Origin of the sequence: Anabaena sp. 4-3 (genome assembly GCF_001597745.1) — a bacterium.
Taxonomy (GTDB): Bacteria; Cyanobacteriota; Cyanobacteriia; order Cyanobacteriales; family Nostocaceae; genus Trichormus.
In genome coordinates this window covers 14882-55827 of record NZ_LUHJ01000068.1, presented here as the reverse complement: position 1 = coordinate 55827, position 40946 = coordinate 14882, and the positions used below count along the sequence as shown (strand labels likewise).

Here is a 40946-nt window from a genome sequence, read left to right as displayed (position 1 = left end):
TTTCTCTCCCCTGCCTCCCCTGCCTCCCCTGCCTCCCCTGCCTCCCCTGCCTCCCCTGCCTCCCCTGCTTCCCCTACCCCCCTCATCTCCCCACATAGAGACGGGAAAAAATAGAAAACAAGCATTGCTGATGGTGAGGAATCCCCAAACCAGATATACACAGTTTGGGGAAAATGTCAATCTCTGGCGATGACAATATCATTTGATTTAATCACTGCATAGGCTTCAGCACCTTCAACCAGTCCTAATTCTTCAGCTGACATTCTGGTGATAATCGAGGTTAGCTCTACCCTATGAACAATTTCTATAGTTACTTCGCTATTCACTGCGCCGGTGACAACTTTTTTAACTACACCTTTGAGAATATTACGAGAGCTAACTTTTAGGGGTCTTTTAGGAGGGCTAACTTCTAACTCCGAGGTATTAGTAGAAACTTCTGGTTCTACCTTGTCTACTTTGGTGGTTGGTAATGATGTCGGTGGTGTCGAGTGCTGATGAAGACCGCGCACAAGTTCCCGCAAAATCTCAGTTTTAGTGCGCTGAGACTGCTGACAAAACTCTTCTAGAATTTTGCGCTCCTCTTCCGATGTTTGAAAAGTGATCCATCCTTGTTCTTTTCTTGGCATAATGTTACCAATTTGGTTGGTAAATATCGTAGTGATCTAAATTCACTCCTACCAAGCCTGAATCCTTGGAGAAGAATCTATCTCAGCCTGATTTTCCTATGAAACGAAGACAATTTTTTGCTTTTCTTGGTGCGGCAGTTGCTAGTTGTTTGATGGCGGTTGGCTTGTCATTTACGACACCCTCCTCTGTAGTCGCACAGTCTAATGTTAATTTACTGATATCTGCTGCTGCCAGTATGAAAGATGCACTAGAAGAAATTAAGCCTCTTTATCAACAAAGTAAACCCAATGTCAAAATTAGTTATAACTTTGGTGCGTCTGGTGCTTTGCAACGACAAATTGAACAAGGTGCGCCAGCAGATGTGTTTATTTCTGCGGCTAAAAGACAAATAGATGCTTTGGAGCAGAAAGGACTTTTGCTTCCAGGTACACGAGCTATCCTAGCAAAGAACCGCCTAGTGTTGGTTGTCCCGAAGAACGCTACAGGCATTACTAGCTTCTACAATTTGAGAGATGCTAACATCAAGCGGGTGGCAATGGGTGAACCCAGAAGTGTACCCGCAGGACAATATGCTCAACAAGTGTTGCAACAACTCAAGTTGTTACCTCAGATTCAGTCAAAATTGGTTTATGGTAATAACGTGCGTCAGGTTTTAGCGGTGGTAGAAAGTGGTAATGCTGATGCTGGTTTAGTTTATTCTACCGATGCCAAAATTTCTGACAAGGTAAAGGTGGTAGTGGCTGCTGATGAAAAATACCACTCTCCAATTATTTATCCTTTAGCAGTGGTTAAACGCAGTAAAAACCCTGATGCAGCTAAGGATTTTGTCAAGTTTGTAACGACTGACAACCAAGCTAAGGCTGTACTGCGGAAGTACGGTTTTATTTTGCCGTAGATGGGGTATGTGGGGGATAAATCAATTCAAAATTCAAAATTCAAAATTCAAAAAATTTTTTGCAGAATTATTAACTTTGATTTCTCCCCAGTCCCTTCCAGTCCCTTCCCCTTCCAGTCCCTTCCAGTCCGGTAATGTCACAATGTAGGCAGGTATTATCTTAAATCTGTGGCTATGTATTTAACTTGGTTGGACAGCAACAGTTGGTTGCTGGAAATTGGGGAACAACGAATTTTGATAGATCCTTGGTTGGTTGGTTCGTTAATTTTTGGTAACTTAGATTGGTTCTTCAAAGGCTTTCGTTCTCAAGATCGTCCTATTCCAGATAATATTGATTTGATTTTGCTGTCTCAAGGTTTGGAAGACCACGCTCACACTCCCACACTGAAGCAACTTAACAGAAGTATTCGGGTGGTGGCTTCTCCGAATGCGGCGAAGGTAGTAAAGGAGTTGGGTTATACTTCTGTGACGACTTTGGCGCATGGGGAAAGTTACAAGTTAAATAACCAAGTGGAAATTACGGCTGTTCCTGGTTCTCCTATTGGGCCGACTTTGATAGAGAATGCTTATGTTCTCAAGGAGTTAGGAACGGATTTAAAATTGTATTATGAGCCTCATGGTTATCATGCTCCAGAGTTGAAACAGTTTGCACCGATAGATGTGGTGATTACGCCTCTGATTGATATCAATTTGCCTTTGGTGGGGTCGATTATTCGAGGACAACAGAAGGCTTTGGAGGTGGCAGAATGGTTAAAACCTCAAGTTATGCTTCCGACTGCTTCGCCTGGTGATGTCAGCTATGAGGGATTATTGGTAAAGTTTCTCAAGCCGGAAGGAAATGTTGAGGAGTTGCGATCGCACTTAGCAAAGCGGCAACTTTCTACTCAAATTATTGAACCACAACCAGGCGATCGCTTGCAATTACCTTTAGAGCAGCGTCGGTTAGCTGTTTAAGTTCTCGCTGCTGTGTTCTCAGGTGGCGTGTCAGCAAGTTTCTGCACCGCCACCATGAAGATTTTTTTGTTTCGCGCATACCGCTAACGCGGAACTCGCAGAGTAGACGCAAAGAAGAGCGCGAAAATTATGACTTTTCCAGGAGTCTACCGCAAATTCTTAGCCCTATGCCCTATTCCCTCTTTTATAAAAGGGACGTTTTACTATGTTTGCTGGGTATGTTTTACCACGAATTTCTACGTCTAGTTGTTGTCCGACTTTTGAGAGTTGAGTGGGAACGTAGGCTAAGGCGACGGGATAACCGAGTGTGGGCGATAATGTACCACTGGTGACTTCTCCGACTACTTTACCATCTACAAGAATTTGGTAGCCGTGTCTGGCTATGTTACGTCCTTGGGTGCGTAAACCTACTAGGCGGCGTTGTACTCCTGCGGCTTTTTGTTGTTCTAAAACTGCCCGTCCGATAAAATCGCCTTTAGTGTCGAGGTGGACTAGCCAAGCTAACCCGGCTTCTAAGGGGGTGGTGGTGTCGTCAATATCTTGTCCGTAAAGTGCCATTGCTGCTTCTAGGCGTAGGGTGTCTCTTGCACCGAGTCCGCAGGGAATTACACCCGCATCATTCAAATTACGCCATAATTCTATGCCTACATCTGGGTCTAATAATACTTCAAAACCATCTTCCCCGGTGTAACCTGTGCGAGCAATAAATGCGGGTTTACCTAGTATTGTGGTTTGCAGATGTCCAAAGGCTTTGATGGGTTGTAAGTCGTCTTTGACTAGGGGTTGAAGATAGTTGATGGCTTTTGGCCCTTGTACGGCAATTAAAACTTTTTCTCTGGACAAGTCTTGGAATTGTACCTCGTTTTGGTCAAGGTGTTGTAATAACCATGCTTTGTCTTTGTCTGTGGTGGCAGCATTGACAATTATCACAACTTGTTGTGATTCTGTAGCGTCTTCACCTTGGTAATAAACGATGATGTCGTCAATAATTCCACCTTGGGGGTTTAATAAAACGGTGTATTGGGCTTGACTTGGTTGTAATTTACTTAAGTCTGATGGTACTAAACTCTGGAGTTGAGAAATTAAGTTTTTACCTTGAAGGGTAAATTTACCCATGTGGGAAATATCAAACATCCCGGCTGCATTTCTTACCGCTTCGTGTTCGCGGGTAATACCACTATACTGCACGGGCATTTCCCAACCGCCAAAGCTGGTAAAGCGGGCTTGCAGTTCTACACCCTGTTGGTATAAGGGGGTTCTTGCTAAGGTTTCGGCAGTTTGTTGTTGATTAGCCACAGGTAGTTTTGCTTATGCGATCGCTCTTCCTTCAAAATATATCCTAAGACACAATCAACCGAGTCTCTACAATTCCCAACCCCTTCTGATGTTTAATATTAAATGGGAATGTTGAGTTTTGTTAAGAAGACATGATCAGATATTGGCGTGTGCTAGCTAGTTTTGTGCTAGCTATGGTTCTGTTATTGTTTCCTCTGTCGGCGGAAGCTGCTAGTTCTTCTAGCATTACTCGTTCTGCTGGTGATGAAGTTCAGGGTAAAGATTTTAGTGGTCAAAATTTAGTTGAGGCTGAGTTTACCAATGTGGATTTAGAGAATGCTAATTTTAGCAACGCTGACTTACGCGGTGGCGTGTTTAACGGTATTGTGTTGGAAGGTGTAAATCTGCATGGTGTTGATTTTAGTAATGGCATAGCTTATCTGGCTAGGTTTAAGAATGCTGATTTAAGTGATGCGGTGTTAACAGATGCAATGATGCTGCGTTCTATTTTTGATAATGTTAATGTCACAGGTGCAGATTTCACAAATGCGGTTTTAGATGGGACGGAGGTGAAAAAACTCTGTGCTAAGGCTAGTGGGGTGAATTCTAAAACTGGTGTGGATACTCGTGAGTCTTTAGGTTGTAAGTAGTTCTGTCTTTTGACGTTATGTGGAAAAACTAACGCGAAACCTAACCCCCTAACCCCCTTCCCTCGTAGGGAAGGGGGAAAAGTTAAAGCCTCTCTCCTTGGCTAGTGGGGTGAATTCTAAAACTGGTGTGGATACTCGTGAGTCTTTAGGTTGTAAGTAGTTCTGTCTTTTGACGTTATGTGGAAAAACTAACGCGAAACCTAACCCCCTAACCCCCTTCCCTCGTAGGGAAGGGGGAAAAGTTAAAGCCTCTCTCCTTGCAGGGGAGAGGTTTGGAGAGGGGTTTTCCAAAACTCGTGAAAAGTCAGGTAAGTAGGTAAATAATTAATGGTTTGTAGTAAGGACTTTAGTCCTTAAGAAAGGGCTAAAGCCCTTACTACGAACTTTAAAAAGTAAAGGTGGTGCGAATAGTACCAACAAAAATATCGTTGTTTCTGGAGATGTGTCCGGGGTCGGTGACGATGAAAAAGCCGGGGGTGATGCTAATGTTATCGTTGACTAAGTAACGGTAAAAAACTTCGTAGTGGGTGGAATTACCTGCGTCTACTGCTGCAACTGCAAGGCCGTTATTTAATTTTAGCGGTTGTCCGTAGATGAAGCCTAATAAATCTCCTTTTCTGCCAAAGGGGTCATACACTCCCAAGGACACGGTATAGGTGCTGCTGAGAATGACTGCATCTGATTGCAATGAATCTGTAACTACTATACCACCCCACGCACCCAACACGAATTGATCATTTAATTGCCATCTCATGCTGGCGTTGAGTCCATGAATTTGTGATGGTTCATTAATACCGCCAGAGGTGTCGGCGTTGCTGCTACCTGTACCTGTATCTAGTTGGGCGTTATTAGAGTAGGCGTTGATGTAAGCTAAACCTGTGATTAAGGCGGAGGTTGGTTTGTATAATAACTGTACTCCTAATGCGCTATGGTCTGCACCAAATAAACCCCGACTGCTATCGTTGCTATTTCTCGTCCCATAAGCAAATTGCATCCGTAATTGGTCGGACACTAACCAGTCGAAGCCTAAACCTGCATCTAGACTACCAATTTTTAAGATGGGAGTTGAACCACCAAATAGGGAAATAGCACCTTGTCCGGCATCTGCATAGATAGAGTTGACGCTGAGAACACTGCTTAAACTAAAGCCTACGGGTTTGAAGGTGAAAACGACGCGATCGCCTAATCCCGCTACGCGATATTCTAGAGAATCTAGTCTGACTTGATTGTCATAGTCTGCTTGCCAAGCTAATCTCGCCATATTAGTATTAAATGCGTCGGGATTTGCCAAGCTATCAAAGGCAGCATTGCCACTAACTAAGGCTAATCTAAATCGGTCTTTACCTGTGAAGGATGAAACTAACTGTAATTGGGAAAGATAGGTAAAAATTGGCTGTGCTTCTCCTCGCCCTGGTGGGTCGCCACCAAAACCACCTGCTAACCCAAATATGGCTTGTCCTCCTAATATTGCGGTTGTAGAAAATTGTTGCGCTGCAATGTTAGTATTGCGGGTTTCTAAAGCATCTATTCGCCCTCTTAAAGTAGCTAATTCGGCAGCAAATTCGGCTTGTAATTTTTGCAGGATTTCTAAATCTTCTTGTTTAAATTTTTCTGTTAATCCGGCTGTGATTAATTCATTGATTTTATCTAATACTGCATTTAATCCGGCGGCGAATTCGTAGCGAGTCATGGCGCGATCGCCTTTAAATGTGCCATCGGGATATCCTGCTATGACACCATACCTTTCTACTAAAGATTGTAAGGCAACAAAAGCCCAATCATTTGGTTGCACATCAGATAATTGTGAGACTGATGTCACTCGTTCTAAGCTGGGATTTAGTTGTTTGTTTAAATCTATGTCTGGAAAATTTGCTGTTTCAATAATTTCTGAGTTAATGACTTCGTTGCTGTCTAAAACTTGCTGCTGATTTTCTGCCCAAACTGGTTGATTTATCCCCAATAATGTTGCTCCCGATAGAAGCAATAAAGCGGCTTTATTAGACATCACTTCTCACACACCAAAAAATTAACAATTTTTGAAAAAATCTAGCGATCGCGTGCTATACCTGTTGTCAAACTACCACGATAAGGAATACCTGCTTGTGGTTCTTCACCATTCACCCCAAAAACTTCTATTTGGGTGATTTGTCCGTTAGCATTAATCACTGAACCACTCGCATTATTCCCACTCAAGCCAGCGTTATTAGATACGCCTGTATTGCCATCAATAGTAATAGTTCTTTGGTCAAAATCTACGTTAACATTTCTAGGAGCATTGGGATTATTATCTGGGATAAACACGCCTTGATTACCTTCTGTTCTATAAAAAGTTCCCGTGACAATTTGCGGATTAATAATCCTAACTGATACTCTAGGACGAGGATTTAAATCACCTTCTGTACCATTGAGAGCATCTGCCAGAAATGTTCGACTAAATCCTCTAAATCTTTGGGCTTGATTTTTTAATGCTGCTAATGTTTCGACTCTGACAGCTTTCAATGTTTCTTGTACTGGTGGAGATTCTTGGGCTATTAAATTTTCTTGTCCTGGTGCTAACCCAGCAGCCAGGGAAATAGTTTTATAAAAAGCTGGTAAGTCAAATTCTTGGGGATTTCCGACTCTGCCATTTTTGACGGCTACTGTTTGACCACCTTTTAATGCTACTGTTTTTTTATCTTGCTGGTCTGAAATTTTGATATCTCCATCTGTGAGTGCAAAAACTTGCGTGGTGTTGCGTTGTTTGTCGTGTAAAACCATCACTGCGCTAGCTTTTTGTGCTGGTCTATATAACTCGTTATTTTGCGATAATTTGATGCTTTTATTACTAGCAATGAGATGAGGCTGATGACTGGCGATCGCAGGGCGTGGTGCTAAGATATTAATCTTACTTTCTGGGGTTTCTACTGCTGTACCCACGCTTCCCGGTGGACTTAAAATTAATGCTGTGCCATCATCTAATTTAAAAATCATTTCGTTCAGGGCGATGAGATTACGCAGTTTAAAGCGACGCAACCCTGGTTCAAAACGAAACACACTGCGTTCATCTACCCTGATTAAAGATTTATCATTGAAAAATAATTGCGCTTCTGAACTCGTCCCGGTTCTCACCGCATCTTTAGGAACTATGACATCATTAGGTTGGGCGGGGCGTTGGGTTTGGTTATGTAGTAGCAGTTCGACAATTTTGATGATTTTGTAGAGTTCAGCACGGGTGAGAGGTTTATTTGTTTGGGCTAACGTAGGAGTTACCCAAGATAAGGTTAGCAAAATGCTGAGAATTAATGTCTGATGTGATGACCATCTGCGCCACTTCATCACGTTTTACCTGAGTAATGTTGTTAAATTTACTGATATTGACTCTATTTTAGAATACATAAGTTCCTATGATTTTTCTGAACCGTTGTTATTAAGTTTCATTAATTAAGGTTGTACTGAGGATGTTTTCACGGTATTATTGCAAACATTAGAGTCCTCAAAACCCTAATCCCCTAATCCCCTAACCCCCTGACCCCCTTCCCTTTTTGGGATGGGGGTATTTAAATTATCTATACAAAGGGGTTAGCCGTATTGTGTATGCCTCCTAGTCAGACAGGTGTAAATCATAGTTCTCACAGCAACTGATGAGTTTTTGTTTGATGAGCGATCGCACATTTTCTGGTGCTACAATCACACAATCTGGCGTGTATTGCATAATTTCCCGCATAAACCAAAAAGTATTAGATACGCGCCTGACAACTCGCCGCACTCGTTGTTTATCCGGTAGCCATTCATTGAAAACATCTTGCGGTTTAGCTTGATAAGCAAAGGCTAAATTGTTTAATAAGTGCATTTCCACTTCTATTTCATCTAATTGTGATCGCCACTCACCAGAGACTTGGGTGACAGCAGCATCAAGAATACGGTCTAAACGAAAACACCAGTTATGTGTAAGTTCCGGGACATCCTTATTGTCGGCTGTTTCCTCACACCAGCAATCAAGATATTGCCGCTTTTCGTGGGGGTTAATTTTGGCATAGCGGACTGTAAAATTAAATACTCGTTCTGCTGCATCCTGATAGGAAAGTTGAAAGGGTTGCTGACGGAGAATATAACGGTCTAGTTGTAACCGCCAAGCTGGGGGTGTGTCTTCTAGGAAGCTGAGAATTTCGTTTCGCAGTGGGGTTGATAATTCGCTGCGTTCTAATAACAAGTTAGCAATAATTTGCGCTTGTTCAATTTGTCCGATATCGGTTAAAGCACCAATACACCGATGTAAGGCGCGGATACGTGACTCTGGCCAATCATTATTTTTCGCAATGATTAACTTACGTTGAGCGATCGCTTTGATCAGTTTGGAGATATTGGGATCATCTCCCCACATCATACCGAATTCTAAGGCGATCGCTTCTAGTTCGGCTTTATCACGTTCTGTCACCGACAGGGTTATAGACTGACCTTTACGACTCATAAAAATATACGGACACTTTTATACATATAAATCTTGCCAACTTCCATTTTGCGTGCCAATATAGTTTTTAACAACCAGTTACGGACACTATTTAAGTGTATGTCCGAAAGTTATAAAATCACTCTCAAGTCTGTTTATTCTCAAACAGTCCCCACACCTGATGGGGTGCAAATACCTAAAAATTGGTCACTTTCTTGGCATCAAGCCGCTACTTTAGAAGCACTACGCAATCCTAATATTGATGTAGTGTTCAACACTGCAATGACAGGTGATGGTAAAAGCTTGGCTGCATATTTAGAAGTGCTTCAAGGTGAATTTTCAGCAATTGGACTTTACCCAACTAATGAATTAGCCCGTGATCAAGAAACGCAGATTCAAGGATATGTAGAAATATTTCAACCAGAAAATCAACCGCGTGTAATTAGATTGAGTGGGGCTGATTTAGAAATTTATGCAGAAAATGAAGGATTGAAAAAAGGTGCAGCAATCGCTACTCTCACTAGCCAAAGAGAAGCGTTATTAACTAACCCAGATATTTTTCATTATTTACATCGAGGGGCTTATATAATTCGTGGCGATAGTCCCGATAAACTCTGGGGTAAAATCGACAAAGATTTTGATTTGTTTATTTTTGATGAGTTTCATGTCTTTGCTGCGCCACAAATAGCCAGCGTTATTAACACTATGCTGTTAATTCGCTGCACAAATCGCCGTAAGAAATTTTTGTTTCTTTCTGCCACACCAGATAGTAATTTAATTGGTAAATTAAAAAAAGCCGGATTTCGTTGTCAAGAAATTAATCCGATTGACAAAAATAAATATCAATTCCCTGACACCGCAGAACAAGAACAGCAACTTAAAACCGAAGGATGGCGACAAGTAGCGCGGACAATATCACTGAATTTTATCCCTTTAGAACCGAGTTTTAAAGCATCGGAAGTTTGGTTAAAGGAAAATAGTAATTTAATTGTGGAACAGTTTCACCAATATCCAGGGAGTAAAGGGGCAATTATTCTCAATTCAATTGCAGCAGTTAAACGCCTAACGCCATTTTTTCAAGATATTTTGCAGCCTTACGGATTAAAGGTAGGAGAAAATACAGGGTTATCAGGAAAAGCAGAAAAAGAGCGTAGTCTGGCGGCTGATTTGGTGCTGGGAACTAGCACAATTGATGTAGGTGTTGATTTTAAAATCAATTTCTTGATTTTTGAATCGTCTGATGCTGGTAACTTTATTCAACGGTTGGGACGCTTAGGTAGGCATGATGGCTATGAAAAAGATGGTCAAGAAATTAAGTTTCAAAACTTTACAGCATGGGCGTTAGTACCTAACTTTTTAGTAGAGCGTTTATTTCAGGGAGAGACACCACCTTTAGAGGTAAATAGGATTTGCGATCGCCCGACTTTTCATAATATTATTGCTGATAAATATCGCCAGATTAATGACTTTAGAGGCTATTATAAAAGATGGGGTGCAGTGCAGTCATTCTGGCTATGTTATCAGTTGAGCGATCGCACCATTAAAGAACAGTATGCCCAAAGCCGAGAAAAGTTTCAAAAAGCCTGTCAAGAAGTATTTGACAGCAGTTTAAAATCTGTTGCTGGACGTGTTTCAGGCTGGGCGAAAGATTGGCAAGCACTATCAGGTAAAGCCGGAAATCCCATTGCTGAGGATGCTTATAGTTTTCGCGGTTCGAGTCCTTTGCAATGTGGGTTGTACGATTTAACCGAAGAGAATGAAGTAGACAGATTTAAAACCTACGATTTACCCGGCATTTTGGGTAATTTAGAAATTGAAGTGTGGACAGAAGCGGCATTTATACGGACACTCAAAGAAACCGTAGCACGCACCGGACAACCCATTGCTAAAGGTAGATTTGAACACTGTCTAGCATTTATGAAGTTGCGTGGCTACCGCGAGGAAAGACTGAACTGGAAGTTTACCTACTCTGGTGACTTGCAGCCAATTGCAGATGCTTGGAAAGTTCAGGTTTTAAAGGGTGTGGAAATTTGGCAACCTGAAAACTACTGGATTGGGGAAATTAACAAACGACTGAAGAAGGAAGGTTTAGTGTGTTACGTGCTTTGCCATCCGGTTGCGGAAGTGCGGATGCGGCTAAGGCTACCAATGCACTTTCAGATTTACCCAATTAGCGATCAGTACAGCTTTCATGATACCACAGCACCTTATGCGATCGCTTTTGGTCAATCAGCGTTGTTGCTTGATACTTTGGCATACAGCTTTAAAAGCAAAGGAGATGAGATATGGATTGGTTGAAAATATTGTGGGAGGGTATTAGACCGCAGATATTAGGTCATGTTTCAATCCCTAATAGGTATTATGCTCTATGTTGTATAGATTTTTTACCTCCCAACACTTTACTATAGCAGAGTTACCGATGAAAATCAATAAGCATTATTACTTAATGATTTAACCGAATTTTGCGATTGTCATGACTTAATAAATGCTTTATCATGTGAGTCATCCTCGTAAGACAACTCACTATGCTGAACCAAAACAATAACCCTACTCAAATCACCGTGGTCATAAATGCAGGGGACAACCAAATTTGTGTGTCGCTGTCTATTCCTTTGTCCAATGAAATAAATCAAGTACAACAGCACAATGCTATTCAAGACAAGCAGCTAGCTGACTTTGAGGATCGCATAAGTCTTTTAGAAACAAATTACAGACGCGAAGTTTGTAAAAACGAGGATTTACAGAATCGCTTGGATTTTCTAGAACCACCAGATTAAGGTGCTGTTTGTAGTGTACACAGCATTAACAGTCTAATTTCAAACTACAGATTCGCTATGAACGAACAACAACTATCAGAACGAATTACAGTGAACCCGCAAATATTTGGCCGTAAACCAATTATTCGCGATCGCCGCCTAGGTGTTGAACATATTTTAGGAATGCTGGCGGTGGGAGATACTATCGAAACCTTGTTAAAAGGTTATCCCTGGTTAGAACAAGAAGATATACAAGCCTGTTTAGTCTATGCTCGTCAGTCACTTGGTGATGGATAAGTTGAACATTTACCGCCATGAGTAAACCAATTCCAGACGATTACAAAAATTTACTAATGGAAGTCAAACAGCGCATTCGTTCTGCTCAGTATGAAGCACTGAAGGCAGTAAATAAAGAACTCATTGCTCTCTACTGGGATATTGGAAAGATGATTGTTACCCAACAGCAGGAAGCAGACTGGGGTAAATCTGTAGTAGAACAGTTAGCAAAAGACTTACAAACAGAGTTTGCCGGAATTAGCGGATTTTCTGCACGTAATATTTGGAGAATGCGAGATTTTTATCTGACTTATCACTCAAAAGAAAATCTGCCACCATTGGTGGCAGAAATTGGATGGACTCACAATATAGTCATTTTAGAGAAGTGTAAAGATGACTTAGAACGAGAGTTTTATATCAGAATGACTCGTAAATTTGGCTGGACAAAGAATGTTTTGATTCACCAAATCGAAAATCAAACTTATGAAAAAACTCTCCTAAACCAAACGAATTTTAACCAAACTGTTCCCGCAGCAATTCGTAATCAGTTAAAACTAGCAGTAAAAGATGAATATACTTTTGATTTTTTAGAATTAGCAGATGAACACAGCGAACGGCAACTAGAACAAGCAATTTTAGCAAGAGTTGAACCATTCTTGCAAGAAATGGGTGGAAGATTTACTTTTGTTGGTAGTCAGTATCGCTTAGAAATTGGCGATCAGGAATTTTTTATTGATTTATTGCTTTATCATCGTCAATTAAAGTGTTTAGTTGCTGTCGAGTTAAAAACTGGAGATTTTTTGCCTGAATATGTAGGAAAAATGCAGTTTTATTTGGCAGCCTTGGATGATTTATCTCGACTACCAGATGAAAATTTATCAATTGGGATTATTCTGTGTAAATCTAAGAACAAAACTATTGTTGAATACGCGCTGAGAGAATCTAATAAACCAATTGGTGTAGCAACTTACAAAGTATTTTCTTCATTGCCTCAAGACTTAAGAAATCAACTTCCTGCTCCTGAGCAAGTGGCAAAACTTTTAGAAGGAGTGGAGTAAAAATTTGGAGATGAAACAATGACTGATATTGATTGGTTATCGGGTGATTTTGGCTTTGATAGTGATAACAATCGCACTATCGAAACCCAAGGAGAATTACTCAGCTTGAAACTGCTACGCGAAGCAATTCAGGCACAAAATCCTGATGATGTAGTAATGGCAGATTTTGCTGAGTATGTTTTACCAAATCTCTTACGAATAGCGATTGGTGTCACTGCTAAAGGCGGTAAGTATTTTGATGCAATTGACCAACAGCGAGAAGCAGAAGGAAAAAGCAAAGTTAGACGAGATAACGCTGCTGATCAATCATTGAATACACACTTATTAAATGGATTATTCCCGGCTAATTTAATTGAGAGACGTTTACAGCAACTCGATACTACAGTCCGGCGAGTGGTGAAAGAAAGAGAACGGCGTTTAGTAATTGCTGGGTTTATTTTACATGACTTTGAAAAGTTCCCTGATGTCCCGAATGATTGCCGGAAGTTGCCATTAGCAGAACATCGCCCAATTATTGAGACAAAACTTCGTCAATTAGGACTAGATAAGTTTATCAATCCAGAGAATCCAGAAGCTTATCAAGAATATATTGATGATTTATTGTGCATGGCTTATAATGCACAAAGTAGGTGGGATACTAACTGGAATTTTTCAGAATTTGGGTTGAATCCAGTATTGCGCGATCGCACCCTGCGACAACTATCAGGTTTAACATTGTTAGCTGACTCTCTCGCCTCAATTGTTAAACATCCCCAAGACGCAGAACACTCCAAACTCAAAGAAGTTATCCACTTTTTAAGTGATGGACAGTTAAAACTTACTTATCACAGCATTGCTGAAAATAGAGGGGTTTTAACTAATGTAGTCAACAATGCTTTAATTCAATCTCATACGAGTTTGAATACAGATGAGCATACCTACTACGAACCTTTGTTATATCTGCCAACTGGCGTAATTTATTTAGCTGCGCGTCATGCACCTCCTATTTCAACCAAAGACTTACCAGACCGAGTAGTTGATAATATTAAATCGCTTTGTGCAGGACAACTACGCCTGAGACAAACAGGTTTTGGTAGAGATGGTAAAGGTATGAAATATGCCGAATATTACAACTTATTTTTTGATTCTCCTGGCTTGATGCAGGTAGCGTTAGATGCTACTCTACGCATCTTAAACCCCAACAAAGATTCAGTTGCTAAAAGTCGCAGTGAAAATTTAATTAAGTTTCAAAAACAAGGCGTTTTATCTGCTGAATATGACTTTAAATTTGATGATGATATCCGCATAGACCAAATAGCAGAGTTTGGTGATTTAGTTAGTCGCAAAATTTGGGATGAAACGGTAAATCGGATTGAGGATATTCGCAAGAAAGATAAAAAGCTGCCAGAAGTTCCACCTTTAAATTTAACCCATAAAGTTGCAGAATTTTGGAACTTGACAGCATACTTGCCCCAAATTCGAGAAATTCAGCGCATCAACGAAAGTTTGAAAGAACATAAATTAAAAGGAAATACGGGAGGCGTACCTTATGAATGGTATTACCTAGCAGCAAAATATCTGGAACATCATCCTGGGATTGAAAATGTGCGTGCAACTTGTCAACAAGTTATTCAATATCTCACAGGCTTAATTTCACCAATCATTGCACAGTATGAACTGCCTGATGGTTGGGAGGATTTAAGGGTTTGGGTATCACGCATTGTGATGTTACCAAACACGAATCAAGAAGCATCAGCTAAAACTCAAGTCGATACATTTTTAGCTGAGTTGAATAACTATAATGCTGCCAAAAAACCAGGACGGGGAAAACAATTAATCTGCTCAATTTCCCATTCTGCCTATACAGTGACAGAACAGATGGAATCGGCAGTTTTATTTACTCCCCAAGTTTATACAAATAAGCAAATGTTAGGAGGTTCTAATGCTAAACGCAACATCTCCAGTATTGCGGGTGTGGAGATGATGCTGAGGCAAATTTTAATGAATCAAACTCAAGCAGTGGGTAAACGATTTGAAGATGGTAAATATCGCTATCTCTATTTTTACCCGACTTATTACTTCACACCAGAAACCAACAAGTTTTTACAGAAAGCTTACAACGGTATTGCTCAAACTCGTTTTGATACTAGCGTCCGTAATCACTTTATTAGCAAAGATTTACAAGCTAACTTAGAACGAGAAAATTACCAAAGTGTAGATGCTTTCTTAATTGATGAAAACTTAGAGCGTGACAAAGACCGCACATTTAAACTATCTTATCCTGAAGACCAACCTTTAACATTTTACTTCATGGCACTACCGCCAGGACGAGATAGCACCGATACCGAATCTTGGATAATGCCTAGTTGGTTGGCGTTTGCTTTCCCGATGATTTTAGATGTTAAAATTGTGGTGTCTGAGTCACCAATTCCACCTTTTAATGATGGTGCTGAGTTTGAAGAAAGCGTTTTTTTAGACAGTGCGCCTCATGCTTTCCGTGCATTAGTCAGACGCGATCGCTTCCGTCTAGATTACATCTTAGAAGGCTGGCATGACAACAGCATTCAATACCCCGCACCTCTAAATGTGCTTACCGCCGCCTATGCAATTCACCTTGATGTGAATGCTAGACAAGGCAAATCTGGTTATGATGCTAACTGGGGTAAATTTACCGAACTAGCAAAGGATTTTGAAACCAGTTCTTTGTATGTTTTTGCTTACCTCAATCGTTGGGTACGTAACCAAGGAGTAGAAACAGCACGCATCGAGAAAATTAGGCTGTATGCCTATCATTTTTATCCTTGTTTTGACCCTTATGTACAGTATGACATGAATACGAAAACCTTGATTGTGAAAGCAGAATCGAGTCTAAATCATCCCAAGAATTTAACAGAACTTTATCGCCGTTTTTATCGGGCGAATAAACGTTATAATCCGAAGTCTAACGCTGTGTTAAAACCGATTGATATTGCGGCAGAAACTATCTTGAAAGCCGAGTCAAGCGTATTTCATGGAGAAACCTTAGTTGCAGCCGTCGCCGCAGAAGTTTTTAAACTCATGGATCGGGTTCATGCTTCCACGGCGGAAGGACGCTGGGTAATGAGTAAACGGGAAGAAGAAAGACAAGCTGTCTTGGATTTTGCCAAGTATTTTGTCATCGAAGTATTTGAGAAAGCATTTGCAGGCGATCGCGCACGTTTAGCAGGTCGTCAAATCAACTTAATTCGAGACACTTGTGAGTTTCTTTACCGTCTAGAAGATGACAAAGAAAATGCAGGTAAAGACGATAAGTCTACTGAATCTGACGACGATCAATAATTTATCTTACCTCAAACATTACTAAACTATTTGGAGATTGATTATGGCATTGCTAAAAACTGTAAATTCCCAACTATTTCAAGCTGAAATTCCTTACAAACCAATGGGTAAGTATGCCCATTTCCTAACAATTCGTATCACCGAATCTTACCCTTTATTTCAAACAGATGGCGAATTAAATAAAGCCAGAGTCAGGGCGGGAATTAAAGACAAAAATACAATTAGCCGTTTGTCAATGTTCAAACGCAAGCAGTCTACCCCAGAACGTTTAGTTGGACGGGAATTACTCCGCAAGTATGAATTGATGAAACCGGAAGAATGCGAATATAACGTAGCTTTTGCAATGGACAATCCTGATTGTATTATTTATGGTTTTGCTATTGGTGATTCCGGCTCAGAAAAATCGAAAGTTGTTGTAGATACAGCATTTTCCATCACAGCATTTGATGAATCCCATGAAACGTTTACTCTGAATGCTCCTTATGAAAATGGCACAATGGCAGCCAAAGGAGAGAAGAAATCAGATGGTAAATTAGATGGTGAGATAGGTACAGTTACAGCTAGGCTTAATCAACAAGACCACATCAGACCACAAGTATTCTTCCCTAGCATTGTCACACTGAAAGACCCCACAGAAGCTAGCTTCCTTTACGTTTTTAATAACATTTTACGAACACGCCATTATGGAGCGCAAACAACCCGTACAGGTAGGGTGAGAAATGAGTTAATTGGGGTTGTATTTGCTGATGGAGAAATTACCAGTAATCTGCGCTGGACTCAAGCAATATATGACCAGATGAAAGCTAATAATGCTTTAAATTCTCCCGATCCTCTGGATGAAGACGAAGTAATTACTGCTGCTAAAAATACGATTGAAGCATTGATGTCTGAAGAATTTATCGTACATACTGACTTTATTGGTGATGCTTTTGAACCTCTTCTGAATGAAGTGAAAAAACTCACGGCGAGTGAAACAGGAATTACCAGCATCTTGCAAAAAGCTGATGCAGAAGCTAAAGCTTATGCCAATAAGCACATTAGTAAAAAGAAAACTGCTGCGAGAGCGGGGAAAGAATAATGGTATTGATTTACCGTTGTCAATTAGAATTACACGACAGCCTGTATTATGCCACGCGAGAAATTGGAAGATTGTACGAAACAGAGCCAATAATTCACAATTATGCTCTATGTTACGCCCTGGGTTTAGTTGATAGCGAAGTCTACTCTACTAACGTAGCTGAAGAATATTCATATCGCTACTTTTGTCCTGAACAAGTGCCGAAATATGAGGAGCATTTAACACCTCTGAATCAGCAGGGAATTTATGTCACTCCAGCACATTCAATCGGACATTCTACAATTCTCAACACTTGGAAGTATGCTAACAATAACTATCATGTAGAGATGGAGAAAACCCAGAAAAATATTCCCAGTTTTGGTAGAGCCAAAGAAGTTGCGCCAGAAAGTGAATTTGAGTTTTTTGTCATCTCGCAAAAGCAACTCAAATTACCAAAGTGGATACGCTTGGGTAAGTGGATGAGTAAGGCTGAGGTAACGGTTGAGGAATTACCTAAACCGCAAACTGCTGAAGGTATATTCACTTGTAAATATCCATTAAATCCTTTAGATGTGATGTTCACTAATCAAGTGATTAGCTACGATGTGGTGAATATGCCTCCAGTTAGTTTAATTCAGAATGTGCAGATGCGAGGACAATATTATCATTTCACTGAGATGAAAGACATCAAAATTCCGGTGCATATAGCTTATCATTTTCGTAGTTAATTATGACTGTGCGATGGTCTGCGAGCAACCGTAGGTCATCGCCTCTCCCATACTCCCACACCCACCGTGAAACACTACGAACAACAACCCAACGCCTTCCCCAGCGATTACCTTAACCACTTGTGGGGAGAAATTCATGCTTGTCCTTACTTTACAACCAACAACCTCAACCGCGATTTTGTGGGGACTAAAGGATTTTCTGTAGTATTCAGGCGATCGCATCTCCCCACAGTAGAACAAAAATTTCCCTACTTCAAGCCCTATCTCGACTTAGCCCTCCAGCCTAATTGTAACGCCTTTTACCTCAACCCCTTACTACTCAAAGAAGGCTCTCGCGTTGATCCCCATATAGATCGTTCTCTGCGTTCCTACTGCAAAACCATCGAACCGCCTCACCTTGTCAGTGTTCTCTATGTGCGCGTACCTCTGAACATGGAAGGCGGAGAACTCATCCTCAAATCTCACAAACGCCAACTGGGGCAAATTAAGCCGCAAATGAATACTTTACTGCACTTTCAAGGCGATTTAACTCATGCAGTCAACCCTGTGAAAACCCCCGGATATCGTCTGAGTCTCGTTTGCGAACAGTATAATTTGAGCGACACGGAACTCGAAGAAATCCCAGCTTTTACGGTAGAGTCACGAGTTGCTCAATCTACAACAAAAAAACGCAAATAAATTTTTGAATTTTGAATTTTGAATTTTGAATTTTGAATTGTAGTATGCCTCATAGCCTAGTTCTCAACCTACTTCCCCAGTCTCCCATCTACCCGCAATTTCTCACAGGTAGACACTTCCATGCTTTATTCCTCACATTAGTCAGTTCTGTAGATCCCGCATTGGGGGAATATCTGCATAACTCTAGCGCGGATAAAGCCTTCACCCTGTCACCCCTACAAATCCAACGACGACCAAAACCACACCAGCACAGCTTACAATTTAGTCATCAACAACCCATCCCGGCTGGTACTCCCTGCTGGTGGCGTGTTTCCCTACTAGATGACAGCTTATTTAGCAAACTGACTCCACTGTGGCTAAATCTCAACCCGGAACACCCTTGGCATTTGGGTTCAGCAAACTTGTATATTACTAGCATTCAAGGCACAGCCCAATCAACCCAACCTTGGGCGAATGTATGCACATATCCAGAATTATATGAGCAAGCCAGTGAGAGCGATCGCACCATTAACTTAACTTTCTCCACACCTACCGCCTTCCGTCAAGGACAATATGACACAACCCTCCCTACCAGAGAATGTGTTTTTAATTCCTTGCTGTCAAGGTGGAATAAATACAGTGGCATAGAATTGTCTCAAATTGCAATTGAGACAATTTTTCCCTCTTTCGTCAACATTCATACAGACATATTAGCCGATTCTCGGAGCAAATTTATTGGCATTCTGGGAGAAGTCAACTATCGCATTTTAGGTGAAGTTGAACCAATGCAAATCAAGCAAATTAACGCCTTAGCTGACTTTGCTTTATATGCTGGTGTGGGGAGAAAAACAACAATGGGTATGGGGATGGTGCGGCGGTTGTAGGAGGGAATAGAGAATGGGGAATTATCCAAAAACTACAAATGTAGAGACGTTGCATGCAACGTCTCTACATTTCCCCCTTGCCTCTCTTGCCTCTGCGTGAATTAAAAATATCCACCACTTACTAAATAACAAAACCATGAATGAACATGACTTCATTCCGATTGCAGCATTAAATCAATATAGCTATTGTCCGCATCGCTGCTGGCGGATGTTTTGTACAGGAGAATTTATTGACAATCAATACACAATTGAAGGCACAAGCTTACATGAAAGAGTCCATACTGTAGGTGAAGGACAACGGGAAGAAACTTGGCAAATTAGAGCAATTTGGTTGAAATCAGACAATTACAAACTTATCGGAAAAGCTGATTTAATTGAATTAGAAAATGGTGAATGGTATCCCGTCGAATATAAACGCGGGCGTAAAGGAGAATGGGATAATGATGAAATGCAAGTTTGCGCTCAAGCCTTGTGCTTAGAAGAAATGACCGGAAAAACTATCAACACAGGCTACATTTATTATGCCCAATCACACCAACGTCAATTAATAGAAATTAACCAAAAACTAAGACAAAATACCATCAATACAATTGAAGCAGTGCAGAACTTGTTACATACAGGCATAATGCCCAAAGCCATCAAAACAGAACGCTGTCAAGGATGTAGCTTATATCTTAATTGCCTACCCCAAGCAACAGAAAAAGTAAAAAAATATCAAGAATCAAACTAAAAAAACCTCCGCGCCCCTCCGCGTTTCCTCCGCGCCCCTTTGCGTTTAAAAAATTCTCTCTTCACCCTCCAATAAATTAGGAGAAAATCATGGGTACAGTTTATATCACCCAAGAAGATGCCTTCATTGGTAAAATTGATGAACGCCTCAGCGTCAAACATGAGAAAAAAACCATCTTAGATGTCCCACTAATCAAAATAGATGGAGTTGTAGTTTTAGGACGTGCCACCGTTTCACCTGCTGTAATTTCTGAACTACTAGAACGCAAAATACCTGTAACTTTTCTCACAGAAAATGGGCGTTATTTAGGACGCATAGAACCAGAAGCCAACAAAAATATTTTTATGCGAAAAGCCCAATGGCAAGCTGCTGGAGACTCAGCCCAAGCTATTCATGTTGTGCAAGGTTTTGTACGTGGTAAATTGAAAAATTACCGTAATATTCTCATCCGTCGCCAACGGGAATGTCCAGACATAGATTTATCTAAAAAAATCACTCACTTAGAAAACGCCATTTCACCGATTGATAGTACAGATAATATCAACTCTCTGCGGGGTTTAGAAGGTGCTGGTAGTGCGGCTTATTTTGGCTGTTTTAATCAAATGATTCGTAACCCAGCTTTTGAATTTTCGCACCGCTTGCGCCGTCCGCCAACTGATCCGGTGAATTCTTTACTGAGTTTTGGCTATTCTTTATTACGCCATGATGTGCAAGGTGCAATTAATATTGTCGGTTTTGATCCATATTTAGGATACCTGCATTGCGATCGCTATGGTAGACCTTCTCTAGCACTCGACTTAATGGAAGAATTCCGCCCCTTAGTTGTAGACGCAGTAGTTTTGTCCACCATAAATAAGCAACTTTTGTCAACCTCAGATTTTGTCACCGAACCCTTAAGCGGTGCGGTTTACCTGACTCCTGAAGGGCGAAAAACATTTTTACGCTTATACCAACAGAAAAAACAATCAGAATTTAAACATCCGGTGATGGGGCGCAAATGTACTTATCAAGAAGCGTTTGAAATGCAAGCACGGTTACTAGGGAAATATCTCATGGGTGAAACCGCAAAATATCCACCTTTAGTTTTGAAATAAGAACAGGGAAGTGAAAGAAAAATCAAGAACTAATGTGGTTATATCCTACGACATCCCAGAGGACAACCGCCGCACTAAAATTCACAAAATCCTCAAATCCTATGGGCAGTGGGTACAGTATAGTGTGTTTGAGTGCCAGCTTACTGATACTGAATACGCCAAATTGCGATCGCGTCTCCACAAATTGATTAAACCAGACACCGACAGCATCCGCTTTTACTTTCTTTGTGCTTGCTGCTTTGGTAAGATTGAACGCATAGGTGGCGAACAACCCCGCGACGAAACCATTTTCTTCGCCTAATGCGCGGATGGGTAGGTGTACAAAATCGCTTTTCAGGAAAAATGGCTGTATCCCTTACACTACAGGCTTTTGCGAAAAAATTAATTTAAAACCATCCGCGCACCTTACCCAGTAATGGTTTCAGCTATTTCACTCAAATCAACTGACATTTTCTCGTGTTATAATTGACCCATCCGCGAATCTGAACCTTGAAAACCTTATACAGTTTAGCTTTCGGGCTTCCGCAGTTTAAATTTCAACTAATCCCTATTAGGGATTGAAACAGAATCATCATGATTCTCAATTCCAACTACCCCGTTGAAATTTCAACTAATCCCTATTAGGGATTGAAACCACTTGCACCAGTATTACCCGGACGTATTTCTATCGTTGAAATTTCAACTAATCCCTATTAGGGATTGAAACAGGGTATATGGGCTGAGTATCCATTTACCCCAGAAAGGTTGAAATTTCAACTAATCCCTATTAGGGATTGAAACAAAAATGTATCCAGAAACGTACCTAAGGAAGCTTTGAGTTGAAATTTCAACTAATCCCTATTAGGGATTGAAACACCAGCAAAAAGGTTAACTTCAGGGAAATTCATGGTTGAAATTTCAACTAATCCCTATTAGGGATTGAAACGAAACACTCAATACATCCAGTGTAATTGGACTTTAAAGTTGAAATTTCAACTAATCCCTATTAGGGATTGAAACTTTTTTAGCAGCAGTTGGACGTTCAACTTGATAGTTGTTGAAATTTCAACTAATCCCTATTAGGGATTGAAACCTTCCGGGAATCCTCCACCAAAGCTACCGTAAGGATCGTTGAAATTTCAACTAATCCCTATTAGGGATTGAAACGCTGAAAGACCAATGATAGGGCTAGATTTAGCTAATGTTGAAATTTCAACTAATCCCTATTAGGGATTGAAACACGGCATACGGTAGGGCGATTCTGAAGTTAATGCAGTTGAAATTTCAACTAATCCCTATTAGGGATTGAAACTCAAGCAAGCTTCTATTTGGTGTTTAAGGCTGCGGTTGAAATTTCAACTAATCCCTATTAGGGATTGAAACTCTGATTGATTACTCTATTAGCTAAAAGACCAAAGTTGAAATTTCAACTAATCCCTATTAGGGATTGAAACCTTCACCCACACATGAGGAAGAAGCTCATATACCCGTTGAAATTTCAACTAATCCCTATTAGGGATTGAAACAATTACATAACTGATATACAGAATTTTAAGTGAGTTGAAATTTCAACTAATCCCTATTAGGGATTGAAACTGAATCTCCCTAAAGATTCAAATTTGGTGATCGGGTGTTGAAATTTCAACTAATCCCTATTAGGGATTGAAACCCGCACTTGATTTCATCCCGAAATATTCCACCAGGTTGAAATTTCAACTAATCCCTATTAGGGATTGAAACATCAGCAGGTGCAAAGTCATCCTCTTCCGAGTCGTTGAAATTTCAACTAATCCCTATTAGGGATTGAAACGACTTGGTTCTCGCCCCCAGCCCAACGGCTATCGGAGTGGCGAGTTGAAATTTCAACTAATCCCTATTAGGGATTGAAACATTGCTTTTTTTGCTCATAGCGATCGCTTGAGCGGTTGAAATTTCAACTAATCCCTATTAGGGATTGAAACGCGATTCCAATGGTGAACCTGTAGATTATAGGGTTGAAATTTGAACTAATCTTTGCGCCTTTGCGCCTTTGCGCGAAACAAATTCATAATTCAAATCAGCAACACCAGAGAATCAATAACGACAAAAAAATAAAACCCCTGGTTGTGCTAACCAGGGGGAGAAGGTTTCGCTGAGATAAGTCAAGACAACTACAAGATGACTGAAAACAATTCCTGAAAACAGATAAAAAAATCCTGCTAGTAGTCAGTTAACTGTGTTTGAGCAAATTACGTACAGCTTGCTCAATATCAGTTTCTTTCATCAGAGACTCACCTATCAACACAGCATTTACACCAGCCTCAGCAACTAAAGATAAATCAGCGCGAGCATACAAACCCGATTCCGCGACTACCATCACACCCAAATCTTGTAACTGCGATCGCCTAGCCGCTAGCAGAGTTGGAGTAATGCTAATATCAATACTACAGTCTGCTAAACTTTGGTTATTAATGCAGATTAAGCGTATATCATCCAGATGCAACACCCGATCCAATTCCGCTAAGTTATGCACCTCGACTAAAGCATTCATCCCCAAATAATGAATTATGCGTAAAAAATCTTGTAGTTCTCTATCTGTCAGGATAGCCGCCATCAGCGACACCGCATCTGCCCCGGCTGCACGTGCTAAATAAATTTGGCAGGGATCAATAATAAAGTCTTTACATAATAAGGGTAGTGAGATATTCCGACGCAGCAAGCGTAAAGTTTCATAACTACCCTGAAAAACCGACGCTTCCGTGATTAAGGATACACAAGCAGCACCACCACGTTCATAAGCTTGAGCGATCGCTATGGGATCATAGTCTGCCCGAATTACTCCATAATTGGGTGATGCTTTCTGAATCTCTGCAATCAGCCGGGGTTGATGAGGATTCTGCTGTAAAGCAGTCCAAAAATCCCGCACCGTTGGCGCAGCTGTTAACTGCCGTTGCAAAGAAGCTAAAGACAATTTTTGATGTAGTTGAGCTACTTCTTGTCTTTTCTGCAACAAAACTTCTCTGAGAATAGGTTGCAAACGAATAGTATTTTTGGTGCTGCTACTAAATGAATACATCATACACTGCCATAGGGGATTAGGGGGCTGATATCTTGCACCATGTTCAATCATCGTCTGGCGATGCACTGCCGACAACCGAAAAATCAGGCTGTGAGCGAATTTTCAGATGTACATCGCTGTACTTTCATTGCAATAAACCTACTGGTGCAAAATCTAAGGTGGCTAACAAGGGGTAGACGAGTAGTGCTGAGTTGTTACGGTAACTCAGCACTAAAGAAACCAAACTCAATAAATAAGCTGAATGGATACTTGAGAAATATCGTGATTAACATTAACATTTCTCCAACCTAATTTTTGTTAGCTGGAATGGGTGCATAAGTAAAGACTTTTCAGGAAAAGTCTCTCTATTTATAGGGGAGAAATTAGGAGAAAGATTTCTAGTATCTTTCTCCCGCAAAGACGCTAATGCTAACACAAATTTACAAATATCCTCTTAGTGTGTTAACCCTATATTTTTTCTTTGCATCCAGTTTGATTTCATCTCAAAAACTTCTTGACTATCAGTTTGATTTGTCTTTGGTTTTTCATTGAGATAGTTATTTTTAAGTAATCGAATATAAGTGCGATAGGGAATATAGTCTACAGGATTGTAGCCAGAAAAACGCAGTAGTAACACACAGGCCCAAGAATACTTTCCGGCCATAATAGCTTTGATAATTTGTTCTACTTGTTCGTTATTTATTTTTTTAACTTGTTGAGAGTTATTGTTGTCTTTTTGCAGCATGTTTTTCCCTGATGAAGTAATTTTGTGGCTTATTATCAAAAATTTTAAATGAAGTATTAAGACAGTTCATTCATGATTTACATCATGTGTACTATGCTTAAATACCTGTCTATCTCCAGCTTAATACAACTTGGGAATTCAAAATACATAAATCTCTAGAATTAAGCATTATTTATGAATTTGAATTGATGAGAGTAAATACTAAAATTGTTATTACTGGAAATTAGACAACATTTAACGAAAAAATAGTCAGATGAAAAATTGACTAATAACTCGAAACTTTGCTATGTGAACGCAGAACATTGTGAATAATTTTGAGACCAACCTCTCCTCCTAGACTCATAATTGATTCTGGATGAAATTGCACCGCAGCTATGGGCAGTGTTTGATGTTCAATTGCCATAATTACCTCATCTTCAGAAATTGCTGTAACTTTCAATTCCTTGGGTATTGTTTGCGGTTGGGCAAACAATGAATGATACCTACCGACAATAAAAGATGATGGTAGACCTTGAAAAAGGACAGAATCAGGAACAGTCACAGAAATTCTGGATGGTTTACCATGTTGGGGATAATTGAGAATGCCTAATTCCCCGCCAAATGCTTCGACGATGCCTTGCAATCCCAGACAAACACCAAAAATGGGAATTTGGCGACGCACAAGGGCTTTAACTGTCTCAGGGACGCGGAAATCACTAGGTTTACCAGGGCCAGGAGATAATACCACTAAATCTGGGCGTTCTGTATCCAACAGGGATTCAGGAAAACCATGACGCAGTGTAGTAACAGTTGCCCCCGTAGTACGAATGTAATTAGCTAGTGTGTGGACAAACGAATCTTCATAGTCGATCAGCAGGATACGTTGATTTTGGACAACATCCACAAATGATGCAGTGGAATTTAGACTATGATTTGTGTCGTCGATAGCTTTGGCACGGCGGATAGTTTCAAACAGTGCGGCAGCTTTGGTGATTGTCTCCTGTTCTTCAGCTTGCGGGATCGAGTCATAAAGCACGGTGGCACCAACTCGCACTTCAGCAATACAGTCTTGTAGGCGAATTGTCCGCAGGATGAGTCCAGTGTTCAAATTACCATTAAAGCTTAAATAGCCGACTGCTCCGCCATACCAACGGCGCGCGCTTTTTTCATGCTGTTCAATAAACTCAATAGCGGCTCGTTTCGGTGCGCCGGTGACTGTGACAGCCCAAGTATGACTTAAAAAAGCATCTAAAGCGTCAAATTCCGGTCGAAGTAAGCCTTCAACATGGTCTACTGTATGAATTAGGTGACTGTAGAGTTCAATTTGGCGACGACCAATTACCCGTACTGATCCCGGCTGACAAATCCGTGATTTATCATTACGATCTACGTCAGTACACATAGTTAACTCAGCTTCATCTTTGTGTGAGTTAAGTAACTGACGAATTTGGGCCGCATCGTCTAAAGCATCTTCACCACGTCTAATAGTGCCACTAATCGGACAGGTTTCCACTCGTCTACCATCTACACGCACAAACATTTCTGGTGATGCACCGATTAAATATTCCCCACCCAAATTTAAGAGGAAGCCGTAAGGGCTAGGATTAATTTGTTTTAAGATTTGAAATAGTTGACTGGGTGGTTGTTCACAGGCGGTGAAAAAGTTTTGACTCGGAACTACTTCAAATAATTTACCCTGGCGGAAGTAGTCGAGAGCCTTTTCTACGAGTTTGGCATACTCGCCTATAGCATGATCGGCAGTTTGTTTTGGTAGAAGACGTTTACCCTGGTAGTCAATATACTCGCCTGTCCTTGGTAGATGTTCAGTGTTGCCGTGGCTGGTGGCAAAGTCATACTGAAGACGAAAGGCTTTTTGCAGATAGTAATCAACAACGATTAATTCATCGGGTAGATACAGAACTAAATCCCGTTGGTGGTTGGGACGGGTAATTTGTTGGGTAATTGGTTCAAATTGTAAAACTAAATCGTAACCAAATGCGCCATACAGCCCTAAATGTTCATCTTCTTCGCTGGCGAAAGTCTGAATAATTTCACGGACAACGGTAAATGCAGATGGTTGTTTGCTGCGTTCTTCTTCTGGAAAGAACTGTTTTGTGGGTGAGATATAACCTGTGATTTGGTGATGATTGCTGTTGAGTTGTTGAATCTGTGAGTGGGCAGATAAACGTTGCAATAATATTGGTAGTAACACTTGACCGCGATCGTTGAGTGCGGAGATGATAAATTTGTTCTCCCTTATTGTCAGTTCCAATGGTGGATTGACAAAGCCGATCGCCCATCTTTTATATCGCCCTGGATATTCGTAACTACTCGTCAGCAAGACTCCACGCGCATGATTGAGGTGGAAGAGAATGTCATCTAGTGCCGTGTCAATCTTCTCCTCGGTGATATGGCGAGATACGCTGATATTACCAAGTGTTGTGTAAGAGAGTGAATCGCAAATCATGGGATTGTTCTTTTATCTGTATGTCGGATGGAGTCTGGCGCGATCGCTTCTGGTGGGGGCGTAGCCTATCGCCTGTTTTGCGAGACATCGCCAAGTAATCGGCGATCTAGCCAATTTCACTATCTCAACAAGAAGATTTTGACACTACAGCACAGGTAAACTACCACAAAACTCTGTCTACAGTCAGACAGGAAGCAGATAACAGCAAAGCGTTGTTGAAAATAGGGGTGAATTTAACTAGGCAGCATTTTCATCTTCTAGTTAATCCAGCCCCTAACAATGAACCGTTTTGCAGAAGTAGCTTCTTTGCTTAGATTACTCAATCTTTGGCAGTAGATATATGATGTTTTTTTTGTTAGACTTATCTCTTCTTTTGTTCCTTTAATTTAAAATTACCTTGGACTTTTAATTGTTCAGATACTGAATCTGCACACAACCCCCAATTATACCACTTCGGCTTGATTGATGAGCATTTATTTCCTGGCTAATTTTTCATTGTTTATTGTTATCTTTGCCAGCAAACACCAGTAAAATCCCCTAAATCAATCATTTATTATCTAAATAATTGAGCAAAAATTATGTAAATTAATGTCAAGGTTATTATGTCTGCCATTTTAGCCACAATTCTGACTGTTAACCAAGTATTGTTTATCTCAAAGTGGCCAAAAGCTATGTTATTGATCATGCCCTCCTAGCTTGGCTGGATAACTTATATCTGGCGATGGTTGATATTTACGGTGTTTACTGATCGGACTTCTATCAAGCCAACAAACAACATCAAAAATACCTGCACACAGTCTACTAATTTTCAAATTTAGCAATTTTGTGCTGATACTCATCCTTGCTAGCAAGCCAATATCAAGTCCATATTATCTTATTAAGCTGTTAGTAAGCAATTACGCTAGACAGATGACGGTTCTAACTTTTTGGTGTTAACACGCTCTTTCTCAGGCTTGTGTATTAGTTAACACAATTAAACTTAACATTTTCTACCTCTAGAGAGAGAGACATTCATAAATACTTAGAGAGATGTTGAAAATAAAGCTACTACTTATGACAGATGACTCAGCAACTGATTATGTAGTTCAATCCGTGATCAATAGACATGAAAAAATTAGACTTATGAGGTTGATAAATTTGAAAATGCCAGCATCATAACAGGACAGAACAACCAGTCATAATTAACCTAGTTTGACAATCAGCAAGGTTCTAAAATTTGATGGCAAAAATTATAATAATTAATAATCAAGTTTGATATAAATTAATTGGTTCACATTGCTAGATAAATTCAAATGATATTTAGCAAAATTTGATAATAAGTATAAATTTATCTGCTAATCTCTAAATAGATTAAAAAATTGTTAAAATTAGACTAACATCAAAATAAACTAGCAAATGCTTACACAGAACCAGTAAGAATACGAACTGTGACAACTAGAAAGCCAGCAGTAAAATAAATGTTTTTTCAACTCGGAACTATTTAGTTAAGAATTGCCTGACCACACGACCTGGTGAGAAAAAAATGATGAACCAATCGTCTAAAACAATCCTCGTAGTTGAAGATGAAACCGATACCCGCTATCTCTTCTTAAATATTCTTGAGGCTGAAGGTTTTGACACAATAGGTGCAGAAAATGGTAGTGTTGGGATTGAACTTGCACAAAAATATTTACCTGACTTGATACTTTGTGATATTGTCATGCCCGATATGGATGGTTATAGTGTTCTGAAGGCACTACGCCAAGATCCGTTAACGGCGATTATCCCGTTTATTTTTCTCACAGGTAGTAATAATCAAGCAGATGTTCGTAGGGGTATGGAGTTGGGAGCAGATGATTATATCATGAAACCCTCTACGATAGAAGCATTACTCAAAGCGATCGCAATCCGATTAGAAAAGCAAGCTCTGCTCAGATATTGGTATGCAACCAAATCTCACCAACTTTCTGAGTCCCTATCTTTACAACCAGAGTCAATCTTCCCATCCATACCGCAACTGCAAGAAGTATTTGATTATATTGAAGCGCACTATCATCAAGGAATTACTTTATCAGATGTAGCCGATGCCGTTGGTTATTCGGCAGCTTATTTAACTAATAAAGTAGCTAAAGAAACAGGAGAAACAGTCAACGGCTGGATTCTCAAACGTCGGATGACAGCAGCACGTGAGTTATTAAAAAACACCAATAAGACTATCGAACAGATTGCTACAGCCTTGGGTTATCAAAACGCCTGTCATTTTTCTCGACAGTTTCGCCAGTATCACAGTTTACCTCCCAAAGCCTGGAGAAAACAACAACAACAATCCTCTCACTACCTGCAAAAGACAAACTTACCACTGAAGAATACTCACCCTCAATGGCACAATTGTGTACCTTTAAGCGGAGTTAGTTAAGTTGGGGAATGGGGATTGGGGACTGGGAAATAATTTCTTCCTCCGCTTCCTCCACTCCCCTGCTTCCTATTCCCGAATTTTAGGCTTAGTGAGATTTTGGAACAATAGCTGTATTGCTAAAGCCAATAAACCAATTGCCACAATACCAAAGATTCCTGTTCCCAAGGCGACTATACCAACTACTAAGGTACGAACAGCAGAGGTGAGATTGACAACTAATTGGTTATCAGAATGAATTGGCTTTTTTGCAAAAGTGGTAGCGATCGCAATCATCAGAGAATATGAAGCATAACCCAAGCCACCAGAAATCAACGCTCCAGTTACACAACGTAACGGCGTTGGTGGAACTTGTGTTGTAGTATCTGTGCTTGGCGTTGTATTTTGATCATTCATAATTATTAGTCAATAGGCAAGAGTCAATAGTCAGTCAGTAGAGACGTTGCATGCAACGTCTCTACAAGTCATCTTCCAATTCCCTACACTAAATGAATACCCTGTGCAGTGGTGCGAGTTACGAACAATTCTAAATCTTCATCGGGAATTGCTTCTCGAATTTGTAGCTTAACTTGTTCCGCTTGCTGTAATGATTCACACAGCGCAAATACTGAGGGGCCAGAACCAGACATCATCGTGGCTAAAACCCCAGTTTGGGCTGCAAAGAGTTCTCGTAGTTGCAACACTTGGGGATAAGCTGGTAAAACTACTCGCTCTAAATCATTGTGCAGTTGTTGAGCAATTGCTGTTGCATCTTTATCTAAGATAGCTTTCACCATTGCACTAGAATGAACTGCGGTGGCTCGTGCTGCCAAATCATCGGTATCTTGAAGATAGGAACTACCAAACTGCTGGCGATAAGTTTTATATGCCCAAGCGGTGGAAACTTCCAAACTGCGATATTTAGCCAATACTATATATATATGATCTAAACTCGGCAGAGGTGAAAGTTTTTCTCCTCTACCTGTGGCGATAACTGTACCACCAGCCACGCAAAAGGGAACATCTGAGCCGAGAATTGCGCCCAATTCTTCTAATTCTGATTTAGTTAATCCCAAATTCCACAATAAATCGATCCCCACCAAAACGGCAGCCGCATTAGTCGAACCGCCAGCCAAGCCAGCCGCTACGGGTATATGTTTGTGAACTGTAATATCTACACCGCCATATTTAGCCACAGCTTCAGGAAACTTATTTGCCATGAGTGCGGCGGCGCGATATACCAGATTAGTTTTATCTGTGGGTACTTGGGGATGGTTGCAATGAACCCGGATAGTTTCATCACTAATCGAGCGTAATTCAATTCTGTCAGCTAGGTCGATACTTTGCAGGATCATGACTAACTCATGATAACCGTCGGGGCGATCGCCGACGATTTCCAGATATAAATTGATTTTGGCAGGTGCAATTAAACTGTAACTACGCATAATATGGGGACTGGAAGGGACTGGGGATTGGGGACTGGGGAATTTTTATACCAGTTATCCCGAATTCAGCATTTCTTAATTTTGAATTTTGTAGGCGTAAGCCTTGCCGGAGGCTATTTTGAATTTTGAATTGGTATTACTCCCCATTCCCTACGTCTAACAAATTTACTAATTCTACCCATTGCTGAGTGCTGATTTCTTCAGCCCTAGCTTGGGGGTTTATATTTAATTGTTCCAGTAATTGACTCAGGCGATCGCGGTCTACGACTGATTGCAAATTATTGCGTAGCATTTTGCGTTTCGCCCCAAACCCTAACTTTACCAGATTCTCTAGTCGTTTGGGGTCACGCGCCGTAACTTCCATCTGACGGGGGCGCAAGCGCACCACAGCCGAATCTACTTTTGGCGGTGGATAAAATGCACCTGCGGGAACATGACAAATTAACTCACACTCTGCTAAATACTGCACCCTGACTGATAATGCACCAAAAGCTTTTGAACCAGCTTGAGCATATAACCTTTCCGCTACTTCCTTTTGGATTAACAAGACTATGGCATCAAAAGGTTGGGGGTTAGGGTTGGCGATCGTTCCCAAGAGTTTCTCAATAATCGGCCCTGTGATATTGTAAGGGATATTAGCCACAACTTTATTCGGCTGTTGAAATTTCGGGAAGGCTACCAAATTAGCATCTAAATCTAGGGTGAGAAAATCACCTTGTAACAGTATAAAATTTTCCTTCTTACCTAGTTGTTTGACTAATAACTCACATAAATCTCGGTCAATTTCTACCGCGACTAAAGACTCTACCAAAGGTAGTAAACGCCGTGTGAGAATACCTGTACCGGGGCCAATTTCGAGAATCCGGTCATTTGTGCTACACTCCGCCGCCTTCACAATTGCATCGAGAGCCTTGTCACTTTTGAGCCAATGTTGACCAAACTGCTTACGTGGTCGTACCATTAATTTTCCTTAGTATATCTAGATTACGCAGTTTAGCAAAAAATCCCGTGCTTACTTTTTTCTTAGGGACTTCCAAATAAAAAAATATTCAATTAATTCTTGTGGGGTAGGCATCTTGCCTGCCCTTAAACCCGGACGGGCTAGAGAGCTTATCCCACAAGATTGGATAATTTATTTACTGGAAGTCCCTTACTTATTAGTGTAAAGTTTTAATACCTTTTTGCCTAATAATTATGACAAAAAACTATTTTGTGGTATTTGGCGTAGGTTGGGTTAAGCGTGGCGCAACCCAACATTCTCCCCATCATATCCACATAATCTGTTGGGTTTCCTTACGTCAACCCAACCTACATTACTATTGACGCTATTTGTTCTGACTAATAGGAATTTCAATCATAAATTCTGCACCTTGTCCGGGTTGTGAATGACAAGATAATTTACCGCCATGTCTATCTACAACAATTTGATAACTAATAGATAAGCCTAAACCTGTACCCTTTCCTACACTTTTAGTGGTGAAAAAAGGGTCAAATAATTTGTCAACAACGTCAACAGGAATACCCGCACCATTATCAGCAATTTTAATACTTACCCAGTGACTATTGATAACTTCACTACAAATATGAATTTGTGCTTGTTCACCTATAAATGAATCTTCTAAAGCATCAATCGCATTACTAATAATATTCATAAATACCTGATTAAGCTGTCCGGGATAACAGTCAATCAGAGGCAAATTACCATATTCCTTAATTACTAAAATTTCTGGATGACCTGGTTTAGATTTCAGACGATTCTGTAAAATCATTAAGGTACTATCAATACCTTCATGGATATCTACCTGTTTAAATTCTGCTTCATCAAGTCGGGAAAAATTACGTAGTGATAGGACAATTTCTCGAATGCGCTGAGTTCCTACACGCATAGAAGTGAGCAGCTTTACTAAGTCTTCTTGGAGAAATTCAAAGTCAATATCTATCAACACTTCTTGAATTTCTGCTGGTGGGTAAGGGAAGTGAATTTGATAGAGTTGCACTAGGTGTAACAAGTCGTGAGCATATTCACTAGCCGGAATCAGATTACCGTGAATAAAGTTAACTGGATTGTTAATTTCATGGGCAATACCTGCCACCATATTACCCAGTGAGGACATTTTTTCGCTTTGAATCAGTTGGGTTTGTGTACGTTGCAATTCACGGAGAGCGTTTTCTAAGCTTTTGGCTTGTTGTTGCAACTGAATTTCAGCTTTTTTGCGTTCTGTAATATTTAATGTTGTTCCTACAAGTCGATAAATTTTACCTTCGCTGTTTTGCAGAGGATTAATTTTAGTTAACCACCAAGTTGATTGATTGCGTATAGTTAAACATTCTTCATAGCTGTTAGGAATGCCAGTTTCTACACAATTTCTGTATCGTTGACGCACTGCTGCACCTTCAATCATACCATGCACATCTTCAGGTGCTTTACCTATAACCTCTGCTCGATTAATTCCTGATGCTGTTTCTGCTGTGGTATTCCAGCCAGCATAACGAAATTCGCAGTTTTCTAGAACATCCACGACAAATATGATTTGATCAGCACCCTCATAAATGCTACGTAAAAACTCCTCTTGCTCTTGTAATAGAGCTTCTACTGTTTTTCTTTCGCTGATATCAAGCATATAGCCATACCAGACAATTTCCCCTCCGATGCGGCGTTCTGGTTTAGAATTGGCTTTAATCCATTTCTGCTTACCGGAGGGGGTAATTATGCGCCATTCATTGCCGAAGTTATGTAAAGTTTTGGCAGAGTCAGCGATCGCCGCCTGTACATAAGAAATATCATCAGGATGAACATCACTCAGAGTCAGCGAGGGATTATCTTGTAACTCTTTTGGTTCTCTTTCTGTAATTTCTCGACAGCCTGAAGAAACATAGGGAAATGACATTGTGCCATCCGGTTGGAGATGAAATTCATACAGCATCCCTGGTACATTGTCTGCTAATCGTTGCAATCGTGTTTCACTTTCCAGTAAAGCTGTTGTTCGTTCCTCAACTCTTGCCTCTAATTTCTCATTTAACCGCTTAAGTTCTGCTTCTGCTTGTTTGCGATTTGTAATATCTAACAGTACACCACAGAATATCACCTCGCCCTGCTCGTTGACTGTAGGGGTTGAGTCTCCTTGCCACCAGCGAATTTCGCCATTAGGCTTGATTAAACGGCCTTCATAGTGCCAAGGGGTAGCATTTTCTACAGCTTGGTTAACTGAAATTACAAAACTCTCCCAGTCTTCTGAATGAATCAGGTCGAAAAAACAGCTACAATCCTCTATCATGTCTTTTGCGGTGATTCCTGCCAGTTCCTCAATAAAATCGCTGATGTAGTCTACTTGCCAGACACCATGACGATTGGTAAATTGAAAAATCGCTCCTGGTAAATTACTGGCGATATCCCGCAAACGCCTTTCACTGTTGGCTAAAGCTATCTCTGCCTGTTTGCGATTGGTAATCACCTCGGTAAACATGATGATACCGCCCACTTCGCCAGAATTTTCATACCAAGGATGTATTTCCCATTTCACCCAATCAGTTGTACCATCGGCGCGGATAAAGGTGTCTTCGTCACATCTTTCAATGTTTCCACACAAACAGCGTTGATGAATTTCCCGCCAAGATTGGGGGATTTCTGGGAAAATTTCATAGTGAGAACGACCAATGATATCTTGATTTCCTAAACCGTAATCTTCTCGCCAACGCTGACTAGCTAGCAAGTAGCGCATTTGACGGTCAAAAACTGCGATCGCCGCCGGAGTATATTCAATAAATAACCCTATCTGTTCCTGGCTAGATTTCTGCTTGCTATTTGCCACTAATTGGCGCAGTTCTCTTAACTCTTGCTGTAAAGCTTCATAAGTATTTCTACTTATTTCTATCAGATGCTCGGCCATAGTTGCGCTACTGTCTATGCTTGGGGAATGCGTTACTATTTATGTTTCCCAATCTCTAGCCAACCACAACAAGATGATTTTCCCTTCAACGTTATATGAAAATTATCTAAAAAATACTGAAGTTAAAATCTAGATATACAAGCTTGTTTATGAATATGAATCCCAAATATCTTTTATCGTTGATCATTTTAGCGATCGCAGCTGCCGCAAGTAGTTGTACTTCCAACCTACCCGAAACCAGCACCACACCCAACGCATCACCTCCCACCTCAACCCAAAATAATACTCAACGCGAAGCCAAACTCAATAATATCCAGTCTCCCACTGACACCTCTAAAGCTGCCTCTAGTAAAACAGAAAATGTGACTTTATATACCAGCGATGTGCAGTGTCAGGAATTATTACCCCAAAAAGTCACCGTGCCAGCAACAGAGTCTGTAACTAGCGCAGTCGGCAAAATCATAGAAGAACAAGAAACAGCCGACTTGAGTTTGTCTGGTTATCGTGTCAACGTCAAAAATGGCATTGCAACAGTTGATTTACGACTTTCTCCCCAGTCAAAACGTCAATTTACCTCACTTTCTAGCTGTGAACAGTTTGCCCTATTTGGCAGTCTCCGCAAAACCCTAACCAGTAACTCTCAATGGAAAATTCAAGAAGTTCGCTTCACGGAACAAGGCGAAGAAATTATACTTTAGTTATTAGTCATTAGTCATTAGTCATTAGTCATTGGTTATTAGTTTCTCTCCCCTGCCTCCCCTGCCTCCCCTGCTTCCCCTGCTTCCCCCACTCCCCCCACTCCCCTGTAAGTGATTCAAATGCTGGCGGCGATCGCTCATACTAAATTAGGAAACTCAGCCTAATTTTATGGAATCACCTATTGAACGCATCAAACTTTCCCAAACAGCTAAAGAGCAACTCCTCAAGCTGAAACGCAGCACTAAAATTGATCAATGGAATATCCTTTGTCGTTGGGCATTTTGTCGTTCCCTCGCCGAAGCTACCCCACCCTCACCAGTACCCATTCCTCAAGATAGCAACGTAGAAATGAGTTGGCGTGTCTTTGGTGGCGAAATGTCTGATATTCTTCTGCTCGCCCTCAAACAACGCTGTCATAATGATGGTTATCCCACTGATAAAGACACCCTCACTACTCAATTCCGCTTGCATTTACATCGTGGTATCGGTTACTTAGCTGGTGATCCAAATATCAAGAAAATTGAAGATTTAATTGCCTTAGTGGTCAAAAATTGAAACCATAATGAGGGAAATGAGGGACTTGTAGAGACGTTGCATGCAAAGTCTCTACTGACTATTGATTAATGATTATGTCTGAAACGCTAGAAATTGAGCGTCACAGAGCTGCGATCGCTCGCAATGAAATCTCTCGCCCTGTAAGATTGGCTATAGAATCGGCAATCCTCAACCAAGACACCAGTTTTTTTGACTACGGTTGTGGCTATGGTGGGGATGTGCAGCGTGTAGCTAACCTCGGCTACACTAGCGGAGGTTGGGATCCTTACTACTACCCGGATGAAACTATCACTGCTGCTGATGTGGTGAATTTGGGTTATGTTCTCAATGTAATTGAAGATATTGAAGAACGCCGTCAAAGTCTTATCCAAGCTTGGGAACTCACCCGCAAAGTTTTAATCGTTGCGGCTCAAGTCTTAATTAACGCTCCCAGTAAAGCCCAACTGGCTTACAGTGATGGTATTGTGACTAAACGCAATACTTTTCAAAAGTATTACGAACAAGAAGAACTCAAACAATATATTGATGAAGTTTTAAATGTAGATGCCGTACCAGTGGCATTGGGTGTCTACTTTGTATTTCGAGATGAAACGGCAAAAGAAAGTTTTAAAGCCATCCGCTTCTTTTCTCGCACCTCCACACCGCGCATCCGCATTCCTACCAAGCGGTTTGAGGATTACCAAGAACTACTACAACCTCTCATGCAGTTTTTCACCCATCGTGGTAGATTACCCGTCAAAGGTGAACTGGAAACAGAAGCGGAAATACTGACAGAATTTGCTAATTACCGTCGTGCCTTTAATGTGATTTTACAAGCTACCGACGAAGCTGAATGGGATGCGATCGCCTACCGTCGTTCTTTAGATATTCAAGTTTACCTCGCTCTCACCCACTTTGATCAACGTCCCCGATTTTCCCAACTCCCAGCCGAAATGCGCCACGATATCAAAGCCTTTTTCGGTAGCTATGAGGAAGCTTGTGAAGTCGCTGATCAAAAATTATTTAGTCTAGGTAAACCAGGAGTTGTCAAAACCGCCTGTGAGAAAAGCAAAATTGGTAAACATACGCGCGGTGCGCTTTACGTCCATATTTCTGCTTTAGCTGCTCTTGACCCCTTACTACGCATTTACGAAGGTTGTGCTAGTCGTACCATTGGACGGGTTGATGGTGCTACTTTAATTAAATATTACACTGACCAACCGCAAATCTCCTATTTGTTTTACCCAGAATTCGACACAGACCCCCATCCCGCCCTAACAGCAAGTATAAATATTGACTTAAAAACTTTGTATGTCACGCACCGAGATTATAGTAACAGGGCAAACCCTCCCGTACTGCATCGCAAAGAAACCTTTGTGACAGCTAACTATCCTCTGTATGAACAATTTGCCAAACTCACCCAACAAGAACAGGAATTAGGACTACTCAAACAGAAAAGTGAGATAGGTACTCGTGAAGGTTGGCAAAAATGTCTGGCTGCTCACGGTGTAGAAATTAGGGGACATGAAGTTTATCAAATATAAATAAGTTAAAAAATTAGTCAATGCAGTTTGATTTGATGCGTATAAATTAAGCAATTAGTAACAAAAAGTAAAAAAAAATTAAGTTGTTCACATTCACTTTTATAGTGCTTTATACTTGCTGACTTGTGCCATTTTTCCAGAAAAAAATATTTATGTTGAGCGAATGGTGGCAAGATAAATGAAATTCATAACAGGAATGTGAGGAATGATGAATCAAGTGCGATCGCTACTGCAAGTTTTTGGTAGTCGCAAGATGGCAGCTTTACTATTACTCGGTTTTTCGTCTGGGTTGCCGTTGTTTTTAACCAGTAAAACCTTGCAAGCTTGGATGACTGTCGAAAAGGTTGATTTAACAGCCATTGGTTTATTTAGCTTAGTAGGATTACCTTATTCCTTAAAATTTCTGTGGTCGCCTTTGTTAGACTGGTTAAAACTCCCGTATTTGGGCAGAAGGCGCGGTTGGTTAATTACATTGCAAATTGGGTTAATCATAGCGATCGCCTGTATGGCTGGGCAACAACCCAAACAAGCACTACAATTTTTAGCCATCAACGCCGTAGCGATCGCATTTTTCAGTGCCACCCAAGACATCGCCGCCGACGCTTACCGCACCGACGTGTTAGATAAACCAGAATTGGGTGCGGGTGCTGCCGTCTTTGTGTTAGGTTATCGCATTGCTTTATTGCTCACAGGCTCTCTAGCATTAATATTAGCTGATAATATCCCTTGGTCATCAGTATATTTATTGATGGCAGGTACCATGATCATCGGTATCATGGGAACTTTATTTGCACCAGAACCCGAAGATACTCGACCACCGGAATCTTTAGCCGCCGCCGTCATCTTGCCCTTTGGGGAATTTTTTCAACGCCAAGGTGTAGTTTATGCCGTGTCAACTTTGCTGTTCATCGTCCTGTATAAACTAGGCGATGCCTTAGTTAACAATATGTCCACACCCTTCCTGCTACAAACTGGATTCACTCAAACCGACATTGGTGCAATTCAAGGAGGCATGGGACTAATTGCTACTATTGTTGGTACTCTAGCAGGGGGAGCAGTTTTGAGTAAAATTGGACTCAATCGCTCACTTTGGTTGTTTGGTGGACTACAAGCAGTGAGTAACTTAGCTTACTTATTACTAGCTCAAGTGGGTAAAAATTACCAAGTGCTAGTGTTAACCATTAACATTGAAAACTTTTGCGCCGGATTAGGCACAGCCGCCTTTGTTGGCTTTTTAATGAGCTTGTGTAATCAACGCTTTTCCGCTACTCAGTATGCTTTACTCTCCAGTTTCATGGCTGTCAGTCGTGACATTTTGGTTGCTCCTGCTGGTTCACTAGCAAAAAGTACGGGTTGGCCTTTATTTTTCGTGATTAGTATTGTAGCCGCAGTCCCAGGACTGCTGTTATTACCATTTTTTGCCCCCTGGAATCCAAAACCAGTGGCAGTTTCTCGACCAGGACTTGAACCAGAAGATGAGGATTTATGGGAAACCAAGTAATAATTCTTATTGGTACATTTATTCTTTTATTCACCGGGTTGTTACTTGGCTACGTTCTTTCACAATTAGTTTTAGGTTATTTAGCCTTTAACCTGCTAACTTTGTTCGGAACACTGAGCTTAATTTTAATTTTTGGTACACTCTACTACGTGTTGTTCTGGCAGTTAAAGCGGCAACAAACCCAAGTATTGCGAGAACCAAGTTCGCAACCAGTTAATCAGCCCATTCATGAAGATGTACCGGAAACTGAAGAAGACTATCTCAAAAACCAACTGATTGCTAGGTTATCAGGTGATGTAGCCGCCGCAGAACGCTTAATTGAGCAAGCTAAACAGAAATATCCAGGAATGCCAGAAAATTGGTACAGCGAGCGAGTTCTTGATGACTTAGACCGTGATACTAGATAAGCCTGAGTTAGTAATGCTCAAAAGTTGCTAAAATAAGTCAAAGAAAATTTACAAAACTTAAGCTTGGGTTTGGTGACAAACCTGAAGCGATCGCAACTAAAATTATGGCTATCTTTCGTCAGTACATCGCTCCTTTACTTGTTGTATTAGTATTCATCCTCGCTCTAGTAGCAGTCAGCGCGAGGATATTTTTACCCTCTGACATGGCAGCACCAGCACCTATTGAAGAGGTGGGAATGGTGAATGGGGAATTGGGATTGGGAATTTGGGGATGAGGGAGATGAGGGAGTGGGGGAGATAAGGGAGTGGGGGAGATGAGGGAGTGGGGGAGATGAGGGAGTGGGGGAGATGAGGGAGTGGGGGAGATGAGGGAGTGGGGGAGAAAAACTAATGACTAATGACTAATAACTAATGACTAATGACTAATGACTAATGACTAATGACTAATGACTAATGACTAATGACTCATAACTCATAACTAAAATTTTGCATTTTGAACTGTTAATACCGGGCTACTACATACGTCGCGGTTCTACGTTAGAGCGATCGCTGCTAGTCAAATTTATGCAGCGCACCTACCAAGACTTATTTCCCACACAAGACTTTGCCCATCTAGCTAGAACCGTTGAGCAATACTTTTCCAAAGATACCCCCCTATGGTGGGTAGAGTTTTTAGGCGAAGGCGTAGAGGAACAGGGAAGCCAAGAAGAACAGACAAAATCATCACCCTCATCTCCCATCGCCTGTGTCTGGGTGGGGAATGCCATCGATCAAGTTAGTGGCAACCGTCATCCGCATATTTTTTTACTTTACGTCGTTCCAGAACATCGACGGCGAGGTATTGGTACAGCCTTGATGCGCTATGTAGAAAATTGGGCAATTCAAAGAGGCGATCGCCAAATCGGATTGCAAGTATTTCAGTCCAACCAAGCCGCCTTAAACCTCTACAATCACCTAGGTTATCAAACCCAATCCCTCTGGATGTTA

General features: G+C 40.9%; 35 protein-coding genes and 1 CRISPR repeat array. Of the genes, 23 read left to right on the top strand and 12 right to left on the bottom strand.

Annotation, left to right across the window (positions count from 1 at the left end):
* Nucleotides 1–176 precede the first annotated feature (176 nt).
* Nucleotides 177–626 (bottom strand): molybdopterin-binding protein, encoded by a 450-nt coding sequence (locus A3775_RS19330; protein WP_066376938.1) that lies wholly within the window; start codon nucleotides 624–626, stop codon nucleotides 177–179.
* Between the two features lie 98 nt (nucleotides 627–724).
* Here A3775_RS19330 and modA point away from each other — a divergent pair, with 98 nt between their 5' ends.
* Entirely contained in the window at nucleotides 725–1522 is a 798-nt protein-coding gene (gene modA, locus A3775_RS19325; protein WP_066376940.1) for a molybdate ABC transporter substrate-binding protein, read from the top strand.
* 174 nt (nucleotides 1523–1696) lie between these two features.
* Complete coding sequence (locus A3775_RS19320) at nucleotides 1697–2476, top strand: MBL fold metallo-hydrolase (RefSeq protein WP_066426356.1); 780 nt, start codon at nucleotides 1697–1699, stop codon at nucleotides 2474–2476.
* Nucleotides 2477–2641: 165 nt separating this feature from the next.
* Here the strand turns inward: A3775_RS19320 and gcvT are convergent, their stop codons facing one another.
* Nucleotides 2642–3772 (bottom strand): glycine cleavage system aminomethyltransferase GcvT, encoded by a 1131-nt coding sequence (gene gcvT / locus A3775_RS19315; RefSeq protein WP_066426351.1) that lies wholly within the window; start codon nucleotides 3770–3772, stop codon nucleotides 2642–2644.
* A 134-nt stretch (nucleotides 3773–3906) separates the two neighbouring features.
* Here gcvT and A3775_RS19310 point away from each other — a divergent pair, with 134 nt between their 5' ends.
* Nucleotides 3907–4401 (top strand): pentapeptide repeat-containing protein, encoded by a 495-nt coding sequence (locus A3775_RS19310; RefSeq protein ID WP_066426484.1) that lies wholly within the window; start codon nucleotides 3907–3909, stop codon nucleotides 4399–4401.
* Nucleotides 4402–4786: 385 nt separating this feature from the next.
* Here the strand turns inward: A3775_RS19310 and A3775_RS19305 are convergent, their stop codons facing one another.
* The 3 genes from A3775_RS19305 to A3775_RS19295 form a co-directional block, all read right to left on the bottom strand.
* Nucleotides 4787–6406, bottom strand: coding sequence for an iron uptake porin (locus A3775_RS19305; RefSeq protein ID WP_066426350.1), 1620 nt, complete (start codon nucleotides 6404–6406; stop codon nucleotides 4787–4789).
* A 41-nt stretch (nucleotides 6407–6447) separates the two neighbouring features.
* On the bottom strand, nucleotides 6448–7716 hold the full coding sequence (locus A3775_RS19300) for a hypothetical protein (protein ID WP_066376949.1): 1269 nt from the start codon (nucleotides 7714–7716) through the stop codon (nucleotides 6448–6450).
* Nucleotides 7717–7981: 265 nt separating this feature from the next.
* A complete protein-coding gene (locus A3775_RS19295; RefSeq protein ID WP_066426348.1) occupies nucleotides 7982–8848 on the bottom strand; it encodes a WYL domain-containing protein in 867 nt (288 codons plus the stop codon).
* A 99-nt stretch (nucleotides 8849–8947) separates the two neighbouring features.
* On the opposite strand from A3775_RS19295, the gene cas3 reads away from it, so the two are divergent.
* The 12 genes from cas3 to cas2 all read left to right on the top strand — a co-directional run bounded on the left by cas3 (nucleotide 8948) and on the right by cas2 (nucleotide 21665).
* Nucleotides 8948–11125: a type I-D CRISPR-associated helicase Cas3' gene (gene cas3, locus A3775_RS19290; protein ID WP_066426346.1), complete on the top strand. Its 2178-nt coding sequence runs from the start codon at nucleotides 8948–8950 to the stop codon at nucleotides 11123–11125.
* A 227-nt stretch (nucleotides 11126–11352) separates the two neighbouring features.
* Nucleotides 11353–11604: a hypothetical protein gene (locus A3775_RS19285; RefSeq protein ID WP_066426344.1), complete on the top strand. Its 252-nt coding sequence runs from the start codon at nucleotides 11353–11355 to the stop codon at nucleotides 11602–11604.
* 57 nt (nucleotides 11605–11661) lie between these two features.
* Nucleotides 11662–11880 (top strand): DUF433 domain-containing protein, encoded by a 219-nt coding sequence (locus A3775_RS19280; RefSeq protein ID WP_066426342.1) that lies wholly within the window; start codon nucleotides 11662–11664, stop codon nucleotides 11878–11880.
* Nucleotides 11881–11897: 17 nt separating this feature from the next.
* A complete protein-coding gene (locus A3775_RS19275) occupies nucleotides 11898–12917 on the top strand; it encodes a YhcG family protein (protein WP_066426340.1) in 1020 nt (339 codons plus the stop codon).
* Between the two features lie 18 nt (nucleotides 12918–12935).
* The gene (gene cas10d, locus A3775_RS19270; RefSeq protein ID WP_066426335.1) at nucleotides 12936–16214 is read left to right on the top strand and encodes a type I-D CRISPR-associated protein Cas10d/Csc3; all 3279 of its coding nucleotides are present in this window, start codon (nucleotides 12936–12938) and stop codon (nucleotides 16212–16214) included.
* A 43-nt stretch (nucleotides 16215–16257) separates the two neighbouring features.
* Entirely contained in the window at nucleotides 16258–17292 is a 1035-nt protein-coding gene (cas7d, locus tag A3775_RS19265; RefSeq protein ID WP_066426333.1) for a type I-D CRISPR-associated protein Cas7/Csc2, read from the top strand.
* Entirely contained in the window at nucleotides 17292–17999 is a 708-nt protein-coding gene (gene cas5d / locus A3775_RS19260; RefSeq protein ID WP_066426330.1) for a type I-D CRISPR-associated protein Cas5/Csc1, read from the top strand. Before cas7d ends, cas5d begins: the two co-directional genes overlap by 1 nt.
* A gap of 66 nt (nucleotides 18000–18065) precedes the next feature.
* Nucleotides 18066–18677 (top strand): 2OG-Fe(II) oxygenase, encoded by a 612-nt coding sequence (locus A3775_RS19255; protein WP_066426328.1) that lies wholly within the window; start codon nucleotides 18066–18068, stop codon nucleotides 18675–18677.
* 44 nt (nucleotides 18678–18721) lie between these two features.
* Nucleotides 18722–19540 carry a CRISPR-associated endoribonuclease Cas6 gene (cas6, locus tag A3775_RS19250; RefSeq protein ID WP_066426327.1) on the top strand — a complete coding sequence of 273 codons (819 nt, stop codon included), beginning with the start codon at nucleotides 18722–18724 and terminating at the stop codon, nucleotides 19538–19540.
* Between the two features lie 136 nt (nucleotides 19541–19676).
* On the top strand, nucleotides 19677–20270 hold the full coding sequence (gene cas4, locus A3775_RS19245; RefSeq protein ID WP_066426326.1) for a CRISPR-associated protein Cas4: 594 nt from the start codon (nucleotides 19677–19679) through the stop codon (nucleotides 20268–20270).
* Between the two features lie 89 nt (nucleotides 20271–20359).
* Nucleotides 20360–21364, top strand: a complete 1005-nt coding sequence (gene cas1d / locus A3775_RS19240) for a type I-D CRISPR-associated endonuclease Cas1d (RefSeq protein WP_066426324.1) — start codon at nucleotides 20360–20362, stop codon at nucleotides 21362–21364.
* Nucleotides 21365–21374: 10 nt separating this feature from the next.
* The gene (gene cas2, locus A3775_RS23835; RefSeq protein ID WP_082803793.1) at nucleotides 21375–21665 is read left to right on the top strand and encodes a CRISPR-associated endonuclease Cas2; all 291 of its coding nucleotides are present in this window, start codon (nucleotides 21375–21377) and stop codon (nucleotides 21663–21665) included.
* Between the two features lie 226 nt (nucleotides 21666–21891).
* A CRISPR array of direct repeats spans nucleotides 21892–23373; the repeat unit is 37 nt; unit sequence GTTGAAATTTCAACTAATCCCTATTAGGGATTGAAAC.
* Between the two features lie 179 nt (nucleotides 23374–23552).
* Here the strand turns inward: cas2 and A3775_RS19230 are convergent.
* The 3 genes from A3775_RS19230 to A3775_RS19220 all read right to left on the bottom strand — a co-directional run bounded on the left by A3775_RS19230 (nucleotide 23553) and on the right by A3775_RS19220 (nucleotide 27571).
* Nucleotides 23553–24452, bottom strand: a complete 900-nt coding sequence (locus A3775_RS19230) for an indole-3-glycerol phosphate synthase TrpC (protein ID WP_082803792.1) — start codon at nucleotides 24450–24452, stop codon at nucleotides 23553–23555.
* Between the two features lie 382 nt (nucleotides 24453–24834).
* A complete protein-coding gene (locus tag A3775_RS19225; protein ID WP_066376980.1) occupies nucleotides 24835–25125 on the bottom strand; it encodes a HetP family heterocyst commitment protein in 291 nt (96 codons plus the stop codon).
* 265 nt (nucleotides 25126–25390) lie between these two features.
* Nucleotides 25391–27571, bottom strand: a complete 2181-nt coding sequence (locus A3775_RS19220) for an anthranilate synthase (RefSeq protein WP_066426320.1) — start codon at nucleotides 27569–27571, stop codon at nucleotides 25391–25393.
* A gap of 1522 nt (nucleotides 27572–29093) precedes the next feature.
* On the opposite strand from A3775_RS19220, the gene A3775_RS19215 reads away from it, so the two are divergent.
* Nucleotides 29094–29966 carry a response regulator gene (locus tag A3775_RS19215; RefSeq protein WP_066376990.1) on the top strand — a complete coding sequence of 291 codons (873 nt, stop codon included), beginning with the start codon at nucleotides 29094–29096 and terminating at the stop codon, nucleotides 29964–29966.
* A gap of 66 nt (nucleotides 29967–30032) precedes the next feature.
* Here the strand turns inward: A3775_RS19215 and A3775_RS19210 are convergent, their stop codons facing one another.
* The 4 genes from A3775_RS19210 to A3775_RS19195 form a co-directional block, all read right to left on the bottom strand.
* Nucleotides 30033–30359: a DUF3082 domain-containing protein gene (locus A3775_RS19210; protein WP_066426318.1), complete on the bottom strand. Its 327-nt coding sequence runs from the start codon at nucleotides 30357–30359 to the stop codon at nucleotides 30033–30035.
* An 83-nt stretch (nucleotides 30360–30442) separates the two neighbouring features.
* Nucleotides 30443–31387, bottom strand: a complete 945-nt coding sequence (gene ispE / locus A3775_RS19205; RefSeq protein ID WP_066376997.1) for a 4-(cytidine 5'-diphospho)-2-C-methyl-D-erythritol kinase — start codon at nucleotides 31385–31387, stop codon at nucleotides 30443–30445.
* 136 nt (nucleotides 31388–31523) lie between these two features.
* On the bottom strand, nucleotides 31524–32348 hold the full coding sequence (rsmA, locus tag A3775_RS19200) for a 16S rRNA (adenine(1518)-N(6)/adenine(1519)-N(6))-dimethyltransferase RsmA (protein ID WP_066426316.1): 825 nt from the start codon (nucleotides 32346–32348) through the stop codon (nucleotides 31524–31526).
* Between the two features lie 364 nt (nucleotides 32349–32712).
* The gene (locus A3775_RS19195; RefSeq protein WP_066426315.1) at nucleotides 32713–35274 is read right to left on the bottom strand and encodes a PAS domain S-box protein; all 2562 of its coding nucleotides are present in this window, start codon (nucleotides 35272–35274) and stop codon (nucleotides 32713–32715) included.
* Between the two features lie 149 nt (nucleotides 35275–35423).
* Between A3775_RS19195 and A3775_RS19190 the strand changes: the two genes are divergently transcribed.
* From A3775_RS19190 to A3775_RS19165, 7 genes are all read left to right on the top strand, one after another.
* Nucleotides 35424–35972 (top strand): GerMN domain-containing protein, encoded by a 549-nt coding sequence (locus A3775_RS19190; protein ID WP_066377000.1) that lies wholly within the window; start codon nucleotides 35424–35426, stop codon nucleotides 35970–35972.
* Between the two features lie 169 nt (nucleotides 35973–36141).
* Nucleotides 36142–36528, top strand: a complete 387-nt coding sequence (gene dndE / locus A3775_RS19185; protein ID WP_066377001.1) for a DNA sulfur modification protein DndE — start codon at nucleotides 36142–36144, stop codon at nucleotides 36526–36528.
* Nucleotides 36529–36602: 74 nt separating this feature from the next.
* Nucleotides 36603–38051 carry a DNA phosphorothioation-associated putative methyltransferase gene (locus A3775_RS19180; protein ID WP_066426312.1) on the top strand — a complete coding sequence of 483 codons (1449 nt, stop codon included), beginning with the start codon at nucleotides 36603–36605 and terminating at the stop codon, nucleotides 38049–38051.
* A 208-nt stretch (nucleotides 38052–38259) separates the two neighbouring features.
* Entirely contained in the window at nucleotides 38260–39552 is a 1293-nt protein-coding gene (locus tag A3775_RS19175; protein ID WP_066377004.1) for an AmpG family muropeptide MFS transporter, read from the top strand.
* Complete coding sequence (locus A3775_RS19170; RefSeq protein WP_066377006.1) at nucleotides 39537–39959, top strand: hypothetical protein; 423 nt, start codon at nucleotides 39537–39539, stop codon at nucleotides 39957–39959. The genes A3775_RS19175 and A3775_RS19170 overlap by 16 nt, the downstream gene beginning before the upstream one ends.
* Before the next feature lie 104 nt (nucleotides 39960–40063).
* Nucleotides 40064–40234: a hypothetical protein gene (locus A3775_RS24760; RefSeq protein WP_197480195.1), complete on the top strand. Its 171-nt coding sequence runs from the start codon at nucleotides 40064–40066 to the stop codon at nucleotides 40232–40234.
* 211 nt (nucleotides 40235–40445) lie between these two features.
* Nucleotides 40446–40946 (top strand): N-acetyltransferase (locus A3775_RS19165; protein WP_082803791.1); only part of this gene is annotated, 501 nt, incomplete at its 3' end.

What these genes read in the sequence shown, in the direction of transcription:
- A3775_RS19330 (WP_066376938.1), bottom strand. Translation starts at nt 626, where the DNA reads ATGCCAAGAAAAGAACAAGGATGGATCACTTTTCAAACATCGGAAGAG.
- modA (WP_066376940.1), top strand. Translation starts at nt 725, where the DNA reads ATGAAACGAAGACAATTTTTTGCTTTTCTTGGTGCGGCAGTTGCTAGT.
- A3775_RS19320 (WP_066426356.1), top strand. Translation starts at nt 1,697, where the DNA reads ATGTATTTAACTTGGTTGGACAGCAACAGTTGGTTGCTGGAAATTGGG.
- A3775_RS19305 (WP_066426350.1), bottom strand. Translation starts at nt 6,406, where the DNA reads ATGTCTAATAAAGCCGCTTTATTGCTTCTATCGGGAGCAACATTATTG.
- A3775_RS19300 (WP_066376949.1), bottom strand. Translation starts at nt 7,716, where the DNA reads ATGAAGTGGCGCAGATGGTCATCACATCAGACATTAATTCTCAGCATT.
- A3775_RS19295 (WP_066426348.1), bottom strand. Translation starts at nt 8,848, where the DNA reads ATGAGTCGTAAAGGTCAGTCTATAACCCTGTCGGTGACAGAACGTGAT.
- cas3 (WP_066426346.1), top strand. Translation starts at nt 8,948, where the DNA reads ATGTCCGAAAGTTATAAAATCACTCTCAAGTCTGTTTATTCTCAAACA.
- A3775_RS19285 (WP_066426344.1), top strand. Translation starts at nt 11,353, where the DNA reads ATGCTGAACCAAAACAATAACCCTACTCAAATCACCGTGGTCATAAAT.
- A3775_RS19280 (WP_066426342.1), top strand. Translation starts at nt 11,662, where the DNA reads ATGAACGAACAACAACTATCAGAACGAATTACAGTGAACCCGCAAATA.
- A3775_RS19275 (WP_066426340.1), top strand. Translation starts at nt 11,898, where the DNA reads ATGAGTAAACCAATTCCAGACGATTACAAAAATTTACTAATGGAAGTC.
- cas10d (WP_066426335.1), top strand. Translation starts at nt 12,936, where the DNA reads ATGACTGATATTGATTGGTTATCGGGTGATTTTGGCTTTGATAGTGAT.
- cas7d (WP_066426333.1), top strand. Translation starts at nt 16,258, where the DNA reads ATGGCATTGCTAAAAACTGTAAATTCCCAACTATTTCAAGCTGAAATT.
- cas5d (WP_066426330.1), top strand. Translation starts at nt 17,292, where the DNA reads ATGGTATTGATTTACCGTTGTCAATTAGAATTACACGACAGCCTGTAT.
- cas6 (WP_066426327.1), top strand. Translation starts at nt 18,722, where the DNA reads ATGCCTCATAGCCTAGTTCTCAACCTACTTCCCCAGTCTCCCATCTAC.
- cas4 (WP_066426326.1), top strand. Translation starts at nt 19,677, where the DNA reads ATGAATGAACATGACTTCATTCCGATTGCAGCATTAAATCAATATAGC.
- cas1d (WP_066426324.1), top strand. Translation starts at nt 20,360, where the DNA reads ATGGGTACAGTTTATATCACCCAAGAAGATGCCTTCATTGGTAAAATT.
- A3775_RS19230 (WP_082803792.1), bottom strand. Translation starts at nt 24,452, where the DNA reads ATGATTGAACATGGTGCAAGATATCAGCCCCCTAATCCCCTATGGCAG.
- A3775_RS19225 (WP_066376980.1), bottom strand. Translation starts at nt 25,125, where the DNA reads ATGCTGCAAAAAGACAACAATAACTCTCAACAAGTTAAAAAAATAAAT.
- A3775_RS19220 (WP_066426320.1), bottom strand. Translation starts at nt 27,571, where the DNA reads ATGATTTGCGATTCACTCTCTTACACAACACTTGGTAATATCAGCGTA.
- A3775_RS19215 (WP_066376990.1), top strand. Translation starts at nt 29,094, where the DNA reads ATGATGAACCAATCGTCTAAAACAATCCTCGTAGTTGAAGATGAAACC.
- A3775_RS19210 (WP_066426318.1), bottom strand. Translation starts at nt 30,359, where the DNA reads ATGAATGATCAAAATACAACGCCAAGCACAGATACTACAACACAAGTT.
- ispE (WP_066376997.1), bottom strand. Translation starts at nt 31,387, where the DNA reads ATGCGTAGTTACAGTTTAATTGCACCTGCCAAAATCAATTTATATCTG.
- rsmA (WP_066426316.1), bottom strand. Translation starts at nt 32,348, where the DNA reads ATGGTACGACCACGTAAGCAGTTTGGTCAACATTGGCTCAAAAGTGAC.
- A3775_RS19195 (WP_066426315.1), bottom strand. Translation starts at nt 35,274, where the DNA reads ATGGCCGAGCATCTGATAGAAATAAGTAGAAATACTTATGAAGCTTTA.
- A3775_RS19190 (WP_066377000.1), top strand. Translation starts at nt 35,424, where the DNA reads ATGAATATGAATCCCAAATATCTTTTATCGTTGATCATTTTAGCGATC.
- dndE (WP_066377001.1), top strand. Translation starts at nt 36,142, where the DNA reads ATGGAATCACCTATTGAACGCATCAAACTTTCCCAAACAGCTAAAGAG.
- A3775_RS19180 (WP_066426312.1), top strand. Translation starts at nt 36,603, where the DNA reads ATGTCTGAAACGCTAGAAATTGAGCGTCACAGAGCTGCGATCGCTCGC.
- A3775_RS19175 (WP_066377004.1), top strand. Translation starts at nt 38,260, where the DNA reads ATGAATCAAGTGCGATCGCTACTGCAAGTTTTTGGTAGTCGCAAGATG.
- A3775_RS19170 (WP_066377006.1), top strand. Translation starts at nt 39,537, where the DNA reads ATGGGAAACCAAGTAATAATTCTTATTGGTACATTTATTCTTTTATTC.
- A3775_RS24760 (WP_197480195.1), top strand. Translation starts at nt 40,064, where the DNA reads ATGGCTATCTTTCGTCAGTACATCGCTCCTTTACTTGTTGTATTAGTA.